The sequence below is a fragment of the Brevibacterium sp. W7.2 genome (assembly GCF_018137945.1).
GTDB lineage: Bacteria > Actinomycetota > Actinomycetes > Actinomycetales > Brevibacteriaceae > Brevibacterium > Brevibacterium sanguinis.
Genome location: NZ_CP073089.1, coordinates 2,522,648 through 2,579,892, shown reverse-complemented (window position 1 = coordinate 2,579,892; position 57,245 = coordinate 2,522,648). Strand labels below are relative to the sequence as shown.

The following is a 57,245-nucleotide window of genomic DNA, read 5'->3' as shown; positions in this document are numbered from 1 at the left end:
CGGCTCGTCGTCGAGGTCCTCGAGCAGTTCCGGTGCGAGGCCCTGACGGACCTGCCCGGGGTGCGACAGAATCTCGCGCAGCGGCACACCGAGTGGTGCCGGGAATTCCTCGGTTCGCGCCTGCACGAGACCCACCAGGGGATCCTCCTGCTCACGATCACGGTGGTCGCGCGCTCGACGCTCACCGGAGAGCCGATCAGCGAGGACTGCGTCGATCTCATCGAGGCGACCCGAGCCGATCTCGCCGCCGACATGGGTGAGCTGCTGGTCCGCCTGCGGCGGACGCGGACGTCGCAGGCGGCGTTCCTTCCCGCTGCGCTCGACTTCGCCGCCTTCGTCGCGGCGCGCATGGCCGAGAACGAGGAGCAGTGGGGCCAGGGCCCCCGACCGCGCCGCGGGGTCACCGCCTCGGCGTTCTCACTCGTGCTCGATGTCTCCGAGAGTCCCTTCGCCGCTCCCGGCGGGTCGCCGGAGTCGCCGGGAACGGCCGGCCGCGGCTATTTGATCTGGGACGCGAGCTTCGACACCACGCGTCACATCTGTGACGTCGTCCGCCCGGCGCAGCTGCGCGATCTGCGTCGGCAGCTCGATGAGCAGACACAGGACCGACGAGCGCCGGTGGCGCCGATCATCAGCCGACTCCAGCCCGTCGTCGCCGCTCCGGTCGAGGTCTGCGACCTCGAGGACGGAGAATCCGGCGTCCTCGATCCGCGCCGACTCTCCCGCCTCATCACCTCACCGGGGGAGCGCCGTGTCTTCAAGGATGTGACGACGACGGGTCAGCCGGACACCGCGGTGGCGTTCCTGCTCGACTGCTCGGGGTCGATGAAGCCCCACGCCGCCGGACTCGCCGCTCTCCTCGATGGTCTCGTCACGGCCCTCGACCGTCTCGATGTCGTCACCGAGGTCCTCGGCTTCACCACCGGCGCATGGAACGGCGGACGACCGAAGAGGTCCTGGCAGAGGTCTGGGTCGCCGGCCGGCATCGGTCGACTCAATGAGGTCGACCACCTCGTCTTCAAGGACTCCGCCACCACTGCCCGCCGGGCCCGCTTCGCTCTCGCCGGCCTGCTCAAGCGCTCGCTCTACCGGGAAGGCGTCGACGGGGAAGCGGTGCGCTGGGCGCTCACGCGCCTCGACCAGGTCGATGCCGCGCGCACCGTGCTCGTCGTCATCAGCGACGGCAGTCCGGCAGACGGGGCGACCGCGGAGGCCAACGACGAGGACTATCTCGCGCGGGACCTCGCTGCGACGATCACGGCGGCGGCGCGTCCGGACCGTCACCTCATCGGAGTCGGCCTCGGGTGCGACGTCTCGGACTTCTACCAGTCGGCGATCGCTCTCGACCCGGAGACTCTGGGCGATCGCGCCTCGACCCGCGCGGTCGTCGAGGCGCTGAGAACCGCGCTGGGACGCCACGGCGGTCATGTCTGAGCGTTCCCCGGCTGACCGGGTGCTCAGGCATGACCGCCGTGGCGTGCGGACTCTCGACCCGCGAGCACTCTCATCCCTCGCGTGAGGTCCCGTCCTCGGCCTGCGGCAGTGCGCCCTCACGGCGCAGCTGCGCGCGTTCTCTGAAGCGGGTCGGTGCCGGACGCTCGGTTCCGAAGACGAGCATGTCGACCTGAGCGTCGGTGAGGCGGCGGTTGTGCCGGATTCGGGAGACGAAGAAGACGATGCCGATGACGATCCAGACGGCCAGCGCGATGAGGGACTCCCTGCCCAGGGCTCCGGGCGACCCCGGAATGAGAAGCAGGCCCATGAAGAAGAGCGCGATGACGGCGCCGAGACCGCTGAGGATCTTCTTCACCGTCGAGTAGGTGCCCGGCAGAGCATCCGCGGCCGGAGTCTCGCTGCTGGGACGGAAGATCCGGAAGGCGCACAGACAGGTGTAGAGGTAGGCGATCGTCACGCCGATCGAGGACATGTCGACGACCCACGTGAGTGCGGCGCGGCCGAACCATGGGCTGATGAGGCAGATGAGCATGACGGCGAGGATCCCGATGTGCGGGGTCTTGTACTTCGGGTGGAGACGGGCGAAGACCGGCGGAATCATCTGTGCCCGGCCCATCGCCAGGAGGATGCGACTGGCGGAGACGTAGAAGCCGTTGAGGCCGGTGCTCACCCCCATCGTGATGGCCACGGCCAGCAGGAACAGACCGGAGCCGCCCATGATTCCGGTGACCGCCTCGGCGGTGCCCCACGCCGATCCGGACGTCGCGAGCTCCTGCCACGGTTCGGCGACCGCCACGGCGAAGACCATCGCCATGTAGAGGGCCGCGGCGGCGAGGATGGCGAGGATGATCAGCCGCATCGCCTTGCTCGGGGAGAAGTCGAACTCCTCTGCGGCCTGGGGGACGTTGTCGAATCCGATGAAGGCCCACGGGGCGATGGCGACGATGGCGAAGATCGCCGCCGACGGGTTGACACCGTCGGGCAGGCTCGGCGACATGTTCGCCATGACGGAGACCGGACTGGCGAGCACGGCGATGAGGATCGCGGCGACGGCGACCATCATGATCACGCAGGCCCAGAACTGGATGCGGCCGGAGATCGCGCTGCCGCGGATGTTGAGCAGGGCGAACACGACGAGCGCGGTGATCGAGATGAGGACCTCCGGCAGGTAGACGTCCCATCCGGCGACCGTGTAGAGATATCCGGTTTCGATGATCGAGGGCATGAGCGTGCGGAAGAGGAGCGCCAGCGCCGAGGCGTTGAGGGCGACGATGCAGATGTAGCCCAAGGTGAGGAACCATCCTGCGAAGAACGCCTGCACGCGACCGAAGCCGATGAGCGCGTAGGCGAGTTCACCTCCGGAGACCGGGAAGGTGCGGATGAGGAAGCCGTAGCTGACCGCGATGACGATCATCAGCGCCGCACCGATGCCGAAGCCGGAGAGCACGCCCAGCGGTCCTCCGGTGGCGAGCCAGTCCGTGGGAAGGATGAACGCTCCCCACCCGACCGCCGAGCCGAGGGCGATGGCGAAGACCCACTGCGGTTTGAGCGTCTTCGCGAGCCGCTCGGGCTGATCGTGGTGTGTGCTCACGGCAGGTGCTGTCTGCGGGGTCGAATGCTCTGTTGACTCGGACATGGAACCTCTTCTTCAATCACGAACGTGTGATCGTTCGGCGCGGTGAATGGGAGCGCTGAGGGCGGGTGCCCGTGGCGCCGGTGCGCCGCGCGGCCGCACGTTGAGTGGGATCTGCGCCGGAGGGCCGGTCGCGGCCCTGCGTCGTCAGATGCTGGAGGGCGGTGATGAGGGCGACATTGACGATGTCGGTTGCGCTCGCCCCGCGGGACAGGTCGTTGACAGGCGAGGCCAGGCCCTGGAGCAGCGGCCCGAAGGCCTGTGCATGGGCGAGGCGCTCGGCGATCTTGTAGCCGATGTTGCCGGCGGCGAGATTGGGGAAGATGAGCACATTGGCGTGCCCCGCCACCGTCGACTCGGGCGCCTTGGCGCGCGCCACGGAGTCGATGAGGGCAGCGTCGAACTGGAGCTCCCCGTCGACCTCGAGATCGGGGTGCGCGGCGCTCAGAGCTGCTGTCGCCGAGCGGATGATCTCGAGGTCGGGGTGTTCGGCCGAGCCGGCGGTGGAGAACGAGAGCATCGCCACCGCCGGCGACTCCCCGGTGATCGAGGTGAAGGTGTCCGCGGTGGCGCGGGCGATCGAGGCGAGCTCGGCGGCATCCGGGTTCGGCACCACGGCGCAGTCGCCGAACCCGAGATACCGGCCGTCGGCGAGCTTCATGAGGAACGACGAGCTCAGCAGCGCGGTGCCCGGAGCCAGACCGAGGATCCGCAGCGCCGAGCGGATGACGTCGGCCGTGGGGCGCGTCGCACCGGCGACGACGACGTCCCCGATGCCGGCCGCCGCTGCGGCCATTCCCAGGTGGACGGGATCGCTCAGCCAGGAGTCGGCCGCTCCCGCATGCCGTCCCACCGCCTTCGCCCGGATGACGGCGCCGGCCGCACCGTGGGCGAGATCGGCCGCCTCGACCGTCGGGAGGACCGGCCGACGTGGCCCGTCCTCACCCCGGAGGGCGCCGACGGTGCCCGCATCGCCGATGAGCACGGGGGCCAAGCCGAGGTCGGCGAGCACACCGGCCGCACGCACCACCCGCTCATCGTCCCCTTCGGGAAGGATGATCCGGGGTGCGGGCAGCCCCGCGCCCTCCTCGCGCACTCGCGTCACGAGCAGATCGTCGATGCCGTCCGGCGTCGCGGTCGGCTCCCCGGCGAGGTCGGGCGCGGCGTCGGCGACCGGTGAGCTGCTCATCGTTGCCTCAGACCGTGGTGAGGAGTGAGGCGCCGAGGTGGGCGTCGACTGCGCTCATCACGTGATCGACCTTCGTCAGCAGGTCGTCGAGGACGTCCTGGTCGGCGGTCAGCGGCGGGGAGAGCACGAGCATCGTCGCTCCGCGGTTATCCGGCCGCGTGATGAGCTGAACCTCTCTCATCGCCGCGGGGATCACCTCGGTGAGGACGGTCTTCGACTGCTCCGGGGTGAGTTCGCGACCGGTCTCCCGATCGCCCATCATCTCGATGGCATAGAAGAATCCGGCCCCCCGATACTCCCTGATGCTGCGATGGTCATCGACGATCCGGTCGAGGCCGTTCTGGAAGTAGGGTTCGAGGCTGCGGACATTGCCGAGCACGTTCTCGTTCTCCACGGCCGTCAGATTCGCCACGGCGACCGCGGTGCTCACGGGGTGTCCGCCCCAGGTGGCGCCGTGCGTGAACAGGCCCGCCTGCGGTGAGGACAGCACGGCCTCGGCCAGCGGTCTGCGGATGATGACCCCGCCCAGGGGTGCGTAGCCGGAGGTGGAGCCCTTGGCGAAGGTGATGAGATCGGGGACGACGTCGAACTTGATCGAGCCGAACCACTCGCCGAGGCGCCCGAATCCGGTGATCACCTCGTCGGCGACGAGCAGGATCCCGTGTTCGTCACAGATCCTGCGCAGCTCCTGCCAGTAGCCGTCGGGTGGAACGAGAGCGCCGCGGGAGTTCTGCACGGGCTCGGCGAAGAGCGCGGCGAAGGTGTCACCGCCCTCAGCTTCGATGAGCTCGCTGATGGCGCGGATCGAGGGAAGATCCGCGGCGGTGCCGCCTTCGGGGATCGTCTCGCCGAGGGTGTTGGGGACATGGAAGACGCCCGGCATGAGATCGCCGAAGGGTGCCTTGTAGGCCGGGATCCCCGTCACGGCGAGGGCCCCGAGAGTCGTCCCGTGGTAGGCCATGTCGCGGGCGATGATCTTCGTGCGCTGCGGTTCGCCCTGCGCGACGTGGTACTGGCGCGCGAACTTCACGGCGGACTCGACGGCTTCGGACCCGGAGTTGACGAAGAACACGGTCTCGAGGTCGCCCGGGGCGTGCTCGGCGATGAAGGTCGCCGCGTCGATGGCTGCCGGGTGGGCTGAGCCCCAGTTCGTCCAGTAGGCGAGTCGGCTCATCTGCTCGAACGCGGCCTGCGGGATGTCCGTGCGCCCGTGTCCGATGTTGACGCAGAAGAGGCCGGCCAGGCCGTCGAGGTAGCGGTCGCCGTTCTCGTCGGTGAGATAGCTTCCCTCACCGCCGACGATGATCGGCAGACTGTCGTCGTTCCACACCTTCCCGGTGGTGAAGTGGGGGAACAGGTGCTTCTGTGCACGGCTTCTCATATCCGAGTTCGTCACGCGACTCTCCAATCCTGCAGTCGTGGCCGCCACGACGGTGTGTGCGGCCGGGATCATCGGTGGAAGTGATCCTGGTCTCACTCTGGTGCCGACGGGCCCGGGGCTGAAGTCCCAATCCGGTGGCATTTCTTTGGTACCAGCGCAGGGATCGGCAACTCAGCTGGTCAGAGGACTGCCGAGCAGGGATTCGAGCGCGATTCTCAGCTCCTTGACACCGGCGGGGATCGCATCCAATCCGATGACGGAGAAGCCGAGGCGGAAGTGGTTGCGCGAGCCCTGCGGATCGAGGAAGAACGCGTCACCGCCTTCGATGACGACTCCGCGGCGCAGGCATTCGGCGGCGAGGTCGCGGGCGTCGAGTTCGGGCGGACCGGCGATCCAGACGCTCACCCCGCCGGCCGGGAAGGGGATCGTCCACGGCAGCTCGGCCGTCAGCGCCTCGGTCAGGCGCAGCCACTTCTGCCGCAGGTGGGTGCGGCGGCGGACGACGGTGCGCTGGTACTGCCCGGATTCGATGAGCAGACCCATGGCGCGCTGGGTGTGCCCGGAGACGTGGCGGATGGAATAGCGGCGGTGGGTGCGCAGCCGTCGGATGAGCCCGGAATCGGCGACGATGTAGCCCAGCCGCAGACCGGGAGCGAGGAACTTGGAGAACGACCCGAGGTAGATGACGTGATCGGACCCCGACAGTGCTTTGAGTGCAGGGGTGGGCTTGCCGCGGTAGCGGAACTCCGAATCGTAGTCGTCCTCGATGATGAGCGAATCGGCGGTGCGTGTCTGCGCGAGGAGGTGTCGCCGCCGTGCCGAGTCGAGGGTGACGTTGCTCGGGCAGTGATGGCTGGGGGTGACGTAGAGGAGGTCGGGCGGGCTGTCGGGCACGACCATTCCCCGGCGGTCGACGGGGATGCCCTCGAGGCTGCCTCCCATCCGGGCGAAGGAGTGCTTGGCATCCGGGTATCCGGGGTCTTCGACTCCGACTCGCATCCCGGGGCGGATGAGCATCTGCGCGAGGAGATCGAGCCCCTGCTGCGAGCCGGCGGTGATGAGGACGTTCTCCGCGCCGACGTGGATGCCGCGCGCCGGCAGGATCCGCTGGCACAGCATGTCGACGAGCATCGGATCGTCCTCGTCGACGGCATCGCGCACGGAGTGCCAGAGATGTTCGGGATCCATCGCGGTGCGCAGCGCCTTCGCCCAGGCGAGGCGGGGAAACTCCTCGGGATCGATCTGGCCCGCCACGAAGGGGTACGGGCGGGAGCGCCAGTCCTTGGGCTTGACGATCTCGGGCAGTGCGGCGTCCGCCCCCACGCGCACCTTCGCCGCCCAGTCGATCGACTCCGCTCGATCCGGCACCGGCTCGGTCGCGTCCGTCTCTCCCTCGACGAGCTCGCGATTGACGAAGTGGCCGCTGCGCGAGCGGGCTTCGACGAGCCCGCTGGCGACGAGTTCCTGGATCGCGGCGTTGACGGTGTTGCGGGAGACTCCGATCTCGCGGGCCAGAGTCCGGGACGACGGCAGGGGAGTGTCGAGGTTGAACGCTCCGGACATGATCTGATGCTCGAGGGCTTTCCGCAGCTGCCGGTAGAGGGGTTCATCGGCAGCGGCGCTGATCTCGATCGGCGATCGGATCTCGGTCCGGCGACGGTCGTGCTGATCGTCGGAAGTCGCGCTCATCTCAGATCGGCTGGGACGGACTGTCCGCACCGTCGAGGGGATGGTACCGGGGGATGACGACCATGGGCACGGGCAGACTGCGCAGCATCTTGTTGGCGGTGGTGCCGAGGAAGATCGTGTGGCGCTGCGCCAGACGGCTCGAGCCGATGAGGACGATCTCCCCCTCGCTCCAGTCGAGGCTCTCGATCGCGGCCTCCGTCGAGCGCCCGCGAGCGATGTCGGCGGAGACGTCGACGGCGCCGTCGACGCTGGCCGATGCCTCCTCGAGCACGCGTTCGGCGTGCTTGTCGGGGGCGTTCGCCGCGGGGACGGCGTCGAGGGAGACGAGCGAGATGATCCGCAGAGGGACGCGATGGAGGACGGCGGAGTCGACGGCCACCTGGAGCACCGCCTCGGCGCCGGTCCGCGTGCCCAGCGCACACGTGATGCGGGTGAGATCGCTGGGCGGCAGGTAGCCTGCCGGAGCGAGGGCCACCGGAGCGGTGGCGGTGTGGAGAAGCGCATTGGCGACGGATCCCACGGTGAAGCGGCGGAACGGTCCGTGACTGGCCGCTCCGACGATGATGAGATCGGTGCGCCTGGCGGCGGCCACCTCGAGGATCCCCTCCGCCATCGAGTCGGCGAAGTGGATCGTCGCGCGCGCCCGCAGGGTCTTCGGGATGAGGAAGAGGGACTTGGCCATCCACTCCTCGGCTTCGTCGGCCTTGAGGCGCTGGTACTCCCGCTCCTGAGGAGTGGCGGCATTGTCCGGGTGCGCACCGCTGATGACGTGGACGAGATCGATCTCGACCGCACCGGGGTCGTCCAGCGACTGCGCCAGGGTCGTCGCCAGAGAGATCGCGTCGCGGCCTCTGCTGTCCTTCGTCAGTCCGACTACATAGCGCATGGCTCACCCTCCGGCAGGTCGAAACGAGTCGGCACTGAGAACGTCGGTGTTCGCGCCGATGCTCGCCACTATAGGGGCGAGGGCGAAGCGATCACAACCTCGTTCGGCATGAGAGATGAGCAAAGGCAACTTGGTTTCGAATTCTGCGGAGATTCTCCTCGCAGCGTTCCGGTTTTTCGAGAGAGCACGCACCGGCTAGTCGAGAGAGCACGCAGAAGGGGGCGGAGGCCTGCGCCTCCGCCCCCTCTCATGCCGGGACGAACCTCTGGAGTCACGACGATCGTCTCGTATCAGGACGAACCCGGTGCTCCGACTCGATCGGACCCAGGACTCAGCCGACGAACTCCTGGCGGATCGTGCCGATGCCCTCGATCGTCGTCTCGAGGACCTGCCCCGGCTGGATGAGCTTCGGCGGTTCGCGGGTGAAGCCCACGCCCGACGGGGTGCCGGAGAAGATGACATCGCCGGGATGGAGGGTGAGGATCTCCGAGAGCTTCTCGACGAGCGACGGCACATCGAAGAGCATCTGGCTCGTGCGACCGTCCTGGACGACCTCGTCGTCGAGCTTGTCGGAGATCGCGAGGTCGTCGCGGTTGGGCAGCTCATCGGGGGTGACCAGCCACGGCCCGGTCGGGGAGTAGCCGGGGTAGGACTTTCCGAGCCCGAACTGCGGGGCCGGTCCGTCGAGCTGGATCGCGCGCTCGGAGAGGTCCTGGCCGACGGTGACGCCGGCGACGTAGTCCCATCCGGTGCCATCGGCGATGTCGTGGGCTTCGCGTCCGATGACGATGACGAGCTCGGCCTCCCAGTCGTTGCGGCCGTCGGCGACGAGCTTGACGGTCGTGTACGGACCGGTGAGCGAGGACTGGAACTTCGGGAACACCGGCGGCAGCTTGTCCGGGGTGTCGAATCCGCTCTCGGTGACGTGCTCGGCGTAGTTGAGTCCCACGCCCATCGACTGCAGCGGACGCGGGGAGACCGCGCCGAGCTGCTGCGGGTCGATGGTCACCGTCTCGCCGGAGGCCTCGGGCGCCCAGGCGAGGAAGTCGTCCCACTGATCGTAGACATCCTGGATCTCGGGGCCGAACCGGCCGTCGCTGGCAGCGGCGACATCGATGCCCTGGTTGTCGCCGGTGACGATGACGGCGCGGGAGTTGTGGTTGGCGAGTTTCATGGGTGTCCTTCTCTGTTGTTGACAGGTTGAGCTGGTGACAGGGTGGATGGGGCGGCGGTCAGCGCTGCCGGTTGGGGATCCCGTAGTCGAGGATGTCGGCGGGCACCTGACCGTCCCACTGGTTGATCCAGTAGAGGTCGTCGGGGTCCCAGTGCCGGGCGGGACGATCCTTGTCGCGGATCGTCTCCATGTCGCAGTAGTACTCGATGACCGCACCGGTCGGTTCGACGTAGTAGACGGCGACGTTGTCGCCGGCCCCGTGGCGCACCGGTCCCCACGCCAGGCGCGCACCCCGCCGGGCGAGGCGGTCGCCGAGGCGGACGAGATCGTAGACGTTCCCGGCCTGCCATGCGTGGTGGTGGATTCCGGTCTTGTTCGACGTGAAGATCGCGACCCCGTGGTGGTCGTTGTTGCACCGGAGGAAGAAGTGCTCGTTGCCGATCTGGTCGGAGACGGCGAAGTTGAAGACGTCCTTGAAGAACTCCGTCTGCGCCGGGGCGTCGAGGACCTGGATGTTCGTGTGCCCGAGCCGATCAGGAGCGGTCGTGCCCCGCTTGAGCATGCTGTAGTCGAGCTTCTCGGTGTAGATCTGCCAGGTGAAGCCCTCGGGGCCGACGAAGGCGAAGCCCTCCTCGATGTGGTCCTCGATCGGCTGCTCGGAGACGATCGTGTACCCGCCGCGGTCGACCTTCGCGCGGATCGCCTCGAGCTCCGCGGAGTTCTCGACGACGAGCCCCTGGTGGTCCACGGCGTCCTGGTCGGACTGCGTGTAGACGAGCTCGTGGTGCTTGTTCTGCGCGGTGAGGAACGCCTTCTTCGCCGTCGACTCCGTCTCGACGAGACCGAAGACGTCGACGGCGTTGGAGATCGAGGCGTGGAGGTCCCTGGTGAGCAGGGAGACGTAGCCGATTTCCGAGATGGATCCTTGTGCGGTCATGCCGTACTCCTCATTGAGCTAATCGATATAATGATTATGATGATTACGATATCAGTGAATCGTGGATAATCAAGGGTGACGTGACAAGGAGGTGGCGATGCCTGCGACGAAGCAGATCGCCGAGGCGGCGGCGACGTCCGCCGGGACAGCGGCGAGCCGGACGGAGACCGCGACGGCGATGATCATCGCGATCGCCCAGCGCCATGCGGCGGGCACGCGGCTGGGGACGAAGGAGACACTGCGCACCGAATGCGGGGTGTCCGTCGGCACCTTCAACGAAGCGCTCGCGCTCGCCCAGGCACGCGGATACGTGACGATGAAGCCCGGACCCGGGGGCGGCATCTTCGTCGACGAGCAGTCCGCGATCGCCCGCCTCGGCAACGCGATGCTCGCCCTCGACACCGCCGAGCCCTCCGTCCCCGATGCCATCCGCATCCGCGACGCGCTCGACCCGCTGCTCATCGACGACGCCGTGACCTCCGCGCAGCACGCCGACATCGCCGGGATGCGCGGGCAGCTGGAGAGGATGCGCGCGGCCCTCGACGCCGGCGAGCACCTCGAGTTCGCCCGGGCCAACTGGGCGCTCCACCGCGTCATCGCCGAGGCGTCGCCGAGCCAGATGCTGCGATCCGTCTACCTCGGCGTCCTCGGGCTGCTCGAGGACCACGCGGTGAGCATTGCCGGCAGCGCTGACGCTCCGCTGCCGGAGTACGTGCGGTCCCGTTACGACCTCCACGTCGAGATCGTCGACGCGATCGCGGCGCGCGACGGTGAGCGCGCCCGCGAGCTCATCGCCCTCCACAACCTCAACGGATGACACCTCGCTCACCGGGCGGGTCCCTGCTCAGCTGCCGGGCAGCGCGGCCGCGAGCTGTCGGCGGTGGCGCAGCGGAGTGACGGCGAAGCGGTCGCGGTAGGTGCGGGAGAACTGCGCCGCCGACCGGAAGCCGCTGGCTGCGGCGACCTCGGCCATGCTCAGGCCCGCGGCGCGCGGATCGGCGAGCAGTCCGGCCGCCGTGTCGAGGCGGGCACCGAGCACGGCACGGGGCACGCTCAGTCCCGCCTCGGCGAGGATGCGGGTCAGCTGCCGCTCCGAGACCCCGAGATGCCCGGCGATGCGCGCGGCACCGAGATCGGGCTCCCGGTGATGGTCGGCGATGACGGTGAGCGCCTCCTCGACGATGCTCCCACCGGGAGAGGCCGCGGTGAGCACGCTGCCGAGCAGGTCGAGGAGCCGCCCCTCAAGCGGCGCGCCCCCGCCGAGCCCGCGGTCGATGAGGCCCTCGGCCACCTCGGCGAAAGCCCTGCCCGGTGCGGTCGGGCTCGCGGAGTCGTCGAGGTCGAGGGCGGTCGGGGTCGGCCACGAGGACCGGCCGGTGAGATCGGTGAGCGTGCGGCGGGGAAGTCGGACGACGAGCTCATCGACCCCGGCCCCGAGGCTGCGCGCGAACGCGGTGTCACCGTCGACGACGATGCCCCGGCCAGGTTCCAGCGTCAGCTGTCCCGCCCGATGGGCGAACGTGCTCGCACCCCGCAGCGGCAGGTAGAGCAGCGCCCCGGACGCCGGGTGGCCGGCGATCTCGGCAGGCCCGCGCTGCACGGAATGCGGCGTGCCCGTGACCTTGGCGATGCGCACCTGCGGGAGGTCGAGGGTCGAGGTCACCGCGCGGAAGGCGGCGCCGCCGGCGGAGACGGTGCGCAGCCCCACGAGGGCCGTGGCATGGTAGGCCTCCCAGTCCGCGACGCGGCGCGCGGGAGGCGCGGCGTCGGTGGAGAACCGCGCGCGCACCGGTGGGTCTCCCGCGCTGGCGATCATGCCTCTCATCGTAGCCGTGCCGGCGTGAGCCAGATCTCAGCTTTTGACGATTTCGGCCACGATCACCTCGGCGAGATGACCCCGCGCACCGGCCCGTGCCACCCTCGAGGCCAGTCTGCAGCACACGACAGGAAGCGGAAACCACCGCACCACACGACAAGGAGAGTCACCATGGTCATCTTCGACGACGGAGTCGCAGAGACAGCAGCCCCGAAGGGGGACATCGTCGACACCGACGTCCTCATCGTCGGGTCGGGTCCGGCGGGGGCGTCAGCGGCGCTGTTCCTCTCGACCCTCGGGATCCTCAACATCATGATCACGAAGTACCGGTGGACGGCGAACACCCCGCGGGCGCACATCACGAACCAGCGGACGATGGAGATCTTCCGCGACGTCGGCATCGAAGACCAGGTCCTCGCCGAGGCGACCCCGCACGAGATGATCGGCGACACCGTCTTCTGCACGTCCCTCGCCGGTGAGGAGATCGGACGGATCCTCACCTGGGGAAACCACCCGGCCCGGCACGCCGACTACGAACTCGCCTCCCCGTCGCTCACCTGCGACATCCCGCAGACCCACCTCGAGCCGATCCTCGTGAGGAACGCGACGATGCGGGGCACGCAGGCCCGCTTCTCCGCCGAATACCTCTCCCACACCCAGCACCCCGACCACGTCGACGTTCAGGTCCTCGACCGCCTGACCGGCCGGGAGCTGACGATCCGCGCGAAGTACCTCATCGGCGCCGACGGCGCCCGGTCGAAGGTCGCCGCCGACATCGACCTGCCCATGGTCGGGGACATGGACATCGCCGGGTCGATGAACATCACCTTCACCGCCGACCTCGAGACGCTCGTCGGGCACCGCCCTTCGGTCCTCTACTGGGTCATCCAGCCGGGATCGAACATCGGCGGGATCGGCGCGGGACTCGTCCGCATGGTCAGGCCGTGGAACGAGTGGCTCATCGTCTGGGGCTTCGACATCGCACAGGGACCGCCGGAGGTCGCCGAGGCCGACGCGCTGCAGATCGTGCGCAACCTCATCGGCGACCCCGACCTCGAGGCGACGATCACCGGGATCTCCCTGTGGGGCAACAACGAACAGTATGCGAGCCGGCTCCAGTCCGGCCGGGTGTTCTGCGCGGGGGACGCCGTGCACAAGCACCCGCCGTCGAACGGACTGGGATCGAACACCTCGATCCAGGACTCCTACAACCTCGCGTGGAAGATCGCGGCCGTCCTCCGCGGCGAGGCCGGAGAGGACCTGCTCGAGACCTACAGCGCCGAACGCGCTCCGGTCGCCGAGCAGATCGTCACCCGCGCCAACAAGTCCGGTCGCGAGTTCGCCCAGCTCTTCGACGCCCTCGGGCTCACCCCCGACCAGACCGAGGAGGAGATGAACCAGGCGATCGCCGCCCGCAAGGACGCCACAGCTGACGGCGCAGCGGTGCGTGCGAAGGTGAGGGAGGCGATGGAGGTGAAGAACTACGAGTTCAACGCCCACGGCGTCGAACTCGGACAGCGCTACGTCTCCACGGCCGTCGTCGCCGACGACCGGGAGCCGACGGAGAACCCGCGCGACCCCGAGCTCTACTACCAGGCCGGCACGGATCCCGGCGTGCGCCTGCCCCATGCCTGGGTCGGCAACTCGCGGGAGAAGCTCTCCACCCACGACCTCGCCCCGTACACCCGGTTCACCCTCATCACCGGGACGACCGGCGCCGGCTGGGAGGAGGCGGCGCAGGCGGCCGGGCAGCGCCTCGGCGTCGACATCGGCACCGTCGTCATCGGTCCCGACCGCGACGTCACCGACCTCTACTTCGACTGGGATCGGCTCCGCGACGTCGCCGAGGACGGTGCGATCCTCGTCCGTCCCGACAAGCACGTCGCGTGGCGAGTGCCGTCTCTGCCCGACGACGCCGCCGACCAGCTCACCTCAGCTCTCGCCGCTATCCTGGCGACGAGACCGGCAGACTCCGACGAAAGGCTCGGTGACATCGCATGACCTTCGATTTCACGCACACCACCCTCGGCCAGCGCGTCGTCTTCGGCACCGGGCAGGCCGCTGCCGCAGTCGCCGCAGAGGTCGAGCGCCTCGGGGCCGAACGGGTCATGGTCATCGTCTCCGGATCCGCCGCGGACAAGGTCACCGACTTCACCGACCACTTCCCGGTGGCTCTGTGGCACCGGGAGGTCGTCATGCACGTGCCCGCTGAGGTGGCCGATCGTGCCGTGGCCGCCGCCGAGGTCGGCGACATCGACCTCGTCGTCAGCGTCGGCGGCGGTTCGGCGACAGGACTGGCGAAGGCGGTCGCGCTGCAGACGCGGATCCCCGTCATCGCCGTGCCCACGACGTTCTCCGGCTCCGAGGCGACGAACGTGTGGGGGCGCACCGAGAACGGCCGCAAGCGCACCGGGGTCGATGATGCGGTGCTGCCGCGCACGGTCATCTACGACGCCGACCTCCTGCGCGACCTGCCCCACGACCTCGCCGTCGCCTCGGGCCTCAACGCCCTCGCCCACTGCATCGACTCGCTGTGGGCCCCGGCCGCCGACCCGATCAACCGGGCGCTCGCCCTCGAAGGCATCCGGGCGCTGCGCGAGGGTCTGCCGCAGCTCGGCGCGGAGTCCTCCGCACTGACAGGGCTCGAGTCCACGCTCTACGGCGCCTACCTCGCCGCCGTCGCCTTCGCCTCGGCGGGATCGGGCATGCACCACAAGATCGCCCACGTCCTCGGCGGCACCTTCGACCTCCCGCACGCCCAGACCCACGCGATCGTCCTGCCCTACGTCCTCGCCTTCAACGCCCCGGCCGTGCCCGAGGCCGAGGCGCGGATGGCGGAGGCGTTCGGAGCCGAGACCGCGGTCGCCGGACTCCAGCGGCTGCGCGAGGCCGTCGGCGCCCCGCGGGCACTGTCGGAGCTCGGATTCGCATCCGGTGACATCGCCGAGGCGGTCGACCTCGCCCTCGAAGCGATCCCCGACGACAATCCCCAGCCGGTGACGCGGGAGAATCTCACGGCGCTGCTCACCGCCGCCTGGCGCGGCGACGACCCGCAGACCGTCGCCCCGCAGGGTTCGGCGGGCGGGACCGGCATCGCCGCCGAGGCGGCCGGGGACGGTGCCGGACTCACCCCGGCCGAGGTCGAGGAGAAGCTCATCGACACCGTCATCGCCTCGTTCTCCGGCACCCCCGATGACCGCCTCCGGCAGCTGATGACCGCCGTCGTCACCCACCTCCACGGACTCATCCGCGACGTGCGGCTGACCGAGGACGAATGGAACCGGGCGATCGGCTTCCTCACCGATGTCGGACACATCACCGACGACCGCCGGCAGGAGTTCATCCTCCTCTCCGATGTCCTCGGCGCATCGATGCAGACGATCAACGTGAGCAACCAGCCCTACCGTGACGCCACCGAGGCGACGGTGTTCGGACCGTTCTTCGTCGACGACGCCCCGCTCATCCCTGCCGGTGGGGACATCGCCGGGGGAGGAGTGGGAGAGCCGTGCTGGGTCGAAGGCGTCGTCCGCGACACCGCCGGGGCTCCCGTGCCCGGTGCCCGCATCGAGGTCTGGGAAGCCGACGAGGACGGCCTCTACGACGTCCAGCACGATGACGACCGCGTCTACGGGCGGGCGCATCTGTTCTCCGACGACGACGGGTCGTTCCGGTTCTGGGGGCTCACCCCCACTCCGTACCCGATTCCCGACGACGGACCGGTGGGGCGGCTGCTGGCGGCGACGGGGCGCTCTCCGATGCGGGCGAGCCACCTGCACTTCATGGTCACGGCCCCGGGTCTGCGCACGCTCGTCACCCACATCTTCGTCTCCGGAGACGAACTGCTCACCAGCGATTCGGTCTTCGGCGTCAAGGACTCCCTCATCAAGGACTTCGCGCGTCAGCCGGCGGGCACCCCGACCCCCGACGGCCGCGACCTCGGTGACGTGCCGTGGTCGCGCACGCGCTTCGACATCGTGCTCGCACCCGCAGGCGTCTGACGACGCCTGCGTGACGACGACGGGGTGACGTCGACCTGGTGCAGATCGTCGAGCGAGGGCGCGTGGGCGTCCGGCGACGCCGCAGTTCACCCGGTGGCTCGCGTGCCGGTCTCGTCGATCCAGATCCACCCGTCGGGCAGCGGCGCCCAGGCCGCGACCTCGCGACCGGACTTCGAGGAGTCGGCGAGGACGACGACGCTGCGGGCGCGCTCGGCGATGAGCTCCTTCGTCCTCGCCTCGGCGAGCGTCGGCTCCCCGATGCCGACGTCCGGGTCGACGGCATCGGCGCCGAGGAACGCGACGTCGACGTGGACGCGCGCGAGCGCATGGTCGCTCAGCGCCCCCGTCGTCCCGTGTGAGAGCGTCGAGACCTCACCGCCGACCATGGTCACACGCGGACCGTTCGGGTGCGCGAGCGTCAGCGCGATCTCGAGTCCGCGGGTGATGACGGTGAGGTCGTCGCGGTCGCGGAGGCGCTCGGCCACCCGCACGGTCGTCGATCCGGCGTCGAGGAAGATCGTGCGCACCTGCGCGCTCACGTGGCTCAGGGCGTGGGCGGCGATCGCGTCCTTCGCCTCGGCCTGCTGCTCCATCCGCTGACCGAGCGGGGGCTCGACGTACCCGGCGGCGGTCGCGCCGCCGATCGTGCGGATGACCTCGCCGGCGTCGGCCAGTTCCCGCAGATCCCGCCGGATCGTCGACTCCGAGGTTCCGAGCTCGGCGGCCAGGCGCGGGATCGACCACGCCCCCGACTTCAGCCGGGACCGGATGGCGTCGCGGCGCTTGGCCGTGCCGCTGCGGACGGCCATCACCGCGGCAGGTACTCCGCGCGGATGCCGTCGACGAAGGGCGCATAGCCGATCGCCGCACGGTAGGCCGAGCGCATCGTGCCGGCATCGGCGAGTCCCTGCCCGGCGATGTCGAACGCCGTGCCGTGGTCGACGGAGGTGCGCAGGATCGGCAGGCCCACGGTCACGGAGATCGTGCCGTCGAAGTCGTACGTCTTCGAGGCGATGTGCCCCTGGTCGTGGTACTGCGAGAGGATCCCGTCGAAGCGCCCGATCAGCCCCTGGTGGAAGACGGAGTCGGCGGGGATGGGGCCGGCGACGTCGAAGCGACCGGCGGCGTTGACGGCCTCGACGGCGGGGCGGAGGATCTCGATCTCCTCGTCCCCGAATGCCCCGTTCTCCCCGCCGTGCGGGTTGAGGGCGGCGACGGCGAGCCGCGGCGCGGTCACCCCGTAGAGCTGCAGGGCGCGATGGGCGCGTTCGATCGAATCGATCTGCGTCTCGACGGACAGCGCGTCGATCGCCTTCCGCAGCGACATGTGCCGCGTGGCGAAGAAGATCTGGAGCTTGTGGTCGGGGACCTTCGCGTTCTCGACGACGAACATCGTGTCCTGCTTCGTCACCCCGGTGAGCTCGCCGAGCATCTCCGTGTGCCCGAGGTGCTCAGAGCCGGACTGCCACACGGCCTCCTTGTTGATCGGTCCGGTGACGATGCCGGCGATCTCCTCATCCATCGCCGCCCTGGTCGCGACTTCGATGGCCGTGACCGCGGCACGGCCGGCGCGCGCGTCGACGACGCCCCAGTCGGGCAGGTCGGTGCCACACACGCCGATGTCGAAGACGTCGATGACGCCCTCTCCCGCCGAGGCGGTCGCGAAGTCGGTGATCGGGCGGAGTTCGACGTCGAGGCCGAGGACGGCGACGGCGCGTCTCATCACGGCGAGATCGGCGACGGCGACGCCGTGCTGGTCGTCGCGGGCGGAGAACTCCGCGAGCACCTGGGCGGTGATCTCCGGGCCGATCCCGACGGGGTCTCCCACGGTTACGGCGAGGACGGGTGCGGTCATGTCATGCTCCTTCGGTGGTGCGGTCGGTGGTCGGCATCGGGCTCATCCCTGCCCGACCCGGGAGGTCGCCATGAGGTAGTCGAGGCAGAGGGCTGCCGTGTCGGAGTCGCCGATGAGACCGCCCTTGGTGACGATGGGCAGGCCGTCGGCGCGTCCGCCGACGAGGCGACCGCCGACGGCGAGCGGGATGATCTCCCGCTCGAGTTCCATCCCGACGGCGCCCACCGCGCGCATCACCGCGGCGGTGATGTCCCCGCCGGTGGTGTAGAGGCCGGTGACGGCCGGGGAGGTCATGATGAGCTCGGCGATGGCGGCGAGCCGGCGGGTCGTCTCCTCCGCGGCCGCGGCGCTGAGACTGCGCAGATCGGAGGCGTCGACGACGGTGGCGATGATGATCGCCTTCGCCGAGGTGACGCCCTCGACCCGGGCGATCGTGGCCTCGACAGCGGGCAGGCCGTCCTCGTCGAGGACGACGCGGACGACGGCGTTGCGGGGGTCTTCGGACAGTGTGGCCAGCTGCGCGCGGGTGACCTCGGTGGCCGATCCGGAGATCCCGAGGATGATCCCGTTCGGCCGCGTCGGGAGCAGCGGCAGGGCGAGGGCGAGGCTGCCGGGACCGGGATCGATCGTCACCCAGTCGAGGGTCTCACCGCCGGGCGGGTGCGCCCCTGCATCGGGTGCTTCCGCCGCGATCTCCCGGGTCACGGCGGCGACGACCGAGCCGACGAGTTCGATGTGCTCGGTGGTGAGCGCATCGACGATGATGACGTCGGCGCCCGAGGCGATGCCGGCGAGCACCGCGTCCCGGACGGCATGGCGACCGGCGAGCACCTGGGAGATGTCGATGAGATGGCAGTCGAGGTCGGTGCCGTCGCGCAGGATCTGGGCGACATCGGAGGTGTGCATGGGGGAGCGGACGTCGCGTCGCAGCTCCGTGTGCTCGAGCAGCCGCCCGTCGAGCAGCTGCAGGCCCTCGACCGTCGTGCGGCCGGCGGCCGGGAAGGCGGGGATGCAGAGCCCAATGACGCTCTTCGCCGGGCCGTCCGCGCGGGCGGCGAGCCGGCGTCGGGCGGTCAGCGCCGCCTCGGCGCTCACCCCGACGTTGCCCCGCAGCGTCGTGTCGATCCGGCACGCGACGAGGTCGATGTTCCCGGCGCTCGCCACGAGCTGTGCGGTGAGCTCGGCCGCGGTCGCGGCGGGCAGGTGCCGGGAGTCGGCGTTGAGGACGACGGCGTCGTAGTCGTCGAGGAGGACGTCGAGGTCGACCGTCTCCGTCGCGCTCGTGGACGTCACGGTGATCGTCCGCAGACCCGCCTCGGCGAAGAGGGCCCCGCACGCGTTTCCGCCGGTGAGGTCGTCGGCGATGATGAGGATGCGCGACGTCTCAGCGTCGCCGTCTGCACTGCTCATACGACCAAGTCGAGCACGAAGAGGAGCGGAATGGAACCCAGCCACACGGCGGTCGTGATCCCCGACCAGCCCTTGATCGCCTGCACCCCGTCGAGGCCGGCGAAGCGGGTGACGACCCAGAAGTACGAGTCGTTGAAGTAGGAGAAGACCATCGATCCCGCGGTGCAGGCCATGACCGCGACGAGCGGGCTGAGCCCGAGCGGGGCGATGAGCGGGGCCGTCACCGAAGCGGCGGTGATCATGGCGACCGTGCCCGAACCCTGCGCGATGCGCACGAGGGAGGCGATGATGAACGGCACGAGGAGGGCGGGCAGGCTGATCGAGGCGATCGCCTCGGCGAGAGCGTCTCCGACCCCGGATTCGCGCAGCACCATGCCGAAGCTGCCGCCGGCGCCGGTGATGAGGAGGATGAGCCCGGCCGAGGCGGCGCCGTCGGCGAGCCAGGCCTGGACCTGGGTGCGCGGGGTCAGGCGCGGCAGGAGGGTGTAGACGGCGAGGACGAGGCCGATGATGAGGGCGACGACGGGGTTGCCGAGGAAGGCGATGGGAGCGACCCACGCCGACGGTTCGTAGTCGTCGCCGGCGAGCATCCCCTGGGCGTTGCGGTCGATCGCCGTCGACACGGTGTTGGCGACGATGAGGAGCAGCGGGATGATGAGCGGGAGGAAGCCGAGGACCGCGCCCGGCTGCCTGCCACCGGCGGTCCGCGGGCTTCCGGTGCCGTCTCCGGCGTCCGCTGCGCCTCCGGCGGACGTCGTCTCCGTGGTGGACGTGCCCGGCGCCGTGGTCTCCGATGCCCCCGCGGTCTCCGCTGCCCCTGCGGTCTCCGCTGCCCCTGCGGTCTCCGGGGCTCCCGCGGTCACCCTCGTATAGACGTCGTGCTTGACTGTGACGTTGAGGAAGGGTTCGAGCTTCGGTCCGATCCAGCGGGCGTAGATGACGACGACCGGCAGGAGGATGACGGTGAAGACGAGACCGGTGAGGATGACGGCTCCGAGATCGGCACCGAGGATGCCGGTGGCCGCGAGCGGGCCCGGGGTCGGCGGGACCATGTGGTGCGTCAGCGTCATGCCGGCGCCGAGGGCGAGGGCGAGGGTGATGTAGCCGCCGCGCTTGACGCGGGCGATCGAGCGGGCGAGCGGGTTCATGATGACGTACCCGGAGTCGCAGAACACGGGAATCGAGACGAGGGACCCGACGGTGCCCATCGCCCAGGGCTCACGTCCCTTGCCGAAGGCGCGGAGGAAGGCCCGGGCGAGCGAGTCCGCGGCGCCGGAGACCTCGAGGATCTTGCCGATGCCCACGCCGAGGCCGATGACGATTCCGATACTCGCGAGGGTGTTGCCGAACCCGGTGGTCACGGCGTCGACGATCGAGAGCAGATCCTCACCGGCGACGATGCCGGTGACGATCGCCGCCAGGAGGAGGGCGATGAAGGCGTCGAGGCGTGTGGCCAGGACGATGACGACGATCGTCGCGATCCCGGCGACGAGGGCGAGGATGAGCTGCAGGTCCATGGGTCCTCCACATTGAGGCTGACCGGTCGGTCCGGTCAGAGGTGCGCGGTGCGGGCAAAGTCAGCGACGCGCCGATATGCACATGATGAGCAAGTATGTGCCACAACTGCTCAGAAGTGCAAAGAAAATTTCTTCCGGATTCATCGAGATCACCCTTGATTCATACCCCTAGGGGGTATAGGTTGACGATATGGACACGGAACGGGATCACCAGAGAGCGACGGAACTCGAGCAGAGCCATGCGGGCCATGACCATGCCGGACACCAGCAGCCCGGGGCCGATCACGCGGGCCACGAACATTCGGGCCACGATCACGCGGGCCACGATCACTCGGGGCACGGGGCGATGGATCACTCGGGAATGGATCACTCGGGAATAGATCATTCGGGGATGGACCACTCGGGCATGGACCACTCCGGCCACGGGGGCCACGGCGGGCATGCCGCGGTGTTCGGCCGCCTCTTCGGGATCATGGCGGTCATCGCGGTGCCGGTCATCGCCTTCAGCCCGATGTTCGGCCACCTCGTCGGCTACATGGTGCCCGAATCGGGGCCGTGGGGCTGGGTGCGCTGGATCGCACCGGTGCTCGGCACGGTCATGTACGTGTGGGGCGGCAGGCCGTTCCTCACCGGCGGGTGGAGCGAGCTCAAGGCCCGCAAGCCGGGGATGATGCTCCTCATCGCGCTCGCGATCACCGTCGCCTTCGTCGCCTCGTGGGGCGCCTCGCTGGGGATCCTCGACCCCGAACTCGACTTCTGGTGGGAGCTCGCACTCCTCATCGTCATCATGCTCGCCGGCCATTGGCTGGAGATGCGCTCGCTCGCGCAGACCACCTCGGCGCTCGACAGCCTCGCCGCCCTCCTGCCCGATGAGGCGGTGAAGATCGTCGACGGCACCACCGTGACGGTCGCACCGGCCGACCTCGTCGTCGGCGATGTCGTCCTCGTCCGCCCCGGCTCCGCTGTGCCGGCAGACGGGCGCATCGTCGACGGCACCGCGGAGATGGACGAGTCGATGATCACCGGGGAGTCCCGGCCGGTGCGCCGCAGCGTCGGCGACACCGTCGTCGCGGGCACCGTCGCCACGGACTCGGGCCTGCGGATCGAGATCACCGCGACCGGTGACGACACCGCGCTGGCCGGCATCCGCAAACTCGTCGCCGACGCCCAGAACTCCTCCTCACGCGCCCAGCGACTGGCCGACCGCGCCGCGGCCTGGCTGTTCTGGTTCGCCCTCGGCGCCGCCGTCATCACCGCGATCGTCTGGACTCTCGTCGGCATGCCCGACACGGCGGTCGTGCGCACGATCACCGTCCTCGTCATCGCCTGCCCCCATGCCCTGGGGCTGGCGATCCCGCTCGTCGTCTCGATCGCCACGGAACGCGCCGCACGCGCCGGGGTCCTCATCAAGGACCGACTCGCGCTCGAGACGATGCGCACCGTCGACGCCGTGCTCTTCGACAAGACGGGAACCCTGACGAAGGGCGAGCCGACCGTCACCGCCGTCGAGACGACCGGGACGCGCAGCGACGACGAGGTGCTCGCTCTCGCCGCCGCGGCCGAGACGGACAGCGAGCACCCGCTCGCCCGAGCGATCGTCCGCGCCGCTGACGAGCGGGGACTGACCGTGCCGACGGCACGGAACTTCTCGTCCTCACCGGCCGTCGGAGTGCGCGCCGAGGTCGACGGCACCGAGGTCGAGGTCGGCGGACCCTACCTGCTCAGTGCCCGCGGTGCCGTCGAGGCCGCGGTCGCCGAGACCTGGCGGGCCGAGGGAGCGATCATCCTCCACGTCCTCGTCGCCGGGCAGGTCGTCGGCGCGCTGCGCCTGGCCGATGAGATCAGGGCCGAGTCCCGGCAGGCTGTCGAGGCCCTCCACGCCCAGGACATCGAGGTCGTCATGATCACCGGCGACGCCGAGGCGGTCGCCCGATCCGTGGCCGCTGACCTCGGCATCGACCGGGTCTTCGCCGGCGTGCGCCCGGCGGACAAGGCGGCGAAGGTCGCCGAACTCCAGGCCGAGGGGAAGACGGTCGCGATGGTCGGCGACGGCGTCAACGACGCCCCCGCCCTCGCGCAGGCCGATGTCGGCATCGCGATCGGTGCGGGCACCGACGTCGCGATCGGCTCGGCGGGAGTCATCCTCGCCTCCGACGATCCCCGCTCGGTGCTCTCCGTCCTCGAGCTCTCGCGGGCCAGCTACCGTAAGATGAAGCAGAACCTCTGGTGGGCCGCCGGCTACAACCTCCTCGCCGTCCCCCTGGCCGCGGGCATCCTCGCGCCGATCGGGTTCGTCCTGCCGATGAGCGTCGGCGCGATCCTCATGTCGGCCTCGACGGTCGTCGTCGCCCTCAACGCGCAGCTCCTGCGCCGCCTCGACCTGCGGCCCGAGGCCGTCGTCGCCGCGGCCGAGCGCCATCCCGCCGAGCGCGATCCCGCCGAGCGCGATCCCGCCGAACGCCATCCGGCTGAGCGCGATCCGGCCGGGCGCTGAGCCCTCAGCGCTCGAGGGTCTCCTCGAGCGTGCTGCCGCCGACCCCGACGGTCACCTGCGTGCCCCACGGGTCGGCCAGGCGCACCGAGCGCTCCTCGTCGGCGAACGGCAGCGACCGCGCCGTCAGCCTCTCGACGAGGGCATCGAGGTCCTCGCGTGCCGGCACCGTGATCGCGAGATCGCCGAGGCCGAGGCTCGCGGCCCGCGGTCCCGCACCGAGGCTGTTCCACGTGTTCATCGCGACGTGATGGTGGTAGCCGCCGGCCGAGGCGAAGACGGCCCCGGGCATCGTCGAGTTCGTCGGTTCGAAGCCGAGCGCGCCGACGTAGAACTCGCGGGCTCGATCGAGATCGCCGACCTGCAGGTGAACATGGCCGACGGTGCCGGGCAGCTCCGATGCGCTCGTCAGCGTGCCGCTGTCGAGATGCTCGCGGAGGAAGGCGTTGGGGTCGAAGCCGATCGAGTCCATCTCGATCTCGCCGGCAGGGGAGTGGCCCCACTGCGCGCGGTCCCGATCGACGTAGAGTTCGATGCCGTTGCCCTCGGGGTCGGAGAAGTAGAACGCCTGCGACACTAGGTGATCCTGGGCGGCGAGGAACCGGCTGCGGGTGTTCGCCGCGGCGTGTGCGACGGTCGCGGCCAGGGATTCGGGGGTCTCGAAGAGGAAGGCGGTGTGGAAGAGTCCGGCGCTCCGGCGGCTTCCGACCGGCAGGTCCGGGGTCGAGACGAACTTCACCATCGGCGTCGTGCCGCGGCCGAGGACGCGATGGACCTCGCGCCCCCGGGAGGCCTCCTCGAGCGGTTCGAGGGCGAGCGCATTCCGGTAGTAGTCGGTCATGAGGTCGAGGTCGCCGACGCGCAGGGTCACGGCGTCCATTCCGGCATCGGGTGGGAGGACGGTGCTGGGTGCAGGGGTCATCGGGCGCTCCAGATCAAGATGGTTGAATATTGAAGTATATCCGCGGTGGAGTGCGGTGGCCATGCCCGGCGGGACGGAAGAGCCTTGCCGTGCGCACCGGACGCTCAAGCGGGACCGGCAAAACTCCACACAGTCATCCAATGTATTGACAATCCATCCATTGCGTTTCGACAAACAATCCCGGCGAGATCTTGTCTTTGCTCGACTGTGCCTCTAGTCTGAGCAACAGACATAGGATGTCTCGCGTGATGACGTGGGACACGGTATTCAACGAGGAGTCACCGCCACATGTCAGAGACGACGAGCACTCCGCTGCTCGACATCCGCGGCGCCGCCAAATCCTTCCCCGGCGTCAGAGCCCTCTCCGACGTCGACCTCGACCTGTATCCCGGAGAGGTCCTCGGCCTCGTCGGGGAGAACGGAGCCGGGAAGTCGACGCTGATGAAGCTGCTCTCGGGCGTCTACACCCCGGACGCCGGGGAGTTCCGCATCGACGGCACCCCGGTGACGATCGGGTCGACGACCGACGCCGAGCGCCTCGGCATCGCCATCATCCACCAGGAATTCAACCTCGTCGAGGATCTCACGGTGGCCCAGAACATCTATCTCGGCCGCGAACCGCGCATCGGTCCCTTCATCAGCGAACGTCAGCTCAACCGGGATGCGCAGGCCCTTTTCAGCCGGCTCGGTCTCGCGCTCGACCCGCGCGCCGTCGTCGGGCGGCTCACCGTCGCCGCGCAGCAGATGGTCGAGATCGCGAAGGCGCTCAACCAGGATGCGCGGATCCTCATCATGGACGAACCCACCGCCGCCCTCAACGATGAGGAGGTCGAGGTCCTCCACGGGCTCATCCGCCGCTTCATCACCCCGGAGACCGGTGTCATCTACATCTCGCACCGGATGCCCGAGCTCAAGGCCATCACGGAGCGGATCACCGTCATCCGCGACGGCGAGAAGATCGGCACCGTGCCGACCGCGACGACCGAGATGCCCGAGGTCATCCGCATGATGGTCGGTCGTGAACTCGCCGCCGTCGCCGACGCACCCGCCCATGACGACTCCGCCGAGGTGGTCCTCGCCGTGACGGACCTGCAGACGAAGGCGAAGCTGCGCGGCATCAGCTTCGACCTCCGCCGCGGTGAGATCCTCGGACTCGCCGGTCTCATGGGAGCCGGCCGCACGGAGACCGCCCGCGCGATCATCGGCGCTGACCCCCTGACCGCCGGCACGGTCACCGTCAACGGCCGAGGCGTGACGATCGGCAGTCCGGCGGCGGCCGCGCGGCTGGGGATCTGCTACCTGTCCGAGGACCGCAAGCAGCTCGGCGTGCTCGTGGGGCAGAGCGTCCGCGACAACATCGCCCTGCCGAGTCTGCGGCGCTTCAGCCGCTTCGGATTCACCGACGAGACGGCCATCGATACCACCGCCCGTGATCTCGTGTCACGGCTGCGGATCCGCACGCCGTCGATCGCGCAGGTGCTCGAGAAGCTCTCCGGCGGCAACCAGCAGAAGGTCGCCATCGCGAAATGGCTCGTCAAGGACTGTGACGTCTTCATCTTCGACGAACCCACCCGGGGCATCGACGTCGGCGCGAAGGCCGAGATCTACGCCCTGCTGCGCGAGCTCAGCGCGCAGGGCAAGTCGATCATCGTCATCTCCTCCGAACTGCCCGAAGTCCTCCTGCTCTCACACCGCATCGCCGTGCTCAGCGAAGGCCGCCTCACCGGCATCCTCACCGCCGCCGATGCCACGCAGGACTCCGTCATGGCCCTGGCCACGCAGCACACCGAATCGATGGGAATCGTCGCCTGAATGAATGCCGAAACCGCTTCCGCCGCCCGCCCGCAGACCTCTGATGCCCCGGCCGCCGCCACCGGTCGTCCCGCCGGGACGCGCAGCTTCTGGCGCAACTCGCTGCAGCAGCTCCTCGCTGTGGCGAGCCTCATCGTCATCATCATCGTCTTCGCGATCATCAACCCCGATTCGTTCCTCACCGTCACGAACCTCTCGACGATCCTCACCACGGTGACGACCGTCGGGCTGCTCGCCCTCGGCGTCACGTTCATCATCATCACCGGCGGCATCGACCTGTCCGTGGGCACGGGGATGATCCTCTGCGGAGTCATGGCCGGGGTCTTCATCACGAACATGGGTCTGCCGCTCATCGTCGGGATCGCCCTGACGATCGCCTTCGGCGGCCTCATCGGCCTCGTCAACGGCTTCAACGTCGCCGTCCTCGGGCTGCCGCCGTTCATCGCCACGCTCGGCATGATGATGATCACCCAGGGACTGTCGCTCGTCGTCAGCGGGACCAAGCCGATCTACTTCACCGACAGCCCCGGCTTCGGGGCGATCATGAATGTCTCGCTCATCCCGGGAATGCGGCTGCCGCTGGGCACCGTGCTCTTCCTCATCCTCATCGTCGTCTCGGTCATCGTCCTCCAGCGCACCCTCATCGGCCGCACGGCGTTCGCGATCGGCTCGAACGAGAAGGCCACGAGGCTCTCGGGCGTCAACGTCCGCGGCTGGCTGATCTCCGTCTACGTCCTCTGCGGGCTCTTCGTCGGCCTCGCCGGGGTGCTCTCGGCCTCCCGTCTCAGTTCGGCGCAGCCGACCGGCGGCGCCGGCATCGAGCTCCAGGCGATCGCCGCGGTGATCATCGGCGGCACCTCGCTCGCCGGAGGCCGCGGGTCGATGGTCGGCACCGTCATCGGCGCCCTCATCATGGCCGTCCTCGACAACGGTCTGCGCATGGCCGGCGTCGCCCAGGAATGGCAGCAGGTGGCCATCGGCGTCGTCGTGCTGCTCGCCGTCTACCTCGACATCGTGCGCAAGAAGAACTCCTCCACCGGATCCGCACCACTCTGACCCACCATCGCCCACACGAAGAATCGAAGGAGATCACCATGAGGATAGGAAAGCTGCTCACCTCGCTCGCGGCACTGTCGTCCATCGCCCTCATCGCCACCGGCTGCGGTTCGGCCGACACCGGATCGAGCGGCGGGGACGGAGAGCGGACGATCGCGATCATCTCGAAGGGCTATCAGCACCAGTTCTGGCAGACGGTGAAGACGGGAGCCGAGGAGAAGGCGAAGGAACTCGGCGTCACCGTGACCTTCGAGGGCCCCGACAGCGAGACCGACGTCGAACAGCAGGTCACCCAGCTGCAGACGGCGCTCGACAAGCAGCCCGACGCAGTCGCGATCGCCGCGCTCGACAGCAAGGCCGTCATCCCGCTGCTCCAGCAGGCGCAGTCGAACGACATCCCCGTCATCGCCTTCGACTCCGGAGTCGACAGCGACATCCCGCTGACCACCGTCGCCACCGACAACAAGGCCGCTGCCGCAGAGGATGCGAAGAAGCTCGCCGAAGCCCTCGGCGGGGAGGGCAAGGTCGGGATCGTCACCCATTCGGAGACCGCCCAGACCGGAGTCGAACGCCGCGACGGCTTCGTCGAGTACCTCGAGCAGAACGAGCCGAACATCGAGATCGTCGCCGAGCAGAACGCCGACGGCGACCAGGCGAAGTCCGCGGACGCGACGAAGGCGATGCTCCAGGCCAATCCCGACCTCGCCGGTCTCTACGGCACGAACGAAGGTGCGGCGATCGGCGTCGTCCAAGGAGCCAAGGAGCTCGGCAACACCGACGTCACGATCGTCGGCTTCGACTCGGGCAAGGCCCAGCTCGACGCGATCAAGGACGGGTCGATGCTCGGCGCGGTCACGCAGAGCCCGCTCGACATCGGCAGCCAGACCGTGCAGGCCGCCGTCGACGCGATCGACGGGAAGGACCTGGAGAAGCAGATCCCGACCGCGTTCTACTGGTACGACAAGAACAACATCGAGGACCCGCAGATCGCCGAGCTCCTCTACGAGTGAGGATCATCCGCCTCGGCGACCGCGGTGGTGCCGACGATCATGCCCGGTGAGGACATAAGGTTGGAGCCATGGCACTGACGGATGACGCGCTCGACAAGATCAAGGACCTCATCGTCACCGGTGAGCTCAGGCCGGGGGACCGTCTGCCCCCGGAGGCCGAGCTCTCCGAGCGGCTCGGCCTCTCCCGCAACTCCCTGCGGGAGGCGGTCAAGGCCCTCGACTTCATCAACGTCCTCGACGTGCGACGCGGGTCGGGAACCTACGTCACCTCGCTCTCGGCCGAGGACCTCACCGAGGCGGTGTCCTTCCTCGTCGACGTCCACGCCTCGGGGTCGCTGCGGGAGATCCTCGAGGTCAGGCGCATCTTCGAAGCCGAGACCGCGTACCGCGCGGCGACCCGCATCGACGCGGCCGGGCTCGAGGATCTGCGGCAGACGATCAGGGACACCGACCCCGACTCGGTCGAATCCCTCGTCTCCCACGACTTCGACTTCCATGCGACGATCGCCAAGCACGCGGGCAACGACTACCTCGCCGCGATGCTCGAAGCCGTGTCGATGAAGACGACGCGGGCGCGGACCTGGCGGGGCATGACCGATCCCGGCGCCATCGAGCGCACCCTCGATGAGCACCGGGCGATCATCGACGCCCTCGCCGCCGGAGACGCGCGTCTGGCGCAGTCGATGATGATCCTCCACGTCACCGGCGTGCAGCGCTGGGTCGACGAGGTCGACGTCGTCGCCGACGACGCCCCCGGACCGGGCGCGGGCTGAGCCTCACTCCGCGCGCAGACGCAGCCCCTGCATGCCGCCGTCGACGGCGATCGCCGTGCCGGTCGTCGAACCCTGGAGCGGGCTGGCGAGGAAGAGGATCGTCCGGGCCACCTCGGCGGGTTCGACGAGACGACCGTGGGGTTGGCGCGCATTGAGCTGGCGCAGCTCCTCCTCGGGGTTCTCCGCCTTCGCCATCAGGCCCTTCATCACCCACGGGGTGTTCGCGGTGCCCGGGCACACGGCGTTGACGCGGATGCCCTCGCGGACGTGGTCGGCGGCCATCGCGAGCGTCATCGAGTAGATCGCCCCCTTCGAGGCGGAATAGAGGACGCGGTCGGGCAGCCCCGCCGTCGCGGCGATCGACGAGGTGTTGACGACCGCGGCGTGCTCGGACCGGCGCAGGTGTGGCAGTGCGGCCGCGGTGACGCGGGCGACGGAGATGACGTTGACGCCGAGCACGCGATTCCATTCGGCGTCGTCGTTGGCATCGACCTGCCCCTGCGCCCCGATGCCGGCGTTGTTGACGACGATGTCGATGCCGCCGTACTCGGATGCTGCCGCGGCGACGGCCGCCTCCACGGAGTCCCGGTCGGAGACGTCGCACTGCAGCGCCAGGGCACCCGCGGGGGAGCCCGCGGGATCGAGGTCGAGGACGGCGACGTTCGCGCCGGCTGCCAGAAGCTGTTCGGTGACGGCGGCGCCGATGCCCGAGGCCCCTCCCGTGACGAGGGCGGTGAGGCCGGCGAATTCTTCAGCGGTGGTCATGGCGGTCATGGTTCCTTCCGGTCGGTGTGGTGCGGTGAGTGCGGGGCACAGGCTCGTGCTCTACTGGCCGCCTGCGCCCGGGTCGACAGTGCCCGGGTGGTCTGCGTAGGTGAGCGGGTCGACGGCGAGCAGACCATCGGCCACGGCGGCGGCCCAGAACGCTTCGGGGACCTCGGCGTGGGCGAGGGCGACGTTGCGTTCGACCTGCTCGGCCGTGCGCATGCCCAGGGTGACATTGGTGATGGCGGGATCGCGGAGGCTGAATTGGACGGCGGCGGCCGGCAGGCTCGTGCCGTGCGCGGTCGCCAGTGCCGCGAGCTTCTCCGCCTTGTCGAGGACCTCCCGCGGAGCGTCCTCGTAGTTGTACTTCGCCTGCTGCCGGGGGTCGGCGTTGGCGAGGATGCCGGAGTTGAAGACGCCGACGTTGACGACGCCGACCCCACGGGACGCGGCCGCGGGGATGAGCTCGTCCCGCCCGCCCTGTTCGAGGAGGGTGTAGCGGCCGGCCTGCATGACGACGTCGATGTCGGTGTCGCGGACGAAGCGGGTGAGCATCTCCGCCTGGTTCATTCCCGCACCCCACGCCCCGATGACGCCTTCGTCGCGGAGTCGGTTGAGTTCGGGAACCGCACCGTCGAGGGCGTCCTGCCAGTAGTCGTCGGGGTCGTGGATGTAGACGATGTCGACGCGGTCGAGGCGCAGGCGCGTCAGCGACTCCTCGATCGACCGGCGCACCCCGGAGGCAGAGTAGTCGCGCACCCGGTGGAGGTCACCGGGGACGGCGAAGCCCTCGTCGTCCCAGTCCCGGGGTGCGTCGGCGGGGCGGATGAGCCGGCCGACCTTCGTCGAGAGGAGGAAGTCCTCGCGGGGCCGGTCGGAGAGGACCTCGCCGAGGCGGCGCTCACTGAGCCCGAGACCGTAATGGGGTGCGGTGTCGAAGTACCGGATGCCCAGCTCCCAGGCCGTGGCCACCGCCGCGGTCGCCGTCGCGTCGTCGATGACGCGGTAGAGATTGCCGATCGGGGCGCCCCCGAAGCCGAGGGTGCGCAGGTCGTGCAGGCGCTGCACGACGGGGTTCTTGTCAGTCACTGAGTCCTCCTCGTCAGGTAGAAGTCCGCCGCGGTGGTGCCCATGACAGCGGCGAAGTCCGTGTCGTCGACGACGTGCCGCAGCGCTGCGGCCGCCGCCTGCTCCCAGTCGTCGTCCCCGAGGCCGTGGCCGGTCGTCGAGACGGGGTGATCGGAGCCGTACATCGTGCGCTCCGGACCGAAGGCCGTGAGCACCTCGCCGACGAAGCGGTCCGCGAGCTCCCGGGCCGTCGCGGGGTCGACGGCACCGGGCATCTGGCCGGGCAGTCCGGAGAACTTCACGTGCAGGCCGGCATGGGCGGCCAGGGCGCTCAACGCCTCCGCCCATTCCTCGAAGGAGAAAACGGGAGCGGCGGGCAGGGGCTTGCCGAGATGGTCGAGGACGAGCCCGTCGGCCGAGCCGGTCACCGCGACGACCGAGGTGAGCAGCGCGTCGAGTTCGGCCAGCTGGTCGGCGCGGACGCAGAGGTCGACGGTCAGCCCGGCCCGGCGCGCGCAGTCGATTCCGCGCAGCAGCGCTCCGGCTGTCGGCGAGGTGCGGGGGTCGAGGTCACCGGCGGGGCGGGACTCGAAGTTGTCCCGCGCCCCGACGACGAGTGGGGTGTCGGCGAGCCGGGCGACCACCTCGGCGAGGTGGGGGTCGGTGAAGTCGACGGCGGCGACGATGCCGCGGATGAGCGGTTCCTCCGCCGCGAGGGCGGTCAGCCATTCGACCTCATCGGTTCGCTGATCAGCACTGATACCGGCTTCGATGACGATCGCCGCGGTCGCGGTCGCTCTTCTCTGGTCCGGCAGGCTCGTCTCCGGGAGGGCGGGCAGCTCCGTCATCCACGGGTAGGAGAAGCGGCGACGGTCCCACAGGTGGAGGTGGGAGTCGACGACCTGCGGCGGGGCACCGGTCATGGGGTCACGACTCCGACGGTGATCAGGAGGTTCGCGTACTGGCGCTGATCGCCGGTGGCGATGATGAGCCCGACATCGGGCTGCCGTGCGGTGTCGTAGAAGGCGAAGCGCTCATGACCGGTGAACGGCACTCCGGGCAGCAGTGCGGCGTACCCGTCGACTGCCGGTGCGGTCCCGGCCTCGGCGGTGAGCATGAACTCGCACGCCTCGAGCGGGATGGTCCGGGCGAGCGGCTCGAGGATCTGATCGACGGTGAGCAGCCCGGGGGTGACGTTGAGCGCGATGCGGGTGGTGCCGGCGGGCACTCCGGTGAGATGCGGGTAGTTGCCGTCGGCGATGAGGATCTTCGTGCCGTGACCGCACCGGGCGAGCGCGGCGAGGAGTTCGGGGTGGGTGAGCGGGGTGGTGAGCATGGTCGCTCCTCTCGTGGGTGCCGGGTTCAGCTCTGCTTCGTCGCCGAGGCGGCCGACGTTCTCCAGTATGCTTCGATCTCCTCGAGCGAGCGGCCCGAGGTCTCGGGGACGCGGGTGAGGACGAACCACAGGGCCGCGGCCGAGAGGAGGGCGAAGAGGAGGAAGACGAGCGGTCCGATCGCATCGAGGGCGACGGGGAACGCCCACGCGAAGATCGCGTTGAAGAGGTACTGGGCGAAGGTGATGACGCCGGTGCCGATCGCCCGCACGGACAGGGGCAGGACCTCGGGCACGAGAAGCCAGAACACCGGGCCCATGCCGATGCCGAAGGCGAAGGTGTAGGCGAAGACGGCGGCGATGCTGATCCAGCCTGCGTCGGGCAGCAGCCAGAGGGCGAGCATGGCGATCGTCTGGCCGAGCATCGAGATCGCGAGCAGCCGGACGCGGCCGAGCCGGTCGATGATCGGCAGGGCGATCGCCGTGGAGACGACGAGGGCGATGCCGACCCCGTAGTTCGCGTAGCTGCCGGCCCGGTCGCCCATGCCCGACTGAGCGAAGATGATCGGCGCATAGTAGACGACGGCGTTGATGCCGGTGAAGACCTGGAAGAACGTGAGGACGAGGAGGACGGTCATCGGCCGCCTCGCCGAATGGGTCAGGGCGGTCAGGCCGCTGTCCTGCTGGGCGAGGCTCGACTTGATGTCGTCGAACTCGAGGCGGGCGATCTCCTCCGTCCCCCGCAGGGAGGTGAGCACGGCCAGCGCGTCGTCGTCGCGTCCGCGGGTGATGAGCCAGCGGGGGCTGGCCGGGGAGAGGATCATGCCGACGAAGAACACGGCGGCGGGAATCGCGCCGATGCCGAGTATCCACTCCCACAGACCCGAGGCCTGGAAGGCGTCGCCGACGATGTAGGCGGCGAGGATGCCGAAGTTGACGGCGAGTTGGTAGAGGCCGGTGAGCAGGCCGCGGATGCGGGTGGGGGAGAGTTCGGAGAGGTAGATGAGTCCGAACATGTTGGCGATGCCGACGCCGAGGCCGAGGAAGAAGCGGGCGGCGCCGAGGACCTCGGGGGTCGGGGCGAACGCGCAGGCGAGGGATCCGAGGAAGAAGATCACCGCGGCGACGATGAGGAGGTGACGACGGTCGAAACGGCGGGCGGCGAGGGTGGCGCCGATGATCGAGGGGAGTGCTCCCCAGAGCAGGAGGGAGGTGATGAGTCCCTGCTGCCCGGCATCGAGGCCCATCTGCTCGGTGAGCAGGGGCAGGGCTCCGGAGATCGCTCCCGAATCGTAGCCGTAGAGGAGTCCGGAGAAGCCGGCGAGGATGGCGATGAAGATGATCTTGGTCGGGATGGGTTCGTTCGCGTGGTTGCGGGCGAGCCCGGTGTCAGTGGTCGAATGGTCAGTCACAGCAGGGAACCTGGTTTCTCACGAGGTGATGGTCATCATGCTGGGGTGCCGTGCGCAGGGGCGCGCTGCGCCGAGCGGTGTCAAGGCAGCCGGGAGCAGAAGGCGGGGATCAGGCGGATTCGGGGACCGGTGTCGCCGAGGTGGTCGCCGCAGCGATGCGCGCTGTCCATTCGGGGCCGTCGGGGTAGGCGAAGTCGGTGAGCGTCCGGGGCAGGATCTCGGCGCCGGCGCCCGGTGCCGAGGGCGGCCAGTATCTGCCGTCGTGGACGTCGACGGGGGTGACGAAGTGCTCGTGGAGATGGTCGACGTATTCGATGCAGCGGTCGTCCATCGTCGCCGAGACCGCGACGAAATCGAACAGCGAGAGGTGCTGGACGAGTTCGCACAGTCCCACGCCGCCGGCGTGCGGGCACACGGGCACTCCCGCGTGAGCGGCGAGGAGGAGGTTGGTGATGTTCTCGTTGACCCCGGCGACCCGGGTGGCGTCGATCTGCATCACGCGCAGGGCGTCGGCTTCGAGCATCTGCTTGAAGACGATGCGGTTCTGGCAGTGTTCGCCGGTGGCCACCGGAACCGGGGCGATGCCCTGCTGGATGGCCGCGTGGGCGAGGATGTCATCGGGGGAGGTCGGTTCCTCGACCCAGCGGAGGTCGAACCGGGCGAGGTCGCCGATCCAGTCGATCGCCTCGGCGGTGTCCCAGTGCTGGTTGGCGTCGATGGCGATGGGGAACCCGGGTCCGCAGATCTCCCGGGCGATGCCGAGGCGGCGGATGTCGTCGTCGCGGTTCGCGCCGACCTTGAGCTTGATCTGGGAGAAGCCCTCGTCGATGGCCTCTCGGCACAGGCGGGCGAGCTTCTCATCGGAGTAGCCGAGCCAGCCGGGCGTCGTCGTGTAGGCCATGTATCCGGTCTCGCGGAGCTCGGCGATCCGCTCGGCCTTCCCGGGTTCGGCGGCGTCGAGGATGGCGCGGGCGTCGTCGCGGGTCATGAAGTCGCTGAGGTAGCGGAAGTCGAGGAGGTCGAGGATCTCCTCGGGGCTCATCCCGGCGAGGAGCTCCCAGAGGGGCAGTCCCGCGCGTTTGGCTCTGAGGTCCCACATCGCGTTGACGATCGCGCCGATGGCCATGTGGCTCACGCCCTTCTCCGGGCCGAGCCAGCGCAGCTGGGAGTCGTGGACGAGGTCGCGCCAGAAGCCGCCCATGTCGGCGAGGATCGGTTCGACCTCACGCCCGATGAGGGTCTCGGCGATGACGCGCACGGCCTCGGTCTGGATGTCGTTGCCGCGGCCGATCGTGAAGACGAAGCCGTGGCCGGCATCGCCGGCATCGGTGGAGACGATGAGGTAGGCGGCGGAGTAGTCGGGGTCGGGGTTCATCGCATCCGAACCGTCGAGACTCGCCGAGGTGGGGAATCGCAGGTCGACGACGTCGATCGCAGTGATCTGAGACATTTCGTCCTTTCGCACAACAGCAGCGTTGTGATCGGATGTCTGAACGGCCGGTTCTGGGAGCGATCGGTCGGTTCAGGGAATCGTTTCGCTGACCTGAGTCTAAACATAGGATGTTTAAGTGGTCAAGGGTGTGCTGTGCGGAATGGCTCGCCGAGGTGGGAGTGCGCGAGGCGCGCAGCGCCGGAGATGCTCGAGGGCAGTGCGGGGGCTGAGATCGGATGTCTGGTCGTCAGCGGTCGACGACGACTCCGTCGGCGTCGGCGAAGACCATGGCGCCGGGGCGGATCGTCGCACCGCCGAACTCGACGGTGACGTCGTGGTCGCCCGCGCCCGTTTTGCCGCTCTTGCGAGGATTGCTCGCCAGCGCCTTGATGCCGATGTCGAGGGTCGAGAGGACCTCGCGATCGCGCACGGCACCGTTGATGACGACACCGGCCCAGCCGTTGTCGATCGCGAGCCCGGCGATCATGTCGCCCATGAGCGCCGTGGCGATCGAGCCGCCGCCGTCGATGACGAGGACGGCACCGTCGCCGGGCTGGGAGAGCACCGTCTTGACGAGGGCGTTGTCCTCGAAGCACCGCACGGTCCGGGCCGCACCGGAGAACGCGACCTTGTCCCCGAAGTCGGTGAAGTTCAGTGCGATCGAGTAGAGCTCGGGACCTCGTTCATCCCAGAGGTCGGCGGTTGAGACCGTCATCGATTCTCCCTGTTCTCGTGGGCGCTGGAGGTATGCCAGCACGCTAGCACGAGGACGAGTCCAGATGCCGAACCGTTTGGAACCGGGTCGGGCGACTCGCTAGGGTGGAACGGTGCCCTACTCCGTCGCGTCCCGTCTCGAAGCAGCTCGTGCTGCCGATTTCCCGAAGGCGAAGATCGTGACGACGCTGTCGAACGGCACGAACGGGTGGATGAGCTCGTGGGGCACGAACGCCCACGGTGAGATCGCCGGCTGCCCGCCGCCACGGCGCTGACCGCGCGCATCCGCATCTCTTCCGCTCGGCAGAGCTGACCGCACACCGGATCGTCGCGCACTCGCGTTCTCTGCTCACCTCTGCGAAAGCGACCCCACCGATGTCTTCGGCTGTCCCGAACCCCACTGATCCGACTCCCTCCACCGTCACCGCACCGCCTGCGCGGGAGCGCCTCGCCCGCGTGCTCAAACACGATGCCGTCGGCGGCATCCTCCTGCTCGCGGCGACGGCTGCGGCGCTCATCATCGCGAACTCACCGGCCGCCGACTGGTATGAGACCGTGCGGTCGACGAAGTTCGGCCCCGAGGCGCTCAAGCTCAATCTCTCCGCGAGCAGCTGGGCCTCCGACGGTCTCCTCGCGATCTTCTTCTTCGTCGTCGGCCTCGAGCTCAAGGAGGAGTTCGTCGCCGGCAAGCTGCGCAATCCGAAGACCGCCGCAGTGCCCGTCGCGGCGGCCGTGGGCGGCGTCGCGATCCCCTCGCTCCTCTACGTCCTCGTCAACCTCAACTCCGGCGGCAGCGCGTTGGGCGGCTGGGCGATCCCCGCGGCGACCGACATCGCCTTCGCCGTGGCGATCATCGCGATGGTCGGCAAGTTCCTGCCGCCGTCGCTGCGGACGTTCCTGCTCACGCTCGCCGTCGTCGACGATCTGCTGGCGATCGCCATCATCGCGATCTTCTACACCGACGACCTCTCCTGGCTGCCGCTGGGCTTGGCGCTGCTTCCCCTGCTCGCGTTCGCCGTCGCCGTGCAGCGGGGCATCCACGCCTGGTGGCTGCTCTTCCCGCTGGCGTTCGCCACCTGGACGCTCGTCCACGCTTCGGGGATCCACGCGACGATCGCCGGTGTCCTCCTCGGGTTCATGGTGCCGGTGGCCGCCAAGCGCCACGGCGGACGGCGGACCGGGGACCATCGCGGTTTCCACGCGCACGACGGCATCCACGGCACCGAGGGCCACGGTCCGGCGGCGCAGTTCGCCGACAAGTGGAGCATCCCGTCGGCGGTGATCGCGGTGCCGATCTTCGCGTTCTTCGCCGCCGGCGTCAATGTCGGGGGACTGTCGGGACTCGCGGAGTCTCTGGGCAGCCCGGTCGCCCTGGGGATCATGCTCGGACTCGTCGTCGGCAAGCCGCTGGGCATCACGCTGGCGACCTTCCTCATCACCCGAGTCCGCGGATTCTCCCTCGACCGGACGATGCAGTGGGTCGATGTCGTCGGAGTCTCGTGCCTTGCCGGTGTCGGCTTCACCGTCTCCCTGCTCATCGGCGACCTCAGCTTCGGCGCCGATGACCCGCGGGCGCAGGTCGTCAAGGTCGGGGTGCTCTTCGGCTCACTGCTCGCCGCGCTGCTCGGAGCGGTCTGGCTGTCGGTGCGCAACCGGCACTACCGGATCCTCGCCGCCCACGTCGACGCGGGCACGCGAACGACCGCAGCACAGGACTGAGCGGGGTCCCGGTACCCAGATCCGTTCTGACCGGGCAAGATGGAGATAGCAGATCCGTTCGCTGGCATTGGAGGTCACTGATCATGTCCGAGACACCGGAACCCACCGAGGCGGCCGAGGAGTCGTCCGCGCAGAAGGACGCCCGCGACGCGGCTCGTGAGCATGATGACCAGCTCGTCGAGGAGTGGGGCGACGAATCGTTCCCGGCCAGCGATCCGCCGGAGAACTACTGAGCTGACGCGCGACCGAGGCTCCTGATCCGGCCGAGCAGGAGCCCGGTCGTCGGCGCGTTCACTGGCGGAGTTCGTCGATGCGGCCGGTCTCGCCGACGATGACGAGCTTCGTCGTCGCGCGCGACATTCCGACGTAGATCATGTCCGCCGCTCGCGATTCGTCGCGGAATCCGTTGAGGCAGAGCACGACGGCGGGACGTTCGAGCCCTTTGAACCCGAGGACGTGCCCGTAGAAGACCGCCTCGGCGGAGAAGAACTGATCCCAGTACGCCTGGTAGCCCTCCTCCTCGACGATCTCCCGCTGCACCGGATGCCTGCTGCCGGTGGTGAGGAGGGCGATGTCACCGGGTTGCCATCCGGCGTCCATCAGCGCTTCGACCTGTCCGTCCGCCTCGGCGAGGGCCTCATCTGCGGGGACGGGGATGACGTCGATGTCCTCCGCGGGGCCGTTTCGGCTGATCGGAGGGTCGGTGGCGAAGCCGGAGAATGCGGTGACGATCTGTTCGGAGTTCCGGAGGTTCTCGTCGAGCTGGATGGGATTCATCGTGATCGGGGAGGTGCCGTGCCTGCCGAAGACGCGCTGGCGCTCGTCGGTGAACACGTAGAGGGTGCCTTCGGCCTGGTTGCGCAGGCACGATGCCACGGCCTCCCACCACAGCGGACTGAAGTCCTGGCCCTCGTCGATGATGATCGCGTCGAAGAGCTGACGGCGGGGGCGGTCGTCGGCGAGCTCCCGGAGGCGGCGCGGCAGCTCCTCCTCCCAGTAGGCGGAGTCGTCGTCGCTGCCCTCTTCGGCGCCCCAGCTGACCGGCAGGTCGTGGAAGAGGCCGACGTAGGCGGGTCGATCCGCATCGGGCCACGCCGAGGTGACGAGCTGGAGGAACCTGCCCAGGCCCCGCGAATAGCACATGAGCGCGACCGACTTGCCCTCCTGGGTCAGGGCCTGCGCCTTCCGGAGGGCGAGGTAGGTCTTGCCGGAGCCGGCGCCGCCGCTGATCTCGGCGCGGGTCTGATGGCGGAGGACGCGGATGAGTCGCGCCTGCTCCTGGGAGAGCTGGCTGGCGCGGTCTTCGATGGCCTGGGCGCGCACGCGGAGGTTGGCGACCGCCAGATGGGTGCGTCGCAGATTCTTCGTCACCGCATCCAGCGGAACGCTCGGATCATCCCGCTCGGGGATGCGGGCGTGACGGAGGGCCGCGGCGATCGCCTCGGCCAATCCGGGCATATCGGTGGCGTCTGCGAGGAAGCGCCGCGGCGCGTCGGGCAGGTCCCAATCGGCCGGGAGCTGCGTGTAGGGGAGAACGGCGAAGTGGATGAAGGGCCCGGGCATGCGCGAGAGTCGAGGCTGCAGGAAGCGGCGGAGTCCGTGTTTGGCGACCATCGCCTGGTCGATCGGGGACTGCTTGAGCCGGTGGCGCTGCTTCTTCGCGTCGTAGGTGTACCAGGTGCCGTCGACGACGTCGATCCGCCCGCCCTTGACCTCGATGACGGCGATGCCGAGTCCGGGCCAGAGGACGAGGACGTCGATTTCGACGTCCTTCGTCGCGGTCGTCACGCGTTGGCCGTGGATGAGGGTGACAGTGTCGGGCAGCTGCCGTTTCAGCGCCTTCCACACCGCTGCCTCGGCGCTCGACTTTCCGAAATCCGGGTCCTCCGGGATCAACGTCGCCATGTCGTGAGCCTACCGGCTGGAAACCGGATGTCACGACTGTGGTAGTGGGATGTGTCGGCGGCGATTCTCCGGAGAACTGCTGACAGTCGTCTTGTCCGCCAGGCTGCCGGGTCGGCTCATCGGGGACTGGTGTCCCAGTTCGCCGGGTCGGTCTCGTCGGCGACCGACCTCAGCACGTCGAGGACGGTGCTGAGCTTCTTCGACATCCGAGCGTCTGCCATGGTGATGCCGACAAGGGTGTTGGCGAACACGCGATCGACGACCGGTCGATAGGCGACGCGCATGCCCTGGAACGACCGGATGTCGGGATGGGGCACCGCGTTCGCCAGGGAGTACCCCAGTCCCATCGCCACCATCGAGCGAATGGTTTCCGCGCTGGGGCTGAGCAGCCGCACATGCGGTTCGTGTCCCAGACTCCGGATCTGGCTGAGGAGGAGGTCCGCAGTGGGAGGGGAGTCGAGGAGGATGAGCGGGTCGTCGACGAGTTCGGCGATCTCGACGCCCGCGCGAGCGGCCAGCGGGTGGTCGTGGGCGAGCAGGGCGTGCAGCTGCAGGTCGCCGAGGCGGTGCTGCCGGAGGCCCTCGAGCTGCATCTGCTTGGTGTAGAGCACGGCGACGTCGACTTCTCCGCGGAGCACCATGTGCTGAATCGTCATCGGGTGAGCTTCGATGACACTGACATCGACGCCGGGATAGTCGGCGCTGAACCGCGCTGCCACTCCCGGAAGAATCCGCGGAGCAGCGGTCGGAATGCAGCCGACCCGCAGTGCCCCCTGGAGCACGGTGGCCTCATTGTCGATGGATTCGACCGCCTCGGCGACGGAGGCGAGGATCGCCTTGGCGTGGAAGCCGAACTCCCGACCGGTCGTCGTCGGCTGGGCTCGTCGTGCCGGGCCCCTGGCCAGCAGCGTCACACCGAGCTGCTTCTCGAGCTGTCCCAACGCCGCAGACACCGTCGCCTGCGACACCCGGCAGGCATCGGCTGCAGCGCTCACCGAGCCCTTCTCCAGCACCGCGAGGAAGTACTCGACCTGGCGCAGCGTGATGTCCTTCATCGAAAACACCTATGTTCTCCACGGGAATATTTTGATTTTGCTTTCGATGCTCGTGCCGAATACTTAAAGAGTCAACCTTCTATTGCAAAGAAGCAGAGGAGCTATCGGATGGACCGTTCAACGATGGAAGTCGTCACCCTGGGTACTGCAGGGGGACCACGCTGGTGGAAAGGCGATGAGCGAGACCGCGCCGGGATCGCCACCGCGGTGGTCGTCGGAGACAGGTTCTACCTCGTCGATGCGGGGCACGGCGTGGGCCGGCGGATCCGGCAGGCGGGACTCGACCTCGGGGATCTCGGAGGAATCTTCCTCACCCACCTGCATTCGGACCACACGATCGATCTCCCCTCGCTCATCGTCTTCGGCATGCACGAGCTGCAGAACCGAGTCGGCGACCCCGTCCCCCTCGTCGGTCCGGGTGATCGGGGAGCGCTTCCCCCGGTCTCGGCCCGAGCGGTCGTCACTCCTCGTCCGGTCTCACCTGCGGCACCGACACCCGGCGTCTCAGGAATGTTCAGCCGCATCGTCGAGGCGTTCGCGACCGATATCAACGACCGGGTGCTCGACTCTCTTCGGCCCTCGCCCGAAGTCCTGTTCGAGCCGCGCGACATCGCTGTGCCCGAGGGAATCGGCTACCACCCGAACGGCAACTCGCATCCGGAGATGGAGCCCTTCGTCGTCTTCGAGGACGACCGGGTCCGGGTCACCGCCACGCTCGTCGACCACCCGCCGGTCGCACCGGCGTTCGCCTTCCGCTTCGACAGCGAGAGCGGCTCGGTGACCATCTCGGGCGACACCTGCGAGTCGGCGAATCTCATCCGCCTCGCCCAGGGCACCGACCTGCTCCTGCACGAGGCGATCGATTTCGAATGGGTCGATCGGATGTACGACGACCGAACAGACGACGAAGGCCGCGCCTCGCGCGACCACCACTACAAGTCGCACACCTCCGTCGACGGTGCGATCCGTGTCGGAAACGCGGCCGGAGCGCGAATCCTCGCACTCCACCATCTGGTTCCGGGATCAGCCGACGAAACGGTGTGGACACGAGGAACCGAGCGCTTCGACGGCACGTTCACCGTCCCGGACGACCTCGACACCATTCAGGTGAGCGCCACCGCCGATATGGCAGTCGGGAGCTGATCGCGATGGAGAACAACAAAGGAGTTGTCGACAGCGAGGGCCTCCAGACATCGTTGCGCACACCCGAGATGCGCCGAATCCTGGCCTCGAGCTTCGTCGGTTCGGCGATCGAGTTCTATGACTTCATCCTCTATGCCACCGCATCGTCGATCGTCTTCGCCCACCTCTACTTCGCCGATCTGGGGCCGGGGCTCTCGCTCTTCGCATCGTTCAGCACTTTGGCCGCAGGGTATCTCGCGCGGCCCCTGGGCGGGCTCATCTTCGGTCACTACGGCGACAGAGTGGGGCGCAAGAAGGCCCTGATCGTCTCCATGGTGATGATGGGCACGGTGACGGTGATCATCGGGCTCATGCCGCCGACGGCGACCATCGGACTCATCGCGCCGATCTCGCTGTTCATCCTGCGCATCATCCAGGGCGTGGCAGTCGGCGGCGAGTGGGGCGGCGCAGCGCTGATGGCGCTCGAGCATGCTCCGCGGAACCGCCGGGGACTGGCTGCCGCCTTCGCCAATGCCGGAGGACCCTTCGGCGCGATCCTCGCGACCTTGATCCTCTCTCTGGCCGCAGCGGTGACCGGAGACGGATTCATCGCCTGGGGCTGGAGGCTGCCCTTCCTGCTCTCTGCCGTGCTCATCGTCGTCGGACTCATCATCCGCCTCAAGGTGAGCGAGACGCCTGCCTTCCAGAAGCTGGAAGCGGAGAGCGATCGCAGGAAGGCGCCGGTCCTCGAGGTGTTCGCGCAGTACAAGCGGCAGGTGTTCATCGGGCTCTTCGCGACGATGACCATCTACATCACCCAGGGCCTCACCACCGTGTGGGGAGTCTCGGTCGTCGTCGCCGCGGGAGAGAACCAATCCGAGGTCCTCAACTGGAAGGCGCTCGGTGCCCTGACCACCTTCGTCGTCACCTTCATCGCGGCGCGGATCAGCGACCGAATCGGGCGGAAGAAGGCTCTGCTCGGCGGCCACATCCTGGCAGCCGTGCTCGCGCTGCCGCTCGTCCTGCTCATCGTCACCGGTGAGATCGGCCCTTACGCCGTGGCGATCATCGTGGGCAACGGCATCGTGCAGGGAGTGCTGTTCGGACCGATCGCCGCCTTCGTCTCCGAGCTGTTCCCCGCCGGCGTGAGGTACTCAGGGGCATCGGTGGCGTATCAGCTCGCCGCCGCATTGGGCGCGGGGCTGTCTCCGATGGTCGCCTCGGCGCTCATCCTGATCCCGGGTGGAGGCGCCTACCTCATCGCCGCGGTCTGGATGGTCTTCGCCGTCATCGGCTTCGCGGCTGTGGCGGTGAGTCGGCCGGCACTCGATCCGGTCGTGGCCCACGGAGCGAACTCTCGTCCGTCCAAGGAGTCCGGGTCGCCGGAGCAGACCTTGATCTGAGCGAGGTCGCAGCCGCGACAGACCCCTGCCTCAGGTGTTGTTTCCCCGCACCTGAGGCAGGGGTCTGTCGCCGTTCTGCCGTCGATCCCAGTCGACGTCGAGTGCGAAGTCGATGAGGGCCTGCACCCGTGCCGACACCTCGACGCCGGAGGGCCAGATGACCTCGACGGCGACGGGCTCGACGGCCGGTTCGATCTCCTTGACCAGCAGCGGGTAGCCCTCGTAGCTGGCCGGGTTCTTCTGCCGTTGGACGAGGACGCCGTAGCCGAGTCCGCGGGCGACGAGTGTGCGCACGACCTCGTAGCTCGTCGTCCGGTACCGGACATGGGGATCGAGCCCGCGGTCGTGGAACATCGTCAGCGTGTGCTGGCTCGAGGGAGGGGAGTCCAGGAGGATCATGTCCCGGTCGACGAGGTCCTCGAGACGCACTGTCTCCGCCTCGGCGAAGGGATCGTCGGGGGAGAGGATGACATGGGCCGGCTGGGCGAAGAGCCGGGCCCGGTTCGGGGTGCCGGGCACCAGGGTCTCGTAGACGAAGGCGACATCGATCTCTCCCGACTCGAGCTTTCCCGCCAGCCGGTCCTGCGGCGTCTCGACGATCTCGAGACTCACCCGGGGATGCTGCTGGCCGAAGTCGGCGAGGAGGACGGGCAGGATCATCGGGGCCAGCGTCGGATAGCACCCGATCGTGATGGGGCCGACGAGCTCGCCGTCGACAGGGGTGAGCTCGCGTTCGAGTTCGTTCGCCTCGGCGAGCAGCGTCTGAGCACGGGCGGCAACCTGGCGGCCGGCGGCTGTGAGGACGAGGCCGTGGGCCTTCTTCCGGATGCACAGGTGGGCGTCGAGCTGATGTTCGAGCGCGGTGATCGCATCGGAGATCGCCGAGGAGGACACGTGGAGCTCGGCCGCGGCGGCGGAGATCGTGCCCAGCCTCGCCGCAGTGAGGAGGTAGGAGAGCTGGCGGAGGCTGAACCGTGGGGGCTGATCAGAATGCATTTCCGTTTTTCCTGAATATGATGTGCGGATAATTCCGCTTTTCCTTTGCTTCCATTCTCCACATACTGGTCAGTGAACGCCATCACATCTCACAGTCGAGGGGGAAGACGACGATGACTTCTCAGATCCACACCGGTTCTCCGACCGGAATCGAGACCGCACCGGTTGCCGATTGGGTGACGATCCCGGAGCTCTACGCCGATCCGTTCCCCATCTACGATCGTCTGCGGGCCGAAGGCGGAGTCCACTGGGTGCCCTCGGTCAACCGCTACCTCATCACGAGCTACGAGGCGGTCAGTGAGACCGAGCACGACCAGGAGACCTACTCCGCGAACGAGAAGGGCTCGCTGCAGATCCGCGCGATGGGCCACTCGATGCTCCGCCGCGACGATCCCGAGCACTACCCCGAGCGCCGTGCCTGGCAGACCGTCCTCAAGCCCGGCTACGTCAAGCGGGTGTGGACGCAGATGTACCGCGAGGTCGCCGAAGGCCTCCTCGCCGACCTCAAAAACAAGGGCACGGGAGCGGACCTCATCTGGGACTTCGCCGCACCCTACGCCGCAGAGACCCTGCGCCGGATGATCGGCCTCTACAACGTCGATCAGGCCGACATGCAGCGCTGGTCGCAGACCCTCATCGACGGGGTCGGCAACTACGCCGACGACCCTGAGGTGTGGGCGAAGTCGGAGCGCTCGTTCAACGAGGTCGACGACGCGCTCGACGAGATGCTCGAATACCACCTCACCCATCGGGACGACTCCCTGCTGTCGGGTCTGCTCTCGATGCCGGGGGAGACGATGCCGATCGAGAAGATCCGCGCGAACATCAAGATGACCATCGGCGGTGGGCTCAACGAACCGCGCGACGCCCTCGGGGTCGCCGCCTACGCGATGTTCACCCACCCCGAACAGCGGGCCGCGGCGATGGCCGATCCCTCCCTGTGGCCGACGGTGTTCGAGGAGACCATTCGCTGGATCGCCCCCATCGGCATGTACTCGCGCCAGGTCACCCACGACACCGTCCTCGCCGGCACCCCGCTGCCCGCCGGTGCCCAGCTGGGCATCTGCGTGCTGTCGGCGAACCGGGACGAGAGCATCTGGACCGACGCCCACACCTTCAACATCCACCGGGAGGTCAAGCCGCACCTCGCCTTCAGCAAGGGCGTGCACGTGTGCCTGGGCAACTGGGCGGCCCGGTCGGAGATCGCCGAGGTGGCCCTTCCCCTGCTCTTCAACAGCCTGAAAGGGCTCGACATCGACGAGAGCCGGGAGACCCGCATCGGCGGCTGGGTGTTCCGCGGAATGCTCTCCCTGCCGATCACGTGGACCTCGGCCAGCGACGCCCCCGACTACGGTGCCGCCCACACCGGCGCCACCGCCTCGGCGACGGAGAAGGACAAGGGCCCGGGCCCGCGGATCGCGATCGTCGGCTCGGGGCCCTCCGGCTGCTTCAGCGCGAAGGAGATCATCCGCCGGGTGCCCGGCTCCGCGGTCGACGTCTACGACCGGCTCCCCGTGCCCTACGGCCTCCTCCGCTACGGAGTCGCTGCCGACCACCAGGGCACGAAGTCCGTCGAGACGCAGTTCGACAAGCTCTTCGCCGACCCGCGGGCCCGGTTCATCGGCAACACCGAACTCGGTCGGGACGTCAGCCTCGACGAGCTCAAGGCGAACTACGACTCCGTCGTGCTCGCCAGCGGACTCTCCCACGATCGGGCGCTCGAGGTCCCCGGTGCCGAGCTCGACGGCGTCTACGGAGCCGGCCGGATCACGCGCCTGCTCAACGGTCATCCCGACGAGGACTTCGCTGACGCGGTCCTCCCACGGCTCGGGGCGCGGATCGCCGTCGTCGGCCAGGGCAACGTCGCCGTCGACATCATCCGCCTGCTCACCTGCGAGTCCACAGCACTCGAAGGCAGCGACATCGACGACCGCATCCACTCCCGAATGCGCGAGGACGTCTCCCGCATAGACGTCGTCGGCCGCTCGGGCGCGACGGCGGCGAAGTTCGACCCCGTGATGATCCGCGAACTCGCCCGGACCCGCGGCCTCCGCCATGTCCTCCACGGCGTCGATCTCGATTCCACGGCACCGGGCAAGGACGCGAAGCTCGACGCCCTCCGCGATCTCGTCGCCGCCGACGGCGGCGCCGCGGCGATCGAGGTCCACTGGTGGTTCGGAGCGATTCCGCAGGCGATCACCGGAGACACCAGCGTCGCCGGCATCGACCTCGACGTCGCCGGTTCCGCCGTCCACCTCGACGTCGACTCGGTGATCTCGGCGATCGGATTCGTCCGCGACATCCCGACGATCGGGCAGCTCGGCATCTGCCCGGTCTCGCCGATCCCCGGAGACGGCAGGATCGATGACCGGCTCTTCGCGATCGGCTGGCTCAAGGGCAACGGTCGGGGGACGATCCCCGACCAGCGCACCGAGGCGAAGGCCCTCGCCGCGCTCATCTCCGCCGAGGTCGACGCCGGGACGATTACCGTCGGCGCCACCGGCCTCGACCCCCGGGAAGAGGCCACCGACTTCGACGGGTGGCGTCGCATCGACCTGCGCGAGCGCCTCGGCGCCGGCCTCGGACGGTGCCGGTCGAAGATTACCGCGCGTGAAGAGCTGCTCGAGGTGGCCCGGGATGCCAGCCTCGACGGGCAGCTGACGGCCGCCTCGGCGAGCACGAGCAGCGATCTCGCTCCCGATGTGCCGCTGACGATCCTCTTCGGAACGGAATCGGGCAATGCCGAACTCGTCGCCGAGGAGCTCGGAATGTTCCTCGGCCAGCGCGACGATCTCGTCATCTCCGATCTCGCCGCGGTCGATCCGACTGAACTCGACCCCACGCGGTTCCACCTCATCGTGTGCTCGACGTACGGCGACGGTGACGTCCCGAGCTCGGCGGCAGACTTCTTCGCCCGCCTCCACGATGACGACGTCGACTGTGCCGGAGTGCGCTTCGCGGTCTTCGGGATGGGCGATGCCAGCTACACGAAGACCTATTCGCGAGGCAGCGAGCGCCTCACCGAGGCCCTCGAGGCCAAGGGCGCGGTCCGGGTCGGCGAGTACGGACGCCACGATGCCGGGGGGACCGTACCGGCGGCCGAGGCGGCCTGCGAATGGGCGGAAGGAGTGCTGACGAACCTCACGACAGAACTCTCCCCGGCCTGATCTGCCGCACAGCCCAGCCCACCCCGGCTGTCAGCCCGCCCCTCACCCGGGGCGGGCATTCCCCGACTATCACCTGAACAAGGACGTTCACATGACTGCGACACCCGCACTCACCACCCCTGCCCAGAAGCGAAACCAGCGGAAGGTCGCGTTCGCCGCGGTCATCGGCACGACGATCGAGTGGTACGACTACTTCACGTACTCGACGGCGGCCGCCCTCGTCTTCGCCCAGCTCTACTTCGCCCCCGCCGGGGAGGCGATCGGACAGATGCTCGCCTTCGCGACGATCGGCATCTCGTTCCTCTTCCGTCCGCTCGGGGCGTTCCTCTCCGGGCACTTCGGCGACAAACTGGGACGGCGCTTCATCCTCGTCGTCACGCTTGTGACGATGGGTGTGGCGACCGCGCTCATCGGTCTCATCCCCACGTATGAGACGATCGGCGTGACCGCACCGATCCTCCTCATCCTCCTGCGCATCATCCAGGGCCTGTCCGCCGGCGGCGAATGGGGTGGGGCGGCGCTGCTCGCCGTCGAGCACGCCGACGCCGACAAGCGGGGACGGACCGGATGCTACCCGCAGCTGGGCGTGCCGCTGGGCATGCTGCTGTCCTCGGGCGTCATCGCGCTCATGACCGGAGTCATCTCACCGGGAGATGCGTTCATGGAATGGGGCTGGAGGATTCCGTTCCTCCTGTCCGTCGTGCTCATCGGCGTCGGCTACTGGGTGCGCCGCTCGGTCGAGGACACGCCGGTGTTCAAGGAGATCCAGGTCGAAGCGGCCAAGCGCAAGGCGCCGATCATCGACCTGTTCCGCAAGCACTGGCTGCTCGTCATCGTCGCCGCCCTGATCTTCGCCGGTAACAATGCCAGCGGCTACATGACCACCGGCGGATTCGTCACGAAGTACGCGACCGATCCCGTCGGCTTCGAACCGACTCAGGTGCTGCTGGCGATCACCTTCGGGTCGTTCGTCTGGCTCATCGCCACCGCGGTCTCCGGCGTCCTGGCCGATCGGATCGGGCGCGTGAAGACGTACGTCATCGGGTTCATCATCCTCATCGTCACGGCGTTCCCGCTGTTCTGGCTCATCGACACCGGCAACCTCGGTCTGCTCTACCTCGCCCTCGGCGTGTTCTCCATCGGGCTCGGCCTCTCCTACGGTCCGCAGGCCGCGCTCTACGTCGAGCTCTTCCCCGCCTCGATCCGCTTCAGCGGCGTGGCGATCTCCTATGCGCTCGGCGCCGTCCTCGGCGGGGCCTTCGCCCCGACGATCGCGCAGGCGCTGCTGCAGGCGACGGGAACGACGGCCTCGGTCTCGCTCTACCTCGTCATCATGGCGGCGATCTCGCTGCTCGCCGTCTCCGTCGTCCGCGACCGTCGCGGCATCGACCTGTCCGTGGGCAACGAAGAGGAGCAAGCGACCGGAGTGTGGCGTCGCCGCTGACCTCGCCGAGGCGGCCGTCCGTGGTGGGCGGCCGCCTCGGTGGTCGGTCAGTGCGGGTGGTCGCCGAGGTGGGGCGGCACGGGCCGTGTCACTCGGGCCCGCTCGACGAGCACGGCGATGCGCACGCGGTTGTTCGTGTCGAGCTTGAAGTTGATCCGGTTGAGATGGGTCTTCACCGTGGCCGGACTCATGAACGTCGCCTCGGCGATCTCCTGGTTCGACAGTCCGTCGGCGACGAGCACGGCGATCTGAAGCTCGCGTTCGGTAAGGGTGGCGAGCTGCTCTTCGGCCGCGCGCTGGCTGCGCTGGTCGGGATTCGCCGTGACCTTCCTGATCAACATCCTCGTCGCCTGCGGGGAGAGGAAGGACTCTCCGCTGTGGACTCGGCGGATCGCCTCGGCGAGGGCGGTGGGACCGATGTCCTTGAGGATGTACCCGACGGCGCCGGCATCGAGGGCGCGGAAGAGGTAGTCGTCAGTGTCGAAGCTCGTCAGCGCCACGACCTTCGGCGGGCGCACCCCGTTGGTCAGGCGCTCCATGGCCTCGATGCCGCCGATGCCGGGCATGCGGATGTCCATGAGGACGAGGTCGGGGAAGTGGAGCGCGACCTTCTCCAGCGCCTCTTCACCGCTGTGGGCCGATCCGACGACGTCGATGTCCGGGGCCGCGTCGAGGATCCCCCTGATCCCGGTGACGACCATCTGATCGTCATCGACGACGATGACGCGGATCGGTGCGGCGGTCTCGGTCATGAGCGCAACACTACCCGAGGCCCAGGACACCGCGAGTCCGGTGCCGCACCGCCTCCCGCCGCCCCGGACTCACCCCCGGCGGTGGAACGGCGGCAGCGAGACGTCGACGACGAATTGGCCGTCCCGGACGCCAATCTCCGCGGTGCCGTCGAGCATCGCCGCCCGCTCCCGGATCCCTTCGAGCCCGGCGCCCGAGCCCGTTGAGGACAGGCCGTGCCGGCCCACCGCTGACAGGACATCATCGTGGGCGAACGGCAGGGTCGACGGTCGGGGCGGAACCTCCTCGGCGCGGGGATCACGGCGCTCACCCGGTCGACCGGACTGCGGGGCGGGATTGGCGATGACGATCCGGGCCCCGCGGTCGGCCGATACACCGACGTCGACGGTGACCGGAGCGCCCGGGGCGTGCTTGATCGCGTTCGTCAGGGACTCCTGGACGATCCGATAGACCGCCCGGTCGAAGACCGTCGACGCGGCCTCGATGTCCTGGATGATGATCGAGGGCCGAATGACGGTTCCGGTCGCCTGCACGGAGGCGAGGAGCTGCGGAATCGACTGCATGGACGCCAGACTCGGGGGAGTGGACTGCTCCTTCTTCGGACCGGTGCCCGTGAGCGTTCCCTCCCGCACCCCGCCGACCAGATGCCGCAGGTCCTCGAGCGAGGCGTGCGCCTCCTGACGCAGCGCCGAGGCGGTCGAGGCGACATCCGCATCACCCTTCCCGCCGACCTCGAGGGCACCACTGTGCAGGGAGATGACCGAGAGCCGGTGGGAGAGCGTGTCGTGGAGCTCGCGGGCGAGCAGCTCACGCTCCGACTGCCGGGCGAGCTCTGCGCTCAGTGCCTCATTGCGCTGCGCCTCGTGCGAGGCGAAAGCCTCGACTGACCTCATCCGCCGGGTGCGGCGCAGAAGGAAGCCGACCCCGAGGCTGATGCCGAGAGCGAGCAGGCCGACGGCGATCGTCACCCCGTCGACAGCCAGTCCCAGATCGCGCGGCGGGGCCGGCGTCGTGACGTTGCCGGGAGTGGAACCGGAGGTGATGAAGAGGAAGCTGAACGGATTGAGCGCGGTCGGCATCAGGCACATGCGCACGATCGCGAGGACCGAGGCGCCAGATCCCACGATCGCTGCGGTCGCTGCCGCGCGGCGGGTGCCGCGGATAATGAGGTGGAACATGCCGATGAGCATGAGCAGGCAGTCGCCCCAGGCCAACGCCAGTCCCAGTCCGACGGAGAACGGCACCCACGGCCATCTCCGGCGCACGAACACCGTGCCCCACAGGGGGAGCAGGAAGAGGACGACGAGCACGCCGATGACGCTGACCACACCGGCCTCGAACGCCCACGTGTTCGCGACGAGAGCCATCACCGACTGCAGATAGCCGATGGCGAAGAGCACGACGCCGACGAGGATGCTCAGGGTCACCGACAGCCAACGGGGCATTCGTGTCCGTTGGCGCTGGGTGAGTGCCGGCCCGGTCTCGGGTGTGTGCGCCGGCAGCGCTGCACGGGCCTGTGGCTGAGTTCGGGCCGGCTGTTGAGCTGGGGCCGCCTGCTGGTCCCGGGCCGGCAGCGGTTGTGCGGCCGGGAGCGGCTGAGCGGCGTGCAGGCCGGGACCCTTGAGAGAGGTCGGCGGCATGCTCGGCTGCTGACCGGGCCGCGGCGGGACGCTGAGGCCGGGACGCCTCGGCGCCTCGGGTTGCGGCGTCCGTGCCGACCCGTCGCCGGCCGACATCGGACCGGGGTGCTGCGACCGTCCGCGCTGAGGCGGGAGGGCACCGTACTCCGGCGGCTGCGACCCGCCGGCAGTGGGCTGCCCGTCGCGCCGAGGCGGCTGTGGCCCGCGCTGCGGCGGGAGTGGATGACCTGACACAGAAGAATCGTATCGGCACGGTCTGACACGCGTAGTCCACCGATCGGGTCGAGAGGCCTCCACCGATCGGCTAACCCGATCGAGCCGATGGGCGGACGCGTCCGGTGCGGCGCTGCTCGAAGCTGGGTGGGTCGCAATCACTCGCTTCGCCGCTCGCCTCGAACTGCGAAGCTCCCGCCGAGCATCCGGTGTCGAACGACTCCGGTCACGGCCACCTCAGCCGATCAAGGAGCGCCATGTCGAACCCGCAGAACCCTCAGCAGCCCGGACCTCAGCAGCCCGGACCTCAGCAGCCGCATCCCCAGCAGCCCGGCCCGCCATCCCACCAGGGTCACCCGCAGGCCGGGCAGCCCATGCAACCGCAGTATGCCTCGCCGTACTCGAACGGCCAGGGCGGATACGCTCCCGCGGGCGCCGGCCCCCAGCAGCCGGCGCAATACGGCCAGCCCGCCTACGCCCCTGCGTTCGGACAGCCCGGGTCGCCGAACGGCCAGAAGCCCGCGAAGCAGAAGAAGCCGCTGCTCAAGCGCTGGTGGTTCTGGCTCATCGTCATCGTCGTCGTCATCATGCTCGTCAACGCCATCAACGGCGGAGGCGGCGACACCACCGAGGACACCGGGTCGACGAGTTCGCAGGAAGGCGGCGAGGCCGGCTCCGCCGAGGAGAACAACGCTGAGGAGCAGCCTGCCGAAGAGAACGGCACCGATGGCGAGCCCGCAGAGGACAAGGCCGCGCCGGCCGAATACGGCATGGGCGACGCTGCGGCCGCCGACGGCTGGGAGATCACCGTCGACAAGGTCGAGGACGGCATCTCGACGGTCGGGTCCGAATTCCTCAACACGCAGGCTCAGGGGCAGTTCGTCAAGGTGTCGGTGGCCGTGAAGAACACGACGTCGGAGCCGGCGTTCTTCTACGAGGACAACATCAAGCTCGGCGACGACAAGGGCAACGCATACTCCTCCGATTCGGAGGCAGGGCTCTACGCCGATGAGGACTCGATCCTCTTCCTCGAGGAGATCAACCCCGGCAACACCGCCGAAGGCGTCCTCGTCTTCGATGTGCCCAAGGACGTCAGCCCCGACCGGCTCACATTCGAAGGCGGGATCTTCTCCGATCCCGTGGTGATCTCTTTGAAGTGATGACCTCGCCGAGGTGACCGCTCCGCAGCGTGGCACCGGTCCGGTCCGTTCGTCGGGCCGGACCGGTGCCGTCTGCTCGGGCGGGTGTGCAGGGGGCTCAGGCCGCCGAGGCTCAGCCGTCGAGTTCGTCTCTGCGATCGACGACGGCCCGTGCGGCCGCCAGCGTCTGTCCGAGGAATCCCCGGCCGAACAGGCGGACGTGGGCGAGCAGGGCGAAGAGCGAATGCGCCGGCAGGTCGTCTCGCCATCCTCGGGGCAGCGGGTGCTCGGCTTCGTAGCCGGAGAAGATCTCCTCGAGGAACGGCGTGCCGAAGAGCGCGAGGAGGGCAAGGTCCTCAAGGCGGTGGCCGCCGTGCGCGGCGGGATCGATGAGTGTGCCGCCGTCGGGAGTCCACATTAGATTGCCTGCCCACAGGTCGCCGTGCACGCGTGATGGCGGCTCGGTTCCGGTGCCGGCGATTCCGTCGAAGGCTCCGGACTCGATTGCGTCGATCGCCGAGGTGATCGCTGAGTTCTCCTCGACCGTCAGCTCACCGGCGATGGCCGAGGCCGTGGGTGTCAGGCGCGTGCGCACCCAGAAGTCGGAGAAGGACGAGTCGGCGGTCACGGGCACCTCGAAGGGCGAATCGAGCGGACCGAACCATGCCGTGTCGGCCGGTGCCCATCCGAATGCCGGAGCGCCCGAGTCGTGAAGTCGCGCGAGCCTGCGACCGAATTCGGCCGCATCACCGGCATTCGGGCTGATCGTCTCAAGCCTGGTAAGGCGCAGCGCATCCTCGTCGACCCCGCGTACGCCGACGACGGGCACGACTCCCGGTGCGGCTAGCCACTCGAGTCCGGCCGCTTCGGCCGCGAAGAATCCCCGTGGGGCACCGGCCCGCTGCTTGACGAAATCACCCATGCCACCAGGCTATCGGGGAGCCGGAGCCTGCCGCAGTCGCTTGCTAGCCTGACACCATGAAGTATGGCGGAGTCGATCTGGCGGCCGATCCCAAACGCACAGCTCTCGCCGTCATCAATGACGACAACGGCCTCGTCATCGACGACCTTGTCGTGGGAATCAACGACGATGCCGTGGTGGATGTGGTCATGTCGACGGAGAAGGTCGGTCTCGATGTCCCCTTGGGGTGGCCTGATCCCTTTGTTCAACTGGTCAGCGACCACGCCCACCGCACACTCACAGCGCCGCCGACAACGGGACCGGAATGGCGACGCACCATGGCGATGAGAGCAACGGACCTGGCTGTCCGCGAGCGCACGGGGAAAGTTCCGCTCAGTGTTTCAACCGATCGCATCGCGTACCCTGCATTGCGGTGGGCGGGCATCGACGCACGGCTTCGAGCAGACGGGGTCGACGTGTCTCGGGATGGCTCTGGCCGAATCTGCGAGGTGTATCCCGGCGCAGCATTGCACTGCTGGTCATTGCCGAGCAGTGGATACAAGGGTCGTGACCGCTCCGCCGAGCGGGTGTCACTTGTGGAGGCACTTGCACAGATCTTCGATGGCATCGCCTGGAACGGCAGCGAAACCCTCTGCGCCGCAGACGACAACGCTTTGGACGCAGTCGTCTCTGCTCTGCTGGCGCGCGCCGTAGCACGAGGCGAGGCCACCCCGCCGCCCGTGCAACTGCTGGACCGCGTCAGTCGGGAAGGATGGATCTGGCTCCCGAGCGAGTCAAGGCTCTGAGGCCGACTCGGTCCTGACTCCTCCTGCCCTCACCCTGCGACGGGATTGAGCTGTTCGCGCGCGGCCTCGAGGTGGCCGACGTCGCCGGTGTCGAGGGCGTAGAGCCCCAGGTCGACCGCCGCGGTCGAGAACATCTCCGCACAGTGCTCGGCGAGCTTGGGCCACACCCTCCCGCCGCGCTCGACATAGCGCTCGACCGTCCTGTCGAACGCCTCGGGGGAAACGCTCATCTGGTGGAACATGAAGTCCCGCGCGGGATCGCCGACCGCCGCCGTCGTCCAGTCGAGCAGGCCGACGATGCGGGTTCCCTCCATGAGCTGATGTGCGGGGTAGATCTCCCCGTGCGTCACCGTCGACCACGTCGGCCAGTACCGATCATCGTCGAGCCACGCCGCCCAGCGCTCCCGCAGATCCTCTGCGACCTCGAACTCCCTGACCACGGCAGCGATGTCCTCGCGCTTCTGCTGCCTCACCTCGGCGGGGGAGAGGACGGGAATCCCCGAATCGCGCACCACCGCCGGATCGACGGCGTGGAGTTCAGCGAGGACATCTCCGAGCGAGTGCGCATAATCGGTGGCTTCGACATCGAAATGCCACCGAGGCTGCGCATCCTCATCGAGGGTGAGCCCCGGACTGCCCGGCAGCAGGGGATAGGCGATGAGTCGGTCGGTGTGGATCTGCCAGTCCGGGACGTCGACGCTCAGGTGCGGGGCGACGCTGCCGAGGAACCGTCCCTCGACGTCGGCGCGCTCGGTGACATCCGGACGCCGCGGAATGCGCAGCACCCACGCTGAGCCGTCGGCCGCCTCGGCGAAGGCGACACGGAAGTCCAGGCCGATCTCATCGATGGAGACCGACTCGGGAACGAGCGTGAGACCGTGCTCGGCGGCCAGTTCGCTGATGGCGAGGGGACTGCGGGGTGACTGGTCCATCCCTCCACTGTTGCCCAGCAGGGAAGCGAAGTACAGCCGACTCGGGCCAGTCGTCCAGCTTGTGACGAACTTGTGTCATTCGGCAAGACATATGCGCAATAATGCTTGCTGGCAAACTGCATCCGTGCCACGATGAGACCACGCTGGTGTTTACCTCACCTCGATCGATGTCGATCGAGCGGGCTGAAAGGGAAGAGACATGAACGGCACCACCATCATCTGGATCGTCGTCGCAGCCGTCGTCGTCATCATCGCCATCATCGTCATCGTCGCGCTGGCTCGGCGGGCCCGCGCCAAGAAGATGGAAGAGCGCCGCCAGCAGGCCGCGCAGATCCGCGAGGAGGTCGCCGCGGCCGCTCCGACGACGGCTGCCTACGAATCGGAGGCAGAGGCCGCTCGGTCCCGCGCCCTCGATGCACAGGCCGAGGCCGACGCGAAGGCCGAGGCGGCCCGCCAGGCCGAGGTCGAATCCCTCAAGGCGGCAGCCCGTGCCGACGAGTACGAGACCGCGGCCAACCAGCTCGAGGATTCCGCGGAGAAGTCCCGGCTCGAGCAGGAGCGCTTCCTCCAGCGCGCCGATGAGCTCGATCCGGACACGAACACCGACGCTGATCGCCGCGATGGGGATGGCGACGGTCGCCGCGATGGGGATGTCGACCGTCGCCGCGATGGGGACTGGGACCGCGCCGATCGCGATCGTGACGGCCGCGATCGTGACAGCCGCGATCGCGACAGTGGTTACGCCGCGGCAGCGGGAACCGGCTATGCGGCATCCGAGAGCCGCACCTATGACACCGCTGATGGCGTCGCCTCGGAATCGGCAGACGCCCGTGGGTTCGAGACGGCCGACGGTCGCGGCTACGCCGGCACTGAGCAGCGGACGTTCGACACGGCCGACGGTCGCGGTTACGCCGGCACCGAGCAGCGGACGTTCGACACGACCGACGGCCGCGGTTATACCCAATCCGACACCCGCGCCTACGACGGTGCTGACGGGGTCGGCTACGAGACCACGGAGCGCCGCACCTTCGATGACGCCGACGGCCGCGGTTACGCCGAATCCGACACTCGTGCCTACGACAGTGCTGACGGGGTCGGCTACGAGACCACGCAACGCCGCACCTTCGACGACGCCGACGGACGCGGCTACGCCGAATCCGACACCCGCGCCTACGACAGCGCCGATGGGGTCGAATACGAGGTCACCGAACAGCGGACGTTCGACAGCGCCGACGGTTCGGGTTCTGACACTGCTGACGGCAGGGGAGTGAACGAGGCCGACCAGCGTCGCGGAGACCCGAACGGAGTCGACCCCGACCAGTACCGACTCTCCCGCAGCCGCGGAGGCGGCGACCGCAACCGCGTCGACCCCCGCACCGACTTCACCGACGAATCGGGTTCCGGCAACGGCGCACCGAGGCACTGAGTCACCGAGGCACACTGAGTCACCGAGGCACAGAGACCACAGCAAACCCCAACCCCATGCTCCACCCCTAGGAAAGGACACATCATGCTCGCCACCATCCTCTGGATCATCGCAGCGATCCTCGTCATCTCCGGCATCTTCGCCATCTTCCGGAAGCAGATCCTCTGGGGAGTCATCCTCATCGTCGTCGGCCTCCTCGTCGGCCCCGGAGGCGTGAGCATCTTCGCCTAGCGCACCGATCTCCGCAGCAAGGCGCCCCGATCCGCACCCGGATCGGGGCGCCGTCGCGTGACGGCGATCGCCGCTGCCACACCGTGGAGGTGGACCGACCCGAGCCCGAGTCCCTCCGCAGTCGGCGCGGGTCAGAGTCGCGCCTCGGCGACGGAATCCTCTCCGGCAGCGCGGTTCGCCTCCGACGTCAACTCCGACGACCCCCGACCGAGCGCCGTCGTCAGCGCCTCCCGCAGCGCGGCTTCCGGGTCGGCCGGTCGGGTACGACTGTTCCAGGCGATGATCCGGTCGGGCCGGACGAGCAGCGCTCCCGAATCGTCGACATCGCTGACCGCCGCCCACCGGCGCAGGACGTCGTTGTAGTCCCCGCCCATGCTCACCTGTGCCGTCCTCACCTCGACGCCGAGGTCGGCGGAGACCGCCGCCGCGGCCTCGGCCCAGCCATCATCGGCCTGGCCGGTGATGAGCGTCCATCCGCTGCGCCCGACGAGATCGAGGGTGGACAGCCGCTGACGGTCATGGTCGACCCAGGCGTGGGGGAGCGGCGCGCCCGGTCGCGTCGACGGCACATGGTCGAGATCGACGTCGACGTCAGGGCCCGCCGCCGGTTCTGCCCCCGCTCCCGCCGCCGGGACGATGGCGTCGGACTCGTAGAGCTGACCGAGCTC

The 57,245-nt window shown here is 68.7% G+C and carries 48 protein-coding genes and 1 pseudogene (2 of these 49 running past the window's edge); 21 read left to right on the top strand and 28 right to left on the bottom strand.

Translation table 11 applies throughout. The features are described 5' to 3' along the window. Positions 1–1,434: the 3' portion of a cobalt chelatase gene (locus J9315_RS11625; RefSeq protein ID WP_211977927.1), read on the top strand. Its footprint begins 321 nt before the window's first position; the window shows 1,434 of its 1,755 coding nt (coding positions 322–1,755); its start codon lies beyond the left edge, outside the window; it ends in the stop codon at positions 1,432–1,434. Positions 1,435–1,504: 70 nt separating this feature from the next. On the opposite strand, the gene J9315_RS11620 is transcribed toward J9315_RS11625, so the two are convergent. The 7 genes from J9315_RS11620 to J9315_RS11590 form a co-directional block, all read right to left on the bottom strand. Beyond that, the gene (locus J9315_RS11620) at positions 1,505–3,091 is read right to left on the bottom strand and encodes an APC family permease (RefSeq protein ID WP_211977926.1); all 1,587 of its coding nucleotides are present in this window, start codon (positions 3,089–3,091) and stop codon (positions 1,505–1,507) included. A 16-nt stretch (positions 3,092–3,107) separates the two neighbouring features. Continuing rightward, positions 3,108–4,277, bottom strand: coding sequence for a phosphotransacetylase (locus J9315_RS11615; protein ID WP_211977925.1), 1,170 nt, complete (start codon positions 4,275–4,277; stop codon positions 3,108–3,110). 7 nt (positions 4,278–4,284) lie between these two features. After that, complete coding sequence (locus tag J9315_RS11610) at positions 4,285–5,658, bottom strand: aspartate aminotransferase family protein (protein WP_249120894.1); 1,374 nt, start codon at positions 5,656–5,658, stop codon at positions 4,285–4,287. Positions 5,659–5,829: 171 nt separating this feature from the next. Next, positions 5,830–7,347: a PLP-dependent aminotransferase family protein gene (locus J9315_RS11605; RefSeq protein WP_211977923.1), complete on the bottom strand. Its 1,518-nt coding sequence runs from the start codon at positions 7,345–7,347 to the stop codon at positions 5,830–5,832. Position 7,348: 1 nt separating this feature from the next. Next, complete coding sequence (locus J9315_RS11600) at positions 7,349–8,233, bottom strand: universal stress protein (protein WP_211977922.1); 885 nt, start codon at positions 8,231–8,233, stop codon at positions 7,349–7,351. Between the two features lie 331 nt (positions 8,234–8,564). Further along, complete coding sequence (locus tag J9315_RS11595; protein WP_211977921.1) at positions 8,565–9,407, bottom strand: fumarylacetoacetate hydrolase family protein; 843 nt, start codon at positions 9,405–9,407, stop codon at positions 8,565–8,567. Between the two features lie 58 nt (positions 9,408–9,465). Further along, a complete protein-coding gene (locus tag J9315_RS11590) occupies positions 9,466–10,344 on the bottom strand; it encodes a VOC family protein (RefSeq protein ID WP_211977920.1) in 879 nt (292 codons plus the stop codon). Positions 10,345–10,441: 97 nt separating this feature from the next. On the opposite strand from J9315_RS11590, the gene J9315_RS11585 reads away from it, so the two are divergent. Continuing rightward, positions 10,442–11,161, top strand: a complete 720-nt coding sequence (locus J9315_RS11585; protein WP_211977919.1) for an FCD domain-containing protein — start codon at positions 10,442–10,444, stop codon at positions 11,159–11,161. A gap of 27 nt (positions 11,162–11,188) precedes the next feature. Here J9315_RS11585 and J9315_RS11580 read toward each other — a convergent pair whose 3' ends face one another. After that, positions 11,189–12,160 carry a helix-turn-helix domain-containing protein gene (locus J9315_RS11580; protein WP_211977918.1) on the bottom strand — a complete coding sequence of 324 codons (972 nt, stop codon included), beginning with the start codon at positions 12,158–12,160 and terminating at the stop codon, positions 11,189–11,191. Positions 12,161–12,331: 171 nt separating this feature from the next. On the opposite strand from J9315_RS11580, the gene J9315_RS11575 reads away from it, so the two are divergent. The 3 genes and pseudogenes from J9315_RS11575 (at position 12,332) to J9315_RS11565 (ending at position 16,158) form a co-directional block, all read left to right on the top strand. Next, complete coding sequence (locus tag J9315_RS11575; RefSeq protein ID WP_211977917.1) at positions 12,332–14,161, top strand: FAD-dependent monooxygenase; 1,830 nt, start codon at positions 12,332–12,334, stop codon at positions 14,159–14,161. Then, positions 14,158–15,222, top strand: a pseudogene (locus tag J9315_RS11570) (maleylacetate reductase); the annotation flags it as partial. The gene J9315_RS11575 and the pseudogene J9315_RS11570, both read left to right, overlap by 4 nt. A 30-nt stretch (positions 15,223–15,252) precedes the next feature. Beyond that, a complete protein-coding gene (locus J9315_RS11565; protein ID WP_211979309.1) occupies positions 15,253–16,158 on the top strand; it encodes a dioxygenase in 906 nt (301 codons plus the stop codon). A gap of 86 nt (positions 16,159–16,244) precedes the next feature. On the opposite strand, the gene J9315_RS11560 is transcribed toward J9315_RS11565, so the two are convergent. From J9315_RS11560 to J9315_RS11545, 4 genes are read right to left on the bottom strand one after another with little or no spacing between them, the layout of a single operon-like run. Continuing rightward, positions 16,245–16,967, bottom strand: a complete 723-nt coding sequence (locus J9315_RS11560; protein WP_211977916.1) for a DeoR/GlpR family DNA-binding transcription regulator — start codon at positions 16,965–16,967, stop codon at positions 16,245–16,247. Next, entirely contained in the window at positions 16,967–18,013 is a 1,047-nt protein-coding gene (gene pdxA / locus J9315_RS11555; protein WP_211977915.1) for a 4-hydroxythreonine-4-phosphate dehydrogenase PdxA, read from the bottom strand. Before pdxA ends, J9315_RS11560 begins: the two co-directional genes overlap by 1 nt. Positions 18,014–18,055: 42 nt before the next feature. Then, positions 18,056–19,423: a four-carbon acid sugar kinase family protein gene (locus J9315_RS11550; protein ID WP_211977914.1), complete on the bottom strand. Its 1,368-nt coding sequence runs from the start codon at positions 19,421–19,423 to the stop codon at positions 18,056–18,058. Next, positions 19,420–20,940, bottom strand: coding sequence for an SLC13 family permease (locus tag J9315_RS11545; RefSeq protein ID WP_211977913.1), 1,521 nt, complete (start codon positions 20,938–20,940; stop codon positions 19,420–19,422). Before J9315_RS11545 ends, J9315_RS11550 begins: the two co-directional genes overlap by 4 nt. A gap of 361 nt (positions 20,941–21,301) precedes the next feature. Here J9315_RS11545 and J9315_RS11540 point away from each other — a divergent pair, with 361 nt between their 5' ends. Then, positions 21,302–23,434: a heavy metal translocating P-type ATPase gene (locus J9315_RS11540; RefSeq protein WP_249120893.1), complete on the top strand. Its 2,133-nt coding sequence runs from the start codon at positions 21,302–21,304 to the stop codon at positions 23,432–23,434. 4 nt (positions 23,435–23,438) lie between these two features. On the opposite strand, the gene J9315_RS11535 is transcribed toward J9315_RS11540, so the two are convergent. Then, positions 23,439–24,353 (bottom strand): VOC family protein, encoded by a 915-nt coding sequence (locus tag J9315_RS11535; RefSeq protein WP_211977912.1) that lies wholly within the window; start codon positions 24,351–24,353, stop codon positions 23,439–23,441. 288 nt (positions 24,354–24,641) lie between these two features. Between J9315_RS11535 and J9315_RS11530 the strand changes: the two genes are divergently transcribed. From J9315_RS11530 to J9315_RS11515, 4 genes are all read left to right on the top strand, one after another. After that, positions 24,642–26,165 carry a sugar ABC transporter ATP-binding protein gene (locus tag J9315_RS11530; RefSeq protein WP_211977911.1) on the top strand — a complete coding sequence of 508 codons (1,524 nt, stop codon included), beginning with the start codon at positions 24,642–24,644 and terminating at the stop codon, positions 26,163–26,165. Continuing rightward, complete coding sequence (locus tag J9315_RS11525; protein ID WP_211977910.1) at positions 26,166–27,221, top strand: ABC transporter permease; 1,056 nt, start codon at positions 26,166–26,168, stop codon at positions 27,219–27,221. Between the two features lie 38 nt (positions 27,222–27,259). After that, entirely contained in the window at positions 27,260–28,231 is a 972-nt protein-coding gene (locus tag J9315_RS11520; protein WP_211977909.1) for an ABC transporter substrate-binding protein, read from the top strand. Positions 28,232–28,299: 68 nt separating this feature from the next. After that, on the top strand, positions 28,300–29,004 hold the full coding sequence (locus J9315_RS11515; RefSeq protein ID WP_211977908.1) for a FadR/GntR family transcriptional regulator: 705 nt from the start codon (positions 28,300–28,302) through the stop codon (positions 29,002–29,004). Between the two features lie 3 nt (positions 29,005–29,007). Here the strand turns inward: J9315_RS11515 and J9315_RS11510 are convergent, their stop codons facing one another. From J9315_RS11510 to rraA, 7 genes are all read right to left on the bottom strand, one after another. Next, entirely contained in the window at positions 29,008–29,769 is a 762-nt protein-coding gene (locus tag J9315_RS11510) for an SDR family oxidoreductase (protein WP_211979307.1), read from the bottom strand. A 60-nt stretch (positions 29,770–29,829) separates the two neighbouring features. Beyond that, positions 29,830–30,858: an aldo/keto reductase gene (locus J9315_RS11505; RefSeq protein WP_211977907.1), complete on the bottom strand. Its 1,029-nt coding sequence runs from the start codon at positions 30,856–30,858 to the stop codon at positions 29,830–29,832. After that, on the bottom strand, positions 30,855–31,760 hold the full coding sequence (locus tag J9315_RS11500; protein WP_211977906.1) for an amidohydrolase family protein: 906 nt from the start codon (positions 31,758–31,760) through the stop codon (positions 30,855–30,857). Before J9315_RS11500 ends, J9315_RS11505 begins: the two co-directional genes overlap by 4 nt. Beyond that, positions 31,757–32,173 (bottom strand): RbsD/FucU family protein, encoded by a 417-nt coding sequence (locus J9315_RS11495; protein ID WP_211977905.1) that lies wholly within the window; start codon positions 32,171–32,173, stop codon positions 31,757–31,759. The genes J9315_RS11500 and J9315_RS11495 overlap by 4 nt, the downstream gene beginning before the upstream one ends. Positions 32,174–32,199: 26 nt before the next feature. After that, positions 32,200–33,582, bottom strand: coding sequence for a sugar porter family MFS transporter (locus tag J9315_RS11490; protein ID WP_211977904.1), 1,383 nt, complete (start codon positions 33,580–33,582; stop codon positions 32,200–32,202). A 109-nt stretch (positions 33,583–33,691) separates the two neighbouring features. Next, positions 33,692–35,032, bottom strand: coding sequence for an enolase C-terminal domain-like protein (locus tag J9315_RS11485; RefSeq protein ID WP_211977903.1), 1,341 nt, complete (start codon positions 35,030–35,032; stop codon positions 33,692–33,694). A 229-nt stretch (positions 35,033–35,261) separates the two neighbouring features. Then, positions 35,262–35,729, bottom strand: coding sequence for a ribonuclease E activity regulator RraA (rraA, locus tag J9315_RS11480; protein WP_211977902.1), 468 nt, complete (start codon positions 35,727–35,729; stop codon positions 35,262–35,264). A 112-nt stretch (positions 35,730–35,841) separates the two neighbouring features. Between rraA and J9315_RS11475 the strand changes: the two genes are divergently transcribed. The 3 genes from J9315_RS11475 (at position 35,842) to J9315_RS11465 (ending at position 37,680) form a co-directional block, all read left to right on the top strand. Further along, a complete protein-coding gene (locus J9315_RS11475; protein ID WP_198501040.1) occupies positions 35,842–36,003 on the top strand; it encodes a hypothetical protein in 162 nt (53 codons plus the stop codon). 100 nt (positions 36,004–36,103) lie between these two features. Continuing rightward, entirely contained in the window at positions 36,104–37,447 is a 1,344-nt protein-coding gene (gene nhaA / locus J9315_RS11470) for a Na+/H+ antiporter NhaA (RefSeq protein WP_211977901.1), read from the top strand. An 83-nt stretch (positions 37,448–37,530) separates the two neighbouring features. Then, complete coding sequence (locus J9315_RS11465) at positions 37,531–37,680, top strand: hypothetical protein (protein ID WP_211977900.1); 150 nt, start codon at positions 37,531–37,533, stop codon at positions 37,678–37,680. 58 nt (positions 37,681–37,738) lie between these two features. Here the strand turns inward: J9315_RS11465 and J9315_RS11460 are convergent, their stop codons facing one another. Both J9315_RS11460 and J9315_RS11455 read right to left on the bottom strand, forming a co-directional pair. Beyond that, positions 37,739–39,352 carry an NERD domain-containing protein gene (locus tag J9315_RS11460; RefSeq protein WP_211977899.1) on the bottom strand — a complete coding sequence of 538 codons (1,614 nt, stop codon included), beginning with the start codon at positions 39,350–39,352 and terminating at the stop codon, positions 37,739–37,741. A gap of 116 nt (positions 39,353–39,468) precedes the next feature. Beyond that, entirely contained in the window at positions 39,469–40,407 is a 939-nt protein-coding gene (locus tag J9315_RS11455; protein WP_211977898.1) for a LysR family transcriptional regulator, read from the bottom strand. Between the two features lie 108 nt (positions 40,408–40,515). On the opposite strand from J9315_RS11455, the gene J9315_RS11450 reads away from it, so the two are divergent. After that, the gene (locus J9315_RS11450; RefSeq protein ID WP_211977897.1) at positions 40,516–41,550 is read left to right on the top strand and encodes an MBL fold metallo-hydrolase; all 1,035 of its coding nucleotides are present in this window, start codon (positions 40,516–40,518) and stop codon (positions 41,548–41,550) included. Positions 41,551–41,618: 68 nt separating this feature from the next. Next, positions 41,619–42,932 carry an MFS transporter gene (locus J9315_RS11445; protein ID WP_249120892.1) on the top strand — a complete coding sequence of 438 codons (1,314 nt, stop codon included), beginning with the start codon at positions 41,619–41,621 and terminating at the stop codon, positions 42,930–42,932. A gap of 30 nt (positions 42,933–42,962) precedes the next feature. Here J9315_RS11445 and J9315_RS11440 read toward each other — a convergent pair whose 3' ends face one another. Beyond that, the gene (locus J9315_RS11440; RefSeq protein WP_211977895.1) at positions 42,963–43,928 is read right to left on the bottom strand and encodes a LysR family transcriptional regulator; all 966 of its coding nucleotides are present in this window, start codon (positions 43,926–43,928) and stop codon (positions 42,963–42,965) included. A gap of 113 nt (positions 43,929–44,041) precedes the next feature. On the opposite strand from J9315_RS11440, the gene J9315_RS11435 reads away from it, so the two are divergent. Both J9315_RS11435 and J9315_RS11430 read left to right on the top strand, forming a co-directional pair. After that, positions 44,042–47,095: a cytochrome P450 gene (locus tag J9315_RS11435; protein ID WP_211977894.1), complete on the top strand. Its 3,054-nt coding sequence runs from the start codon at positions 44,042–44,044 to the stop codon at positions 47,093–47,095. Positions 47,096–47,186: 91 nt separating this feature from the next. Then, entirely contained in the window at positions 47,187–48,539 is a 1,353-nt protein-coding gene (locus J9315_RS11430) for an MFS transporter (RefSeq protein ID WP_211977893.1), read from the top strand. A 47-nt stretch (positions 48,540–48,586) separates the two neighbouring features. Here the strand turns inward: J9315_RS11430 and J9315_RS11425 are convergent, their stop codons facing one another. Together J9315_RS11425 and J9315_RS11420 are read right to left on the bottom strand one after the other, a co-directional pair. After that, a complete protein-coding gene (locus J9315_RS11425; RefSeq protein ID WP_211977892.1) occupies positions 48,587–49,291 on the bottom strand; it encodes a response regulator transcription factor in 705 nt (234 codons plus the stop codon). 69 nt (positions 49,292–49,360) lie between these two features. After that, positions 49,361–50,734 (bottom strand): histidine kinase, encoded by a 1,374-nt coding sequence (locus J9315_RS11420; protein ID WP_249120891.1) that lies wholly within the window; start codon positions 50,732–50,734, stop codon positions 49,361–49,363. Positions 50,735–51,399: 665 nt separating this feature from the next. Here J9315_RS11420 and J9315_RS11415 point away from each other — a divergent pair. Further along, positions 51,400–52,302: a DUF4352 domain-containing protein gene (locus tag J9315_RS11415; RefSeq protein WP_211977891.1), complete on the top strand. Its 903-nt coding sequence runs from the start codon at positions 51,400–51,402 to the stop codon at positions 52,300–52,302. A 112-nt stretch (positions 52,303–52,414) separates the two neighbouring features. Here the strand turns inward: J9315_RS11415 and J9315_RS11410 are convergent, their stop codons facing one another. Further along, positions 52,415–53,203 carry a fructosamine kinase family protein gene (locus J9315_RS11410; RefSeq protein ID WP_211977890.1) on the bottom strand — a complete coding sequence of 263 codons (789 nt, stop codon included), beginning with the start codon at positions 53,201–53,203 and terminating at the stop codon, positions 52,415–52,417. A 56-nt stretch (positions 53,204–53,259) separates the two neighbouring features. On the opposite strand from J9315_RS11410, the gene J9315_RS11405 reads away from it, so the two are divergent. Beyond that, positions 53,260–53,988, top strand: coding sequence for a DUF429 domain-containing protein (locus J9315_RS11405; protein ID WP_211977889.1), 729 nt, complete (start codon positions 53,260–53,262; stop codon positions 53,986–53,988). A gap of 29 nt (positions 53,989–54,017) precedes the next feature. Here the strand turns inward: J9315_RS11405 and J9315_RS11400 are convergent, their stop codons facing one another. Further along, complete coding sequence (locus J9315_RS11400; RefSeq protein ID WP_211977888.1) at positions 54,018–54,920, bottom strand: macrolide 2'-phosphotransferase; 903 nt, start codon at positions 54,918–54,920, stop codon at positions 54,018–54,020. Between the two features lie 199 nt (positions 54,921–55,119). On the opposite strand from J9315_RS11400, the gene J9315_RS11395 reads away from it, so the two are divergent. Together J9315_RS11395 and J9315_RS11390 are read left to right on the top strand one after the other, a co-directional pair. Next, positions 55,120–56,346, top strand: a complete 1,227-nt coding sequence (locus J9315_RS11395) for a hypothetical protein (protein WP_211977887.1) — start codon at positions 55,120–55,122, stop codon at positions 56,344–56,346. 84 nt (positions 56,347–56,430) lie between these two features. Continuing rightward, positions 56,431–56,577, top strand: coding sequence for a GPGG-motif small membrane protein (locus J9315_RS11390; RefSeq protein WP_009374756.1), 147 nt, complete (start codon positions 56,431–56,433; stop codon positions 56,575–56,577). Positions 56,578–56,708: 131 nt separating this feature from the next. Here the strand turns inward: J9315_RS11390 and J9315_RS11385 are convergent, their stop codons facing one another. After that, positions 56,709–57,245: the 3' end of an FAD-dependent monooxygenase gene (locus J9315_RS11385; protein WP_198498342.1), read on the bottom strand. The gene runs 1,290 nt beyond the window's last position; the window shows 537 of its 1,827 coding nt (coding positions 1,291–1,827); the start codon falls outside the window, past its right edge; its stop codon occupies positions 56,709–56,711.

What these genes read in the sequence shown, in the direction of transcription:
- J9315_RS11620 (WP_211977926.1), bottom strand. Translation starts at nt 3,091, where the DNA reads ATGTCCGAGTCAACAGAGCATTCGACCCCGCAGACAGCACCTGCCGTG.
- J9315_RS11615 (WP_211977925.1), bottom strand. Translation starts at nt 4,277, where the DNA reads ATGAGCAGCTCACCGGTCGCCGACGCCGCGCCCGACCTCGCCGGGGAG.
- J9315_RS11610 (WP_249120894.1), bottom strand. Translation starts at nt 5,658, where the DNA reads ATGAGAAGCCGTGCACAGAAGCACCTGTTCCCCCACTTCACCACCGGG.
- J9315_RS11605 (WP_211977923.1), bottom strand. Translation starts at nt 7,347, where the DNA reads ATGAGCGCGACTTCCGACGATCAGCACGACCGTCGCCGGACCGAGATC.
- J9315_RS11600 (WP_211977922.1), bottom strand. Translation starts at nt 8,233, where the DNA reads ATGCGCTATGTAGTCGGACTGACGAAGGACAGCAGAGGCCGCGACGCG.
- J9315_RS11595 (WP_211977921.1), bottom strand. Translation starts at nt 9,407, where the DNA reads ATGAAACTCGCCAACCACAACTCCCGCGCCGTCATCGTCACCGGCGAC.
- J9315_RS11590 (WP_211977920.1), bottom strand. Translation starts at nt 10,344, where the DNA reads ATGACCGCACAAGGATCCATCTCGGAAATCGGCTACGTCTCCCTGCTC.
- J9315_RS11585 (WP_211977919.1), top strand. Translation starts at nt 10,442, where the DNA reads ATGCCTGCGACGAAGCAGATCGCCGAGGCGGCGGCGACGTCCGCCGGG.
- J9315_RS11580 (WP_211977918.1), bottom strand. Translation starts at nt 12,160, where the DNA reads ATGATCGCCAGCGCGGGAGACCCACCGGTGCGCGCGCGGTTCTCCACC.
- J9315_RS11575 (WP_211977917.1), top strand. Translation starts at nt 12,332, where the DNA reads ATGGTCATCTTCGACGACGGAGTCGCAGAGACAGCAGCCCCGAAGGGG.
- J9315_RS11560 (WP_211977916.1), bottom strand. Translation starts at nt 16,967, where the DNA reads ATGGCCGTCCGCAGCGGCACGGCCAAGCGCCGCGACGCCATCCGGTCC.
- pdxA (WP_211977915.1), bottom strand. Translation starts at nt 18,013, where the DNA reads ATGACCGCACCCGTCCTCGCCGTAACCGTGGGAGACCCCGTCGGGATC.
- J9315_RS11550 (WP_211977914.1), bottom strand. Translation starts at nt 19,423, where the DNA reads ATGAGCAGTGCAGACGGCGACGCTGAGACGTCGCGCATCCTCATCATC.
- J9315_RS11545 (WP_211977913.1), bottom strand. Translation starts at nt 20,940, where the DNA reads ATGGACCTGCAGCTCATCCTCGCCCTCGTCGCCGGGATCGCGACGATC.
- J9315_RS11540 (WP_249120893.1), top strand. Translation starts at nt 21,302, where the DNA reads ATGGATCACTCGGGAATAGATCATTCGGGGATGGACCACTCGGGCATG.
- J9315_RS11535 (WP_211977912.1), bottom strand. Translation starts at nt 24,353, where the DNA reads ATGACCCCTGCACCCAGCACCGTCCTCCCACCCGATGCCGGAATGGAC.
- J9315_RS11530 (WP_211977911.1), top strand. Translation starts at nt 24,642, where the DNA reads ATGTCAGAGACGACGAGCACTCCGCTGCTCGACATCCGCGGCGCCGCC.
- J9315_RS11525 (WP_211977910.1), top strand. Translation starts at nt 26,166, where the DNA reads ATGAATGCCGAAACCGCTTCCGCCGCCCGCCCGCAGACCTCTGATGCC.
- J9315_RS11520 (WP_211977909.1), top strand. Translation starts at nt 27,260, where the DNA reads ATGAGGATAGGAAAGCTGCTCACCTCGCTCGCGGCACTGTCGTCCATC.
- J9315_RS11515 (WP_211977908.1), top strand. Translation starts at nt 28,300, where the DNA reads ATGGCACTGACGGATGACGCGCTCGACAAGATCAAGGACCTCATCGTC.
- J9315_RS11510 (WP_211979307.1), bottom strand. Translation starts at nt 29,769, where the DNA reads ATGACCACCGCTGAAGAATTCGCCGGCCTCACCGCCCTCGTCACGGGA.
- J9315_RS11500 (WP_211977906.1), bottom strand. Translation starts at nt 31,760, where the DNA reads ATGACCGGTGCCCCGCCGCAGGTCGTCGACTCCCACCTCCACCTGTGG.
- J9315_RS11495 (WP_211977905.1), bottom strand. Translation starts at nt 32,173, where the DNA reads ATGCTCACCACCCCGCTCACCCACCCCGAACTCCTCGCCGCGCTCGCC.
- J9315_RS11485 (WP_211977903.1), bottom strand. Translation starts at nt 35,032, where the DNA reads ATGTCTCAGATCACTGCGATCGACGTCGTCGACCTGCGATTCCCCACC.
- rraA (WP_211977902.1), bottom strand. Translation starts at nt 35,729, where the DNA reads ATGACGGTCTCAACCGCCGACCTCTGGGATGAACGAGGTCCCGAGCTC.
- nhaA (WP_211977901.1), top strand. Translation starts at nt 36,104, where the DNA reads ATGTCTTCGGCTGTCCCGAACCCCACTGATCCGACTCCCTCCACCGTC.
- J9315_RS11465 (WP_211977900.1), top strand. Translation starts at nt 37,531, where the DNA reads ATGTCCGAGACACCGGAACCCACCGAGGCGGCCGAGGAGTCGTCCGCG.
- J9315_RS11460 (WP_211977899.1), bottom strand. Translation starts at nt 39,352, where the DNA reads ATGGCGACGTTGATCCCGGAGGACCCGGATTTCGGAAAGTCGAGCGCC.
- J9315_RS11455 (WP_211977898.1), bottom strand. Translation starts at nt 40,407, where the DNA reads ATGAAGGACATCACGCTGCGCCAGGTCGAGTACTTCCTCGCGGTGCTG.
- J9315_RS11450 (WP_211977897.1), top strand. Translation starts at nt 40,516, where the DNA reads ATGGACCGTTCAACGATGGAAGTCGTCACCCTGGGTACTGCAGGGGGA.
- J9315_RS11445 (WP_249120892.1), top strand. Translation starts at nt 41,619, where the DNA reads ATGCGCCGAATCCTGGCCTCGAGCTTCGTCGGTTCGGCGATCGAGTTC.
- J9315_RS11440 (WP_211977895.1), bottom strand. Translation starts at nt 43,928, where the DNA reads ATGCATTCTGATCAGCCCCCACGGTTCAGCCTCCGCCAGCTCTCCTAC.
- J9315_RS11435 (WP_211977894.1), top strand. Translation starts at nt 44,042, where the DNA reads ATGACTTCTCAGATCCACACCGGTTCTCCGACCGGAATCGAGACCGCA.
- J9315_RS11430 (WP_211977893.1), top strand. Translation starts at nt 47,187, where the DNA reads ATGACTGCGACACCCGCACTCACCACCCCTGCCCAGAAGCGAAACCAG.
- J9315_RS11425 (WP_211977892.1), bottom strand. Translation starts at nt 49,291, where the DNA reads ATGACCGAGACCGCCGCACCGATCCGCGTCATCGTCGTCGATGACGAT.
- J9315_RS11420 (WP_249120891.1), bottom strand. Translation starts at nt 50,734, where the DNA reads ATGCCCCGTTGGCTGTCGGTGACCCTGAGCATCCTCGTCGGCGTCGTG.
- J9315_RS11415 (WP_211977891.1), top strand. Translation starts at nt 51,400, where the DNA reads ATGTCGAACCCGCAGAACCCTCAGCAGCCCGGACCTCAGCAGCCCGGA.
- J9315_RS11410 (WP_211977890.1), bottom strand. Translation starts at nt 53,203, where the DNA reads ATGGGTGATTTCGTCAAGCAGCGGGCCGGTGCCCCACGGGGATTCTTC.
- J9315_RS11405 (WP_211977889.1), top strand. Translation starts at nt 53,260, where the DNA reads ATGAAGTATGGCGGAGTCGATCTGGCGGCCGATCCCAAACGCACAGCT.
- J9315_RS11400 (WP_211977888.1), bottom strand. Translation starts at nt 54,920, where the DNA reads ATGGACCAGTCACCCCGCAGTCCCCTCGCCATCAGCGAACTGGCCGCC.
- J9315_RS11395 (WP_211977887.1), top strand. Translation starts at nt 55,120, where the DNA reads ATGAACGGCACCACCATCATCTGGATCGTCGTCGCAGCCGTCGTCGTC.
- J9315_RS11390 (WP_009374756.1), top strand. Translation starts at nt 56,431, where the DNA reads ATGCTCGCCACCATCCTCTGGATCATCGCAGCGATCCTCGTCATCTCC.